The organism is Akkermansia sp. N21169, assembly GCF_029854675.1.
Classification (GTDB): Bacteria; Verrucomicrobiota; Verrucomicrobiia; order Verrucomicrobiales; family Akkermansiaceae; genus Akkermansia.
Window position 1 is genome coordinate 1 of the sequence record NZ_JARWNC010000023.1, and the last position, 57,671, is coordinate 57,671.

A 57,671-nucleotide genomic window follows, 5' to 3' on the forward strand; every position below is an offset into this window, starting at 1 on the left:
CGGAGCCGGATGACCTCGGCCAACGGGAGCATAGGCTACCGGTACAACTTCTGATAGGAACAGAAGACGCAATAAAAGAGAAACACAGCAAGGGCGGTTCTTCCACACGCAAGGAGGAGCCGCCCTTTTCCCATTCATTTTGCAAGGGAGGGAAGTTCTCTCCAGTCCTTGGCTAGATTCTAGAATAGATGAAGATTTTCATGGATTGAATTAATCTTGCCCGTACTGCTGTGAACGGGTAGCTTCCCGGCACGATGACTCGCCAAGACAGAATTGATTATCTGAAGAGTGAATTGAAGAATCGCATCGTCATTCTCGATGGTGCGATGGGAACAAATATTCAGAAATTCGGTTTGGTGGAGGATGATTATCGCGGAGCACGTTTTGCTGACAGGAAGAAGTTTCCCAAGGATCTGAAAAACAACAATGATATTCTGGTGCTGACGAGACCGGATGTTGTCCGTTCCGTCCATGACCGTTTTTTGAATGAAGGCTGTGCCGACATCATTGAGACATGTACGTTTGGCTCTACGGTGATCGGACAGCATGACTTTTTCTGGTACAAAGAACCTGAAAGCGGACATAAGACTCCGGCTTATTTCCGCAAGATGGCGGAAAACGAAGAATTCAGAGAGCTGATTCGCGAGATGAATCTTGCCGCTGCCAAAATTGCCCGGGATGCGTGCGAAGCGGCTGAGAAAAAGGACGGCAAGCCGCGGCTTGTAGCCGGTTCGATCGGTCCGATGCCGGTAACTGCATCGCTCTCTCCCGATGTCAATGATCCGGGGTTCAGGGCGGTAGGATTTGAAGAATTGCGTCTTGCTTACCGGGATCAGATCCATGCTCTTCTGGATGGAGGGGTCGACTTGCTGCTTCTGGAGACGATTTTCGATACGCTGAACGCCAAGGCTGCCTTGTTTGCGATGGAGGAGGTGTTTGAGGAACGTCCGGAAGATACCGTGCCGGTGATGATATCCGTGACGATTACGGATAGGGCGGGGCGCACTTTGTCCGGTCAGACGATTGAGGGATTTTGGAATTCCATTCGCCACACAAAACCTTTCTCCGTAGGAATCAATTGTGCTCTGGGAGCGGATTTGATGCAGCCTTTTGCCGCGGAATTGTCTGATTTGGCCGACTGCTGGTTATCCATCTATCCGAATGCCGGTCTTCCGAATCCGTTGAGTCCGACCGGATATGACCAATCTCCCGAGGATATGGCGGATATGATGAAGCGTTATGCTGAAAACGGGTTGTTGAATATTGTCGGCGGTTGTTGCGGGACGACTCCCGAACATATCCGGGCCGTAGCTCGCGCAGTCGCCGGAGCGGCACCGAGGATTCCCGTATGTCAGGAGCCGGCGTTGCGGTTGTCCGGTTACGAGGCATACGATCATACACGTGACAAGAATACCTTGTTTGTGGGGGAACGCTGCAATGTGGCGGGATCTCCGAAATTTGCCCGCCTGATTCGCGAGGGGAAGTTTGAAGAAGCCGTTTCCGTGGCCCGCCACCAAGTAGAGAATGGGGCTCTCGTGTTGGATTTTTGCTTTGACGACGGCTTGATTGACGGCGAGGAAGCGATGGTACGTTTCCTGAACCTCGTAAGTGCTGAACCGGATATTGCAAGAGTGCCTTTCATGGTGGATTCGTCGAAATGGAATGTACTGGAAGCAGGACTGCGATGCATGCAGGGGAAGGGGATTGTCAATTCCATTTCCCTGAAAGAGGGAGAGGACGAATTCCGGAGGAGAGCTCGTCTGGTCCGTCGGTACGGGGCTGCTGTAGTCGTGATGTGTTTTGATGAAGACGGTCAGGCAACGAATGAGGAAGATCGCATCCGCATTGCTTCCCGTGCCTATCGAATTTTAACGGATGAAGTGGGGTTTCCTCCGGAAGATATCATTTTCGACCCCAATGTGCTGACTGTCGGTACGGGGATTGCCGAACACGCCAATTATGCCCGTGATTTCTTTGAGGCGACGGGGTGGATCACGAGCCATTTCCCGAATGTGCATGTATCGGGAGGGATTTCCAATGTATCATTTGCTTTTCGCGGCAATAATCCGCTGCGCGAGGCGATGCATTCCGCATTCCTGTATCATGCGACGCATCGGGGATTGGACATGTGCATTGTCAATGCGGGGATGCTGGAGGTGTACGACGAGATTCCGAAAGACAGGTTGGAATTGATTGAAGATGTTTTGCTCAACCGCCGGGAAGATGCTACGGAGAGATTGACTGAGTATGCCGAAAAATTATTGGCCGAGAAGAAAGTTGCCTCGGAGGAACATCAGATAGCCAAACTTGCATGGAGAGAGGAACCTGTCGAAAAACGTCTGGAGTACGCCTTGGTGAAGGGGATTACGGAATATGTAGACGAAGATACGGAAGAGGCTTTCAACAAGCTGGGTTCTCCCCTGGCTGTGATTGAAGGCCCCCTGATGGACGGTATGAAGACGGTGGGGCAATTGTTTGGCGACGGTAAGATGTTCCTGCCCCAAGTTGTGAAGAGCGCGCGCGTCATGAAACAATCCGTCGCCTGGTTGACTCCGTTTATTGACGAAAGCAGTGGCTCGGGAACCTCCGTGGCCGGAAAGGCGGTGATTGCCACAGTCAAGGGGGACGTGCATGATATCGGCAAGAATATCGTGGGTGTTGTTCTTGGGTGCAATGGATTTGATGTGAATGATTTAGGTGTCATGGTCCCCTGCGAAAGAATTTTGGATGTCGCCGAGGAAACCGGAGCGGACATCGTAATGCTCTCCGGCCTGATTACTCCGTCGCTTGAGGAAATGGCTCATGTAGCAGGAGAAATGGAACGCCGGGGGATGAAAATTCCCCTGATGGTGGGAGGGGCGACAACTTCTGATTTGCATACGGCCTTGAAGATTGCCCCTCAATACTCGAACCCTGTGGTGCATACGGTGGATGCTTCGCAGGTGGTGCCGGTAGCCAGCGCTCTTGTCGGTTCCGGCAAGGAGTCCTTTGTGTCGCAATACAGCCGGCATCAGGAGGAACTGCGTGCCGGGTATGCGGAAAGGAAACCGATCGATGTGCTGCCATTGGTCGAGGCCCGTGCCCGTGCCTGGAAAGGTTCTTTGTCATGGGAAGAATACGTGCCTCCTGTGCCTAAATTGCTGGGCAATGTACTTGTGGGCGATGCTTTTGTCCATGGGACATCGTGTTGCTGTTGTTCCGGTGACGTGTCCCGCTTCCATGTATCGCTGGAGAATCTGATTCCGCTGATCGAATGGGCTCCTTTCTTCCACGCGTGGGAATTGAAGGGAGTTTGGAATTCGGCTCAGGAAGAATTTCGTTGCGCCGATAGCGTGAAGACGGAGGCGGCACGCAGCCTGTACAAGGATGCCCGGGTTTTGCTGGATCTTGCAGTCCGTGAAAACAGGTATCAGCCTCAAGGAGTGATTGGATTGTTTGCCGCTAATGCGGAGGGGGACGACATTGTTGTCTGGAAGGATGAGACCCGGCAGTCTCGTCAATGCATCTTGCATACGGTGCGCCAGCAAAAAAATTTCCCTAGCGGGGTTGATTTGGCTTTAGCCGATTATGTGGCACCGGTCGGAATTCCGGATTACGTGGGTGCAATGGCCGTCAGTATTCATGGTGCCGGGCGTTGGGCTGCCGATTTCGAAAAACAAGGGGATTCCTACCGGGCTCTGATTGTAGCGGCCCTGGCCGACCGGCTGGTAGAAGCTCTGGCCGGGTTTTCCCATGGAAAACTGCGCGAATTGTGGGGTATTGCCGCCGGGCAGGGGATTCGCCCGGCCTGCGGCTATCCCAGCCAGCCGGATCATCAGGAGAAAGAGACTGTTTTCGATCTTCTGGGCGCCCGAGAAGGAGCTGGCATGGATTTAACGGATTCCTGGATGATGACTCCGGTGTCGTCCGTTTGCGCTTTGGTGTTTTCCCATCCCGAATCCAAGTATTTTGCGATGGGGCCTATCGGATATGACCAGGTGGAAGATTACGCCCGCCGCAAAGGAATTGGCGTGGAGCTAGCTGCTAAGCTCTTGAACGCGTGATCCCTTCTTGAAACAAAGACAGGAATCAACATGAAACGGACGGTTGGAAAACTCCATGCCGCCCGTTTCCGATATCAAGAAGAAGGGGGAATGAGAACCCCGGTCTTTTCATTTTATGGATTGACTTCCGGGAAGCAGGGCGTCTGTGTCTCGGGGACGACTCGGCCAAAGAGGGCAAGCATGCGGCCCGTATTGCCTTTTTCCATACGGTAAGAGTAGAACCTGCCCAGATCGGCGGCAGTGTCTTCTCCGGAATCATGGATGTTTTCCGGCAGGACGCCGCATTCGATTAACTGGGTTCGGATGGTACCGGGAATATCCATTTCGTAATGAGGGGGACGGATGCAGGGAGAAATGACGGCAACGATTTCCGAAGGAGTACCGTAGCAGAATTTACGGAGATACTCGACGCCATTGGAGACAATATTCAATTCCGTTCCGCGACGTCCTGAATGAAGCAATGCTCTGCCATGAGAAACTTTGTCGTAAAGCCAGACGGCGGCACAATCCGCCACGTAGATACCGAGGATGCAGTCAGCCTTGCCGGAGCACGCCAAGCCGTCCACTCCCTCAATGGGATAGTTGGAGCCGATGTCGCCGACGAGAGCGACTTTGTTGCCGTGTACCTGTTCCGCCCGTCGGAGGTATTTCCAGCGTGCGCCGAGGCGTTCGATCTCAGCCCGATGGGATGGTTCCAGAAGTTCAATGATCTGGTCGCGATCGGAAGAACCCGGGATACCGGGGATGCGTTCGATGAATTGGACGATGACGTTGGGATATTGGCGCAGAGGCTTGAGAAAGGCTGGTATATCCATGGGGATGCGATTATTTTCGAGACATTCTTGGAGAAAGTTTCCAGGAGTCCAGCAAAATCAGTGCATGAGTGATAAAAATCATGCATCGCTTTTTCCTCCTTTCAGAATATCCCGGACATAATCCTCCGTGTGGAAGAGTAAACACGTTTAAAATCATTGGTCATTTCTTGAAACAACTTGAATGCACGGTTTTAAAGGAAATAAAATTCTTATTCGTGGATTAGTGATTGATTTTTCGCCATTTATTTGCCTGGATACCTCCTTACAGAAACACATTTATCATGATTGATTTCAAGAACGGTTTTTTCAAGCTCTCTCCAGTTGATTCGTCAAGTGTCATGAATCGTATTGCTCCGATGATTATCGAAGGGGAGGATATTATCGCCTCTTTCAAGAGCGGGCGGGATTGCCTTGTTTTTACGACGAAACGGATCATTGCGGTCAACGTAAAAGGTATTACCGGAAAACAGGTGGATTATACATCAATGCCGTACAATAAAATACAAGTGTATTCGGTTGAAACGAGCGGTTTTCTTGATCGGGATTGCGAGCTTGATCTGTTCTTCAGCAACATAGGTCGTATCCATTTCGAGATCAAGGGAAGTTTTGATATTGTAGGCTTTAATAGGGTAATCAGCCAATATGTTTTATAGATTCGCCTCTTTTGGATGAAGGAAATGTCCCGTCCTAAAAAAGCGTTACAAGGTTAGGGGGGGATGTTTTGCTTCGGTAAATTCCTCCCGGACATTGGTAGGTGTCAGCAACCGGATCGTAAGGCATGTTATCTGCCAGATAGGTATTGTTTCGATATTTTCTCTGACGGCATTTTTCGTACCGGGACGGTTTGATGAAGCTGGTGATTTGATGATCTTCAAGCTATGTGTAATTTTCTTCACTTTCATATCCGGCATCAGCTATGAGGCGAGCGGGAAGTTTGCCCGAGTGGTGCTCTGAGATTTTATGGAGTAGAGGGATAAGGGGGGGCACCTCGGAGTGCTGGGGGCTGATGTCGATATCCAGAATGTATTCGGCCTCCACTGCCAACTGAATGTTATAGGCTGGTTTGAGTTGACCGTTTTTCATGTGATCTTCCTTGAGATGCATGAAGGTAGCGTCCGTGTCGGTCTTTGAGAAACTATTGCGGGAACCGAATCTGGTTAGCTTCGTTCGATAGTCCTACAATTTGTTGAGGATGTATTCAAGTTGATCCGGGTTGTGGATGAAAATGCTTGGTGGTGATGTCTTCGTAGGCGATCTTGTATAGGTCGGCGACGCGTTGCTTGCGCTATTTGTTGGTTCTTGACCCGGATCACTTGCGGCGCTTTCGTCTTGACTAGGTAGATCAAGTCCAGTGACGGTTTTTTCTAATAAGAAATCAGTAAATTGAATACATAACCCGACAGAATGATAAACGCCGTGACCGTTCCGAAGAAAATACCAATCAGCTTCCAGGTCATCACCTTCTTGAGAAGAGCGGCTTCCGGGAGGGAAAGTCCTACTGTTGCCATCATGAACGCAATTGCCGTTCCGATTGGTACTCCCTTTGCGACAAATACCTCAATCACCGGAACAATAGCCGCAGCATTTGCATACATGGGTACCGCACAGATGACGGCGACAGGCACCGACCACCAGTTTTCCCGGCTCATGGATTCTTCGAAGAACCCGGCCGGCACGTAGCCGTGTACTGCCGCCCCAATGGCAATGCCGATTACCACGTACAAGGCCACTTCCTTGACGATCCCCCAGGCATCACGCATGATCACGGGGAATTTGTCCCTGAAGGGTGTCTTTTTCCGCTCCCAGCCATTGCTCTCTGCATTCGACTGAACCAGCAAGTCACGTATCCAGGGAGACAAATAACGTTCCAGCTTGAATCTCTCCAGCACCACTCCCCCGACCATGCCCAGCAGGATGCCGGAAACAGCATAAATCACCGTGACCTTGAGACCGAATGCTCCGAGGAACATGGCGATAGCTACCTCATTGACCAAAGGAGAGGTAATCAAGAAGGCAAACGTCACCCCGAGGGGAATACCGCCCTTCACGAATCCGATGAACAAGGGAATGGAGGAACAGGAACAAAATGGCGTCATGGCTCCGAACAGAGCCGCGAAGAAATATTGAAGTCCGTAAAGCTTCCTCGTCGTCAGAAACACTCGGATGCGTTCTACGGGGAAATAGGCATTCACCACGCCCATGATGAGGCTGATCGCGTATAACAGGAAAAGAATCTTTACCGTATCGTATATGAAAAAGTTGACCGCTTCTCCCAGTTGTGTGTGGGGAGTGAATTCCAATATCCTGTAAACCAGCCAGTCGGCAAAATCTTGAATCATATGATAAGAATGGATGATAAATAAACAATCAAACGAGAAGAATCCGGCTGAACAGCCAGTATCCACCAAGCAACAGGAAGAACCACCCCGTCACGAGTTTCATGATTTGCTGGATTTCAGGCAGGTGGCGTACCGTAGCTGCGGCTTTCTCCGCGCTGTATGTCAGCAGTAGGGCAAATACCACAACGGGCAGGGCCGTTCCTATACCGAACAGGGAAATGCCCAACAAGGGACCAGCACTCCCGGCCTGTATGGACAAGGGGACGACCGTTCCGAAAAACAGTGCCGCCGAAGGAGGGCAAAGAACCAGGGCGAACAGAAAACCCAACGCAAACGCTCCCCAGACACCTCCTTTGGTCATCAGACTTTGCGCCGTTGCCTCTCCCGGTTTTTTCCCTAGGGAAAAGAACGGAATGAACCCCAAAATGCCCCCCCCTGCCATCATCATCACTGGGCCTAGGTACATAGGCAGCTCTTCTTGCATCCAGAATGATAACATGGGGGCTGATGACAAGCCCCGGCTTACCAGCCACCCGATCAGCACATAAGCACTCACGCGGCCCAGAGTATAGAGAAGCGAAGCCATAGCTGATTGATGACGGGAACCTGTACCACGGGAAATAAATCCCACAGCGGCAATATTCGTTGCCAAGGGACAAGGAGAAACGGCTGCCGCCACGCCTATAGGCAATAGAGATAAAAGAGGCCAGTCCATACACAGAAAATGTTGAGGGAAAGTAAATGGTCAATGAGCTTCATCCAGTGCTTTCCGAACGCTTTGGACCACATATGCCTTGAATTCCTGTTCCTTGTCGCTCAAGTCCCAGATGCGGTTCAGATTCACCCACCGCGTTTCCTTGCCGTCCTTCCAATCCTTGAGAATCAAGGATTTTGTTACCAATTCATACTTGCCGACAGCCTCCTTGTCGGCGGGAATGGCGTGGAAAGCCAGCTTGCCTTCTTCAAGCTGAACCGGAAAATTCTTTTCGACCGCTTCCCTCGTCCATGTCTCCATGCGAATGCAGGTCGGGCATCTTGCCCCGTATTCGTAATAAACCGCCTCGACCCCGGATTGCATCGTCACAGCCGTGTCGGCTGGTTCCTCACGGTTTTCTGTTCCCCGGTGGTTAATGATCTTGACGATGGCCAGCAGGATGAGCAGAACAACCACCCAGACGACAGCCTTTTTCCATCCGGAACTTCCCTTGGATACTTCACTGCTGCAATAGCTTCCACCGCAACAGGGTGCCTCTTTCGCATGAGAGCCATTTTCTTGAGGTAACGCAGGATCTGTCGCCCCGGAACAACAGCAAGATTTCTGCCGGGAAGAATCAACCTGAATAGCTTCCTGAAGAATCTTCTTGATCTCATTCCTGGAAGGAACTCTCCCGGAAACAAGTACCTTGCCGTCTATTACCAATGCCGGAGTCACGAGTACTCCCGCCACGGCAAATTGCATGGCATCCGTCACTTTTTCCAGAGAAGCGTCCAAATGGAGTTCCTGCATGGCCTGCTTCGTTACATCCGCCAGTGCAGTACACTTGGCGCATCCCGGTCCGTAAACGACAATATTGTTCATGTTATTATTGATTTAGATTTTGAAGAATATCAAATTGTTGGACAGAGATACGGAAAAACTGGAGAGTCATGTCCTTATCTCTGAAAAATGGGACTTTCCTTCAAACAGGCTAATACTTGGCGAAGACACGGACAACACAGGGAATAATACACATTCTTCCCTCGCTGTTCACAAGAGAGCACACGGTTGTTCTTCAACACATTCAAATGGCTCGAAATTGTGGACATATCGCGTCCGGAATTCTTTTGCAGTTCGCAGACGCAACGTTCCCCATCCAGAAGCATCTCCACGATCATCAAACGCACGGGATGCCCCAATGCTTTAAATACACCGGCAAGAGGTATCAGATCCTTGACGGAGGAAGCCGGGAGCGAAGAAGGTGTGCAGGAGCAATCAGGCATAAGCGATAGATTTATTATTTTGAAAAACGTAAAAATGTCAATTTGATTTTATATAATATGACAAATGCTGGATTGAAGATCTTCATTCTCTTGGCTAAAAAAAGCCATCCTGACGGCTGGCTTCTGAGTGGTTTCCACACTATTTTCTTCGTCACCTAACGCATTCCGTCCTGTACTGACACCAAGTGCATTGCATCCCGGATTGTAGATGAAAACGCTTGATGGTGATGCCTTCGTAGGAGATCCTGTACAGCTCGGCGACGCGCTGCTTGCGCTGTTCGTTGGCTGGTACACGGATCACCTGTGGAGTCTTCGTATTGACCAGGTAGATCAGATCCAGTGACGGAGGAGTATTCCCCATGGCTTCTTCGATCATCATCTGGTAAGTGACCAGCTGGAGTTCGTGATTGAAGGCAGCATGCCCGGCATCCGGCCTAGCGGCAGCAGATTTGTAGACCTTTGCCGTCAGGTCGTGCTGGACGAGCTCGATGACACCATACACAGGAACGGGCAGGTCGGGCATGGTGATCGATAAACCGACTTCCATTCCCAGGGGCATCTGTGAAGAAACCTCGCCGGAATCCATGTACGGTTAATCTTCTTACCGAATGATTAAAAATCTATTAACAAGAAGCAAATGAAAGCAGAAACCAAAATCATGCACCAGCGTCTCGAAGCGCTCAAACTCGCCGAAAAACTCGGCAATGTCAGCCGCGTATGTCGGGAACGCGGCATCTCGACAGCCCAATTCTACGAATACCGCAAACGATTCAGAGAACAAGGCTTTGAAGGGTTGAGAGACCTGCCCTCCATTCACAAAACCCATCCGCAGACAACTGCTCCCGAAGTCGAAAAACGAAACCTGGAACTCGTTGAAGAAAATCCTCAAAAAGGCTGTGGACATATCGAACAACTCCTGAAACTGGAAGGCAAAAACTGCTCGAAGCCAACGATCCAGAAAATCATGGAACGCCATGGACTGGGGAGTTGCTACCAGCGGTTCTTGAAGCAGGAAGCCCAACACCTCATCCAAGGAAAGCAGCTGAGCGAAGAACAGATCAAATCCATTGAAAAAGCCAACCCCTGCTTCAAGGAAAGGCATGTGGAGAGCAAAGCTGCCTGCTTTGTCAGGACACCCTCTATGCGGGCAAACTCCAGGAAGTGGGAAAAGTCTACATGCAAACAGCCGTCGACACCTATGGCTCTTTTGTGTTCGGTTACCTGTACACGGGCAAGCTGCCCGATCATGCGGCACTCATCCTTCATAACGACGTACTCCCCTTCTATGAGAAGCATGGATTGCAGATAGAAGCCATTTTGACAGATAATGGCAGGGAATACTGCGGGAGGCTCACTCATCACCACTATGAAATCTACCTTGAACTCAATGATATTAAGCATCGGAAAACACGTATAGCCACACCTAGAACAAATGGCTTTGCCGAACGTTTCAACAGAACGGTCAAGGAAGAGTTTTTTTGACATAGCCTTGAGACAAAAAGTATACACGAGTCAGGAGGAGCTCCAAAAGAACCTTGATGAATAGCTGAAGTACTACAATTACCAGTGTCCACACCAAGGATATCGTAACATGGGAAGGTGCCCCATAGAAACAATTGAAGGATTCAAAAAAGCACAACAATCTGTCCGCAAAGAAGATTAACTCTACATTTTAACCATAAAAGGTATTGGTTCTCGTATAGCGATAGCTTTAATTATCGATTATCCGGAATTGGGTACATTAGGACGCAAGGAAGCTGCTGGCATTGCTGGCTTGGCTCCACGGGAATGGGAAAGCGGATGTATGCGCGGAAGATGTGCCATTCAAGGTGGACGACCATTATTGAGAAAACATGTCTATATGGCGGCACTTGTTGCTTCTCGTTATAATGAAGTTCTCAGACCCATTTATCAGGAGTTGCTACAAAAAGGCAAAAAGAAGAAAGTCACTCTCATTGCGATAGCACGACGGTTGATATGTTATGCCAATGCCCTGATTGCTGGACGGTTTGCAGGTACGCAACAACCTTCATGATAATTTCCTATTAGTACAGTTGCTATACAACATATCGAAGCAAAACACAGGGCAAGTGGCAACTTGCCCTGTGTTTAAAACGGTTCTAAACATCCCCTCCAACCTTGTAACGCTTTTTTAGGACAGGACACCCGTCAATAATCAAAACGATCAAACATCGTCAAAATAGTGAATGGGATGCTCCGAAATCCTTTGAAAGACAATAAAAAAGCCGCCCGAAGGCGGCTGGAAAGGGGTGGTGGAGCATAGGAGGCTCGAACTCCTGACCTTCTCATTGCGAACGAGACGCTCTACCAACTGAGCTAATACCCCGTAAACCGGGAGCGATGGAACAGTATTTGGAAGGCGAAGGCAAGAGAAATTTACATCTTATTTTCCGTCAGGAGCACTTTCCTGCGCGACGAAGGGTTCGACGAAGATATCTCCGATGGCCAGTTTGTGAGGCTGGGATTTTTGGGTCAGGATACGAATGGATTTAACGGTTTGTCCCTGGGGCCATTGGACGGTTGCGATTCCATCCCGGAAGGTAGCTGCATCGGTGAAGGTGGTTCCGTCGGTGGAGATTTGGAGGAGGGCTCCGTCGGCAAGGGCGTTTTCCTTGCCAGCGTCACGGCAGAAGTAGGGACCGGTGAGAACTCGTACCCGGCTCAGGCGTTCCGGGGCATTTAAAATCAGGGTGAAGTAGTCTCCTTCCTGGATGTGGCGGCTGGAGATGAAGCTGGTGGTTTCCCTTCCGTCGAAGGCGTATGGCGGCTGGAAATTGCGCGTTGCGGGGATGTTGGTGTCGATGGTTGCGGGGAGGACCATGGCAGCGCTAGGATTGGGGGGCTGCTCGAAGGCGATGCCGCTGTTTTCCCATCTCTTGCGGAGTTTTCCGAGGCGTTGCATGAATTGTTCCGCATTCTGGCGTTCCCGTGGAGTCCAGAGTTTTTCGGCAACGGCGTGGAGACGTGGGTAGATTTGGGCTTCGATGTCGCGGGAAAGGATGTTTTCCGTCCAGAGAGCGGCTTCTCCTCCCTGCAGGAGGTTGCGTTTGGATTCTTCTACCTGGTTGATGGGGATATCGTAAGCGTAGACTTGTTCGAGAGACAGGACGGGCATCCAGAGGGGCTTGGCGGTTTTAGGGTATCCCGGAAAGTCGAGATAAGCGTACCCCTTGCCTCCGCCATCGGAACAGATGGTTTTTATTCCTGCATTGAGGGCGGCGATGGTCTGGTTGGGATGACCTCTCCATCCTTGAGCGATTATGTCGGGCGTGAGACCTTTTTCAGGATGTTCCGCCCAGGTAATTGTCTGGATGCCGTGTTTGGCGAGGCGTTCGGAGAGTTGGCGGAGGAAGGCCAGCTGGAGTTCCTCCATACTGTTGAGGCCGCTTTGCCTGAGAGCGGCGGAACAGAGGGGGCATTTCTTCCAGAATTGGGTTTTGACTTCATCTCCTCCGATGTGGATGGTTTTGGTGTCGAAGAGTTTGGATGTTTCCAGATAGATAGTTTCCAGGAAGTCAAGCAGGCCGGGGTTGCCGATGCAGAGGACTTCTGTGTGGGAGAGGGAGTTGCTGCGCTGTGAGATGGGCGGGTTGTCGCGATTGGTTGGGCAGAGGAGTTGAGGATAAGCGGCGGAGATGGCGGCGGCATGACCGGGAACATCGATTTCAGGTATGATTTCGATGCCGCGGGCACGGGCGTATTGGACGATGTCCATGATTTCTTCCTCGGAATAGGAACCGTTGCGCTCCTGTTCCCGGTTGCCGGGGTCGGGAGTGCCTCCAATCTGGGTGAGGCGCGGGTAGGCGGAGATGGGAATGCGCCATCCTTCGTCGTCGGTGAGATGCCAGTGGAAACGGTTGAATTTGAGGTCGGCCATTTGGTCAAGCAGTTTCCGGATGGTGTCCGGGCTTTGCATGTGGCGTGCGGAGTCGAGCATGAATCCTCTGTATCGGAAGCGGGGCCTGTCTTCGATGGTTCCCTGAGGAATCATGCTGTTGTCATCCAGAAGCTGCTTAAGGGTAGCGGCTGCACGGAGGACTCCCAGCCGACTATGCGCCTCAATGCGGATGAGTTCAGGACTGACTGTGATCTTGTAAGCTTCGGGGTCTCCACCCAGGCTGGCGATGGGGAGCGGGGCGAGTTCCGCCCTAGTGGGAGAATCCCCCAGTTGTTTCCAGTCTTCCTTGCTACGGATGGGAGCGTCGGGAGATTGGCGAGCCCAGGCTGCCAGCGGCCCCAGATCCCTGAATTCGACCATTCCGTCCTGCAATTGGATGGAGGAGGGCAGTGGGATCAATCCCGGCATGTCATTGGGCTGGGAGGCCAGAGAAAAGGGTAGAGTGAGTCCGAAGAACAGGCTGAATGATGCGGAAAGGGGGATATTCATGAGCGGGGAATGAAGCAGAGACGTCGACTGTGGGGAGGATTGAGTAGTTCTTCCGATTCAACCATATTTCTTCCGGAGACGGAAGGATGGATTTGGCTGGAGGTAAAAATTTTGAAAATTCCATCTACCGGATGGACGTTGTTGTCCTCGACAGACGTGATTTTTGTGATTTAGTGGTTTCTATGGAGCAGGCGGAGTTGCTATTCTGCCTCCGTACTCATCATTATTTCACTCTTTTTGTTTTATGATTAAAATAGCTATAGTAGGATACGGCAATATCGGACGGTATGCGGTGGATGCCATTCGCGCTGCCGAAGACATGGAACTTGCAGGCATTGTCCGCCGTCCGGGGAGTGCTCCCGTGCATGGCATCAAGACGGTCGCTTCGATTGAAGAACTGGGCCATGTGGATGTTGCCCTGCTCTGTACGCCAACGCGCAGCGTGGAGGCTACTGCTCTTCCTTTGCTGGAGCAGGGTATTAATACAGTGGACAGTTTTGATATCCACGATCAGATTGTGAACCTGCGCCGTTCCCTTGGCGACAAGGCGATCAAACATGATGCCGTGTCGGTTATTTCGGCCGGGTGGGATCCGGGGACGGACTCTGCGATCCGTACGATGATGATGGCTATGGCTCCCAAGGGAATTACATATACGAACTTCGGTCCGGGTATGAGCATGGGGCACAGCGTGGTTGCACGTTCCAAGGAGGGGGTTGCCGATGCTCTTTCCCTGACGATCCCGACGGGTTCCGGCGTGCATCGCCGCATGGTGTATGTCGTGGTGAAGGACGGCTTCCAGTTCTCTGATGTGGAAGCGGCCATCAAGTCCGATTCCTACTTCTGCCACGATGAAACGCACGTAATCCAGGTGCCGGATATAGACAGCCTGCGCGATATGGGGCACGGTGTCCTCATGGAACGCAAGGGAGTGTCCGGCGGAACGCAGAACCAGATGCTGAAGTTCGAGATGCGCATCAACAATCCGGCTTTGACGGCCCAGGTGATGGTTGCTTCCGCCCGCGCCAGTACACGGATTCCCTCCGGATGCTATACCCTTCCGGAAATTGCGCCGATGGATTTCCTGCCCGGTGACCGTGAAGACCTGGTTGCCCGGCTGGTTTGATAGAGGCTTTTCGGATGCTATTAAGAATGGCGTCCTCCCATGGATATGGCGGGGACGCCGTTAATGATGAGGCGTGGCCTTTCTTTTTCGCGCTTGCCCGCTGGAAGCAATGCGCGTAATATTTTTGCCACATTTATGAACGCAGTACTATTGTTTTCCGGACAGGGTGCCCAGAAAGTGGGCATGGGCCAGGATCTTTTGAATGCCTATCCTACCGCCAAGGCGGTGATCGAACAGGCGGATGCCGCCCTTGGTGAACCTCTGACCAAGGTGATGTTCGAAGGGCCGAATGAAGAGTTGACCCGTACCTGCAATTGCCAGCCAGCCTTGTACGTTCACGGTCTTGCCTGTCTTGCCGTGTTAAAGGAACTTGTTCCTGCGTTGACTCCGGTTGCCGCAGCCGGACTTTCCCTCGGTGAGTTTACCGCTCATGCCGCAGCCGGTACTTATACGTTTGAAGAAGGTCTCCGGCTTGTCCAAAAGCGCGGTGCGTTTATGGAAGAGGCCTGCAATGCTACCAAGGGCACGATGGCTGCCATGATCGGAGGATCCGACGATGCCGTGACGGCTCTTGCCGCGGAGTGCGATGTGGATGTCGCCAATTTCAATTGTCCGGGACAGACCGTCGTTTCCGGTACGGAAGAAGGAGTAGACAAGGCGATTGCCGGAGCCAAGGCTGCCGGAATCAAGATTGCCAAAAAACTCAATGTAGCCGGAGCCTATCATTCCCGCCTGATGCGGAGCGCTCAAATCAAGCTGGCCGAGGAGCTTGCCCTCGTGAATTTCGGCATGCCCTCCATCCCGGTTTATTGCAATTATGAAGCTCGTCCCGTCGAAAGTTCGGAAGATATTCGTTTGATGCTGGAGAAGCAGGTCTGTGGTTCCGTTCGCTGGACGGCTTCCATGCAGAAGTTGATCGACCAGGGAGAACGCCTGTTTATTGAGCTCGGCCCCGGGAAGACTCTTGCCGGCATGATGGGCCGCATTTGCAAGGAAGCCAGGGTGATCTCCATTGAGGATGTTGAGTCCCTCCAGGCTGCTGTGGAAGAACTGAAAGGCATGTAAATTCCCTCCCTTTATTTATTTCCAAAATCAAAAAACTCCACCTTTGATCCGGGTGGAGTTTTTTTGTGCCCAAATATCGAATTTTAAAAATTATCTTATTTTTTGAATTTATATAAAATATTGATAATTAATCAATTGTGGTAATTTCTTGAGGATCCTGTGCTTCTTTTCTTGGTTCTCTTTTGAGAATGTTATTTTTTGTATGCATCTGTTTTAAATATGGAGGCTGACGGATTTACAATTCGCGTGCAACTTTTTTATGAGGGTTTGATTGCAAACAGTTGTATAATTTTTCATTGGGAATTACTATGAATAGTAGGGTGTATATTCGTAATATGTTTATTATAAGATTATTATAATTTGTTTTAACGAATTGTTTTTTCGTTGCTTGCCGTCTGGGCCGGAGGAAAGGGGGACGAGGTGGTCAGGCCGGGGTATAGGTCCAGCCTTCGTCGCCGTGGTAGATCATGCGGCGGCTCATGCCGCCGTCGGCGGTAACGTTTTCACCCGTAATGAAAGAGGCCTGTGGGGAACAGAGGAAAAGGACGAGGGACGAGATATCGTCCGGCGTTCCGGCACGTCCGGCCGGGTGTTGTTTGTGATCAATGTGTGAGAGGGGGCCGAAGGCTCCTGTGTCGATCCATCCGGGGCTGATTCCGTTGACGCGTATGCCGCGTGAGGCGAGACTCATGGCCATCCCGTGGGTGAGGGCGGAAATTCCTCCTTTGGCGGCAGTGTAACTTTCCGTATCGGCTTGAGACATTACTGACCTGGTGGAGGAAATGTTAACGATGGCTCCTCCCGAGTTGAAGGCATCGCGGAACAACAGAGTGAGCAGGTAGGGGGCGGCAACTCCGACTTTGAGAACATCCAGGAAGTCGTCGTAGGAACATCGGCTTTCCAGTCCGCCGTGACTGACGCAGGCATTGTTAACCAGATAGTCGACGGCTCCGTATTCTTCCAGCACTCGGGAAGCAAACATTTCGAGGTCTTCTCGGCGTGTTGCGTCGGCCGTGATGAAAAGGTGTCCGTTTCCGGGAAGAGAGGCAACCGTTTGGATTCCAGCCGTTTCGTCTTTGTCGAGGATGGCGACTTGGGCTCCGTGGAGGGCGAATGTTTCCGCAATGTTTTTGCCAATGCCTTTTGCTCCACCAGTGACGATGGCGATTTTTCCGGTGAAGCTGTTTTCTGCATGGATCATATGAGCCGTATTAGCACAGATCCTGCCGATGGTGTGAAGGAAAAAATAACAGCGGTTCCGTTTTAGACCGGAACCGCCGATAGAAAAAGCAGGAATGAAGTTTTGTTGTCTTCTTTTATTCGAAAGAGGCGTAGGCGATGTCCGATCGGCGCTGAAAACCATCGAAAGTGACCTTGTCGGTTTCGCTGTGGGCAAGTTTACGAGCTTCGTCGAGGGTGGCTCCCTGAGCGACGACGGCAAGGACGCGTCCTCCGTTGGTAACGTAGCACTGGCGTGCGTCGTCCCATTTGGTGCCGGCATGATAGACGAAGCCTCTGTCTACGTTGTCGAGCCCCAGGATGGCGTCTCCGGAATGGGACGACGCAGGATATCCGGCGGAGGCGAGTACGCAACAGACGCTCCAGCCGTTATCGAAGGAAATGAGCGATGGGGCGAATTCTCCCTGGGCTCCCTTGAGACAGAACTGGGCGAGGTCGCCTTTCAAAAGGGGCATTACGGCTTGGCATTCGGGATCTCCGAAACGGCAGTTGTATTCAATGACTTTGGGGCCGTTCGGCGTCAGCATGAGGCCGAAGTACAGGAAGCCGCGGTAGGGGAGGCCGTCCTGGCGGAGGCCGGCGACCGTCGGGGCGACGATATCGCATTCGATGAGTTCCAGCATGCCGGGGGTGACGAGCTGGCGCGAGGCGACGGCTCCCATGCCTCCGGTGTTGGGACCAAGGTCGTTTTCCTGAAGGCGCTTGTAGTCGCGGGCGGGGCAGAGGATGAGGTAATGGTCGTCTACCAGGGCTCCGAAGATGGAAACTTCCGGACCGGTCAGGAATTCTTCAACCAAAAGACGACCGGGACCGAAACGATTGTCGGTGAAGACTTCCTTGAGGAACTCCTCGGCTGTTGACTCATCCGGGCAGACGGCGACGCCTTTTCCGGCGGCCAGACCGTCGAATTTCAGGACTGTGGGGTAGGTGTTGTTGATGAAGGCCCGGGCTTCTTCAATGTTTGCGGCGACACGAGCCATGCCGGTGGGGATGTTGTGGCGGAGGAGGAAGTCTTTGGCGAATTCCTTGCTGGCTTCCAATTGGGCGCTTTCCTTGACGGGCCCCCAGCAGGGAATACCCGCTTCGCGGCAGCAATTGGCGAGGCCTTCATCTTTGACCAGGTAGCTTTCTTCTCCTGCAACGCAGAGGTCAATGGTGTTGTCCTTCATCCACGCGACGAGTTCATGCATGTCTTTGACCGGAATTGGGGTAGCCAGTTTGTTGATGGCATCGCTTCCCGGGAAACTGAAGATTTCGGGAGAAGAGGGGGAATCCTTGAGTGCTTTGACGAGGGCGTGTTCACGGCCTCCTTTTCCGATCACGGCGATTTTCATACAAGGACGATTATGCAAATTTTATCCTGCCTTCGCAAGCTCTGTGTCCCGTTTTTCCCGAGCTTGATCGGAGAATGCTTTTTGCCTTTCCAAAGCGGAGGGAAAGCTGTTGAATGGGAACATGGCTCAATCATACCGCATTCTCCTGGCAGAAGATGATGAAAATATTCGCAATGTTGTTTCAGATGCTCTTGAAATGGCGGGATATTCCGTGATTGCTTGTGAGGATGGTGCTGTTGCGTGCCGTGCTATCCAGAGCGGAGGAGCGTTTGACCTGGCCTTGCTGGATGTAGGAATGCCCGGTGCGGATGGTTTTGAGGTGCTGGCTCTGATGGGACGGGAATGCCCTGGAGTGCCGGCTATTATGCTGACGGCCCGCAGTGATGAGGAGGACAGGATCCGAGGGCTCAAGCTGGGAGCGGATGATTATGTCGTCAAACCGTTTAGCATCAGGGAACTTTTGGCGCGTATAGAAGCAGTTCTGAGACGTTCTCCGGAACGGCCGAAGGCAGTACGGGAAGTCACGGTGCCGCATGCCCGCCTGAATGCCGTCCGCAAGGCGGTAGAGTTCGACGACGGGACGGAAGCGGTGCTGACGAGCCGTGAATACGATTTGCTGGTTTACCTCGGAACGCACGAGGGGCGGCTGGTGTCGCGCGATGAATTGCTGCGGCGCGTTTGGGATATGGATCCCCGGCTTGTGGAAACCAAGTCTGTGGAGATGACGATTGTCCGCTTGCGCAGCAAGCTGGGGCAGGCAGCCGGGTGCCTGGAGACGGTGCGAGGACAGGGATATTGCTGGAAGACTGGACGAGGGGAATGACCACGGTGAAGAAAGGGCGTCTCTATCTGTTGCTGTTTTGCCTGGTTCCCGTTTTCGGTGTGCTGGCGTGGTTAAGCTGGTCCCTGGTTGCTTCCGAGAATGATCGGGTACAGGACGAGTATGGAAAGAGACTCGGCAGCTGGTCCCGTGCCGTGTCCCGGGAGATGGATGCCCGCATGAGTTCCCTGCTGGCGGCGGAGCAATCCCGGTGGGTTGACCTGCATGAGGCTATTGCCTTGAAGGACGGTGTTTCTTCGGCCCAGGGGGAGCAGGCCCTTTCCAACATGGTTCTGACGGCTTTGGCTCAGGAAAAACCGGCGTATGTCAGGGGATATCTGGTGGTGTTTCCGTCTGGAAAGATTTCTACGCCGGAATCCGATCCGGAATGGCTGGCTGCAGCCGTGGGAAAATCTCATTTGGGGGGATCGCTGTTGCAGGGAATGCGTCGTTTTTCCTCCGAGCGGACTGATGCCAGGTATAGTTCTGCTACGGAAGCGGCAGGTTCGGGTTTTACCGTTTTCTGGCAGGATGGGGATTTATTTGCTCTGCGTCCGGTGATGATGCCGGACGGCATGGGCGCGGAAGGGTTGGTATTCCGCTGGGAGAGATTGAAGGCGATGCTTCTTTCGACGGTGAATCCGATTTTGCCGGGAGGAGATCTGGTTCCGATAGAGGACGGGCAGGGCGGGTTTGTTCTAGGATTCCTGCCGATCAGGTTTCTTCCGGGAGACAGATTGGCCGACGGATATAGTCCGGGCATGTCCGTTCTGCGCTGGACTTTGGCGGGGGCGTGGGTTGTTGCTGTGTTGTCGGCTTCCGGATTGGTGGCTCTTTTGCTGGCGATGATGCGGTTGGAACAACGCCGGGCGGATTTCGTCGCTACGGTGACGCATGAGTTGAGAACCCCCCTGACGTCTATTTCTCTTACCGCGGAGATGCTGGAGGACGGCATGCTGGCTCCGTCCAAGCTGCCGGAGTATTACGCTTCGCTCCGGCGCGAGTGCCGGAGGCTGGAACACATGGTTGAAAATGTCCTGGCCTATGCCCGTCTCCAGAAAGGAGGCGGTCGCCCTATGCGCGATACGGTGAGCGTGGAGGAATTGCTGGAACCGATTGCGGAGCGGATGAAGGAACGCCTGGAGAAGGCCGGATTCGAGTTTTCATGCTCTATTCCCCATGCGGTTCGCATCCGTCTGCTTCGTACGGACGTGCTGGCGGTAGAGCAGATCATGGATAACTTGGTAACCAATACAATCAAGTATGGGAGAGGGGATGCATCGATTGCGTCGGAAGCCCGATTGAATGTACAAGTCGGGGGCGAGTATTTGATGGTGCATTTCCGAGATAACGGTCCGGGAATTTCTTCCAAGAATAGGAAATTGGTGTTCGAACCCTTCCGCCGTTCACGGGAAGCCGAACTGGGACGCAAGCCCGGCGTGGGACTGGGGCTTTCCCTGGCACGTGGCCTGGCACGTTCCCTGGGGGGGGATTTGAAGCTGGAACGGAGCAACTTGTCCGGTGCCGCGTTTCTCCTGACTCTGCCTCTTGGCGCCGGGACGGACTAGACGTACCGTCAACGGTGCAGGAAGTGGAGTCCGAGGTAAACCTTGGGATCCAGGATTTTACCTTGGGCCAATTGATCTGATATCCATTTGTCGATAGTGTCAAGCGGGACATGGTGGACGGTGATGTCTTCGTTGTCGACTCCGCCGCCACTTGATATTTTCGTGAGACCGGTGGCCATGAAAAAGCTGATCATTTCTGTTGTCAGACCGGGCGATGACGGCCCCGTGCAGAGATGAACCATATCGCGTGCCTGGTACCCGGCTTCTTCCAACAGTTCCCGCCGTGCGGAGTTTTCAAGGCTTTCCGGGCCTTCGTCGCCGGAGATACCGGCCGGGAGTCCGATCGTTATGGAATGAAGGGGATACCGGTATTCTTCGACGAGGATGAGTTCCTTCTCCGGAGTGACGGCTATGACCATGACGGCTCCGTTGGCGCGGACTCGTTCAACGTATTCCCAGTGTCCTTCCTTGATAAGACGCAGGAATTTCCCTTCGAACAGGATGCGTGGGGCTTCCGGGTGGTCAGGATTCATGGGATGTCTTATTCGATGAGGGCGGGACCAGATTGTCTTTGCGGAGATTGTCCGACTTGTTGGCTAAAAATTGTTTGCGAGTTCCTTCTGGAAGAGTGGAGAGGTAATCGTCGGCAATCTTTTTGATGAGCGGATGGCTTTCGGAGAACCCGAGTATGCTGGTTCTGGCCGTAAGGCGGTTGGCATCCTGTCCGTCGCCGGATGATGGCTCCGTGGCGTATTGCATGATGTAGCGGATGTATTCTTCCCGTCCCGAGGCAAAGAAAGACTGCCAGCAGAAGGGAACGAGGTCGTAGTTGAAGTCTTTAGCCGGGATTTTTTTCAGATTCTGAGGGGTGAAGAATTGGTCGTCTTCCAAAGACATGATGTTCTGATAGATCCTGCTTACCTCGTTGCCGTCGGTGACTTTGTCATCCAGAATGGCATTGGTTGTCGGCGTGTTGCACATACGCAGGGAGGCGATGAAGACAAGTTGCTGGCGCGGGGGGAGCTTGCCTGCTTCCTCCATCCATTCCGGTACCATGTCGTCGTGGTCCATGAAAAGGCGCGAGACAAAACCGAGGGTGCCCATCATGAAGTCGGATGAGTCCAGGATACCGGCGCGGGATAGTTCCCCGATTTTTTTTGTAAAGCTTTCAGGGTTGGGGTTCTTGTAGTAGTTCATCATCCAGGAGAACACGGCTGTTTGGCGTATAAGTTTCCTGTCTTCCTGCGATAGCACGGTAACCTCCGCATCCGAAGGGGCTTTTTCCCCGGCGGTTGGGGGAGCGGCACAGGCGGAGGGCAGGATGATGGTCGCAAGCAGCAGCAAGGGATGGAACAGTCGCTCGGAGAACATAGTCACAATATCCGCCAATTCCGCAAGAAGTAAAGCGAGAAGGCCGTTCTTGCAAGGCAGTCTAACCCCTTGGATGAAAGCGGTGGTGGATAGAACGCAGAGCGGCATCGTCCACATGGGTGTAGATTTGGGTGGTGGAGATGTCGGCATGACCGAGGAGTTCCTGGATGATGCGCAGATCGGCTCCGTTATGTAGAAGATGGGTAGCGAAGGAATGGCGCAGAAGGTGCGGGTAGACGTGTTCGTCCAATCCTGCGGCTGCGGCGCGTTCGCGGATGATCTGGCGGATTCTTTCGCGTGTGAGTGCCGTCCCCCTGCGAGATAGGAACATGTGACTCCTTGTTTTTTTACCGACGAGTTTCGGGCGGGAGCGTTCCAGGTAGAAGGCGATGGCGGCGGCGGCTTGTTCACCCACGGGGACAAACCGCGTTTTGTCTCCCTTTCCGGTGACGCGCAGAAAACGTTCTCCGGCATCGTAGTGTTCCAGGCGGAGGCTGGTCAGTTCGCTGACTCGGAGTCCGCTGGCGTACAGGAGTTCCAGAATGGCGCGGTCGCGGGCGCCGAGGGGGAGGTTGTCCGGAGAGATACTTTCCAGAAGGATACGGACGGTTTCTTCGTCGAGTGTCTCGGGCAATTGTATTTCAGGTTGCGCGGAATCAAGGAGTGCCGCCGGATCCGTCGGCAGGAAATGCCGCATATGAAGCCAACGGAAGAAGATGCGGACGTGAACCATCTCAACGCGCCTGGTACTGCGCTTGCGGGAACCGTCCGCGAGAAAATCCATGAAATCGACCAGACGGACCAGAGAGATATCCTCCAGAGTGAGGGATTGGCTTTCCATCCATTTTGCGAGGTGTTCCAGGCTTTGAAGGACGGAAAGCTGGTAGGATGTACTTAACCCCCGTTCCGCGGCCAGGAACATTTGGAACTGTTCGATACGTTCTCTCATGGGGGTCTTGGGGGGAGTAGGAGGGGAGGTGTTAATGTCCCCAGCGTCTGGTAATGCCGCCGTAGGTTTCAATGCGGCGGTCACGGAAGAAAGGCCAGATGCGGCGGTGGTCTTCCAAGGCCTTCAGGTCGATGTCGGCATAGAGGATGGTTTCTTCGGAGACGGGAGCCTTGGCAATGATTTGCCCGTAGAAGTCCGAGATGAAAGTTTGTCCCCAGAATTCGCTGTTGCCTTCGGTTCCGACGCGGTTGATGGCGCAGACATAGCATCCGTTGGCGACGGCGTGGCCGCGCTGGACGGTTTCCCAGGCGCAGTGTTGTGCTTCGCCGAGCAAGGGTTTTTCTTCGGGGAGCCAGCCGATGGCGGTGGGGTAGAAGAGGATCTCGGCCCCTTCCAGAGCCGTCAGCCTGGCTGCTTCCGGGTACCACTGGTCCCAGCAGATCAGGACACCTATTGTTCCGAATTTCGTTTTGAATGCCTTGTAGCCCAGGTCGCCGGGCGTGAAGTAGAATTTTTCTTCGAATCCGGGGTCTTGCGGGATGTGCATTTTGCGGTACAGGCCGAGGAAGGAACCGTCTGCGTCGATAACCCAGGCGGTGTTGTGGTAGAGACCGGTGGCGCGTTTTTCAAAGCCGGAAGCGACGATTACGACGCCAAGCTCGGCGGCAAGGCTCTGGTGGGCTTCTGTCAGAGGACCCGGGAGAGGGTCTGCAAGGTCGAAGAACTCGCAGTCTTCCGTCCTGCAGAAGTATTGGGTCGTGAAGAGTTCCTGAGTACAAATGATCTGTGCTCCGTTAGCGGCGGCCTGACGGATGGCATCCTCGGTGCGAGCTTTGTTGACGGCGGGTGATTCGTCTGCGGACAATTGGATGAGAGCGACCTTCGGCATATGTCACGATACCTACACTGCCGCACGGGTTTTTCCAAGCCCGGAAACGGACAAAGACAGAATTTCTCCGTGCCAAACTCCGGGGATCATGGTAAAGCGTCCGCATGATGCAATCCTCTTCACTGCCGACGGATGATGTGGAGTCCATCGATCGCCTGGGAGCGGTTTATGGTGATCTCCGCCGGGAACTTGGCAAGACGATCATCGGCCAGCAACGCGTGCTGGAACTGGTGTCCGTGTCGCTTTTTGCCGGAGGTCATGCCTTGCTGATGGGGGTGCCCGGGCTGGCGAAAACCCTGCTTGTCGGTTCTGTGGCTAAATCTCTTGATTTATCGTTTAACCGCATTCAATTTACGCCGGATCTGATGCCGTCCGACATCACCGGGACGGATATCATCCAGGATGCCGGGCTGGGGGGCAAACGTATGTTCGAATTTGTCAAAGGTCCGGTGTTTTCTCATATTGTGCTGGCGGACGAGATCAACCGTGCACCGGCGAAGACCCAGTCCGCTATGTTGGAGGCCATGCAGGAACACCGGGTGACCGTTATGGGACGCACGTTCGAGCTACCGCGTCCGTTTTTTGTTCTGGCAACCCAGAATCCCATCGAACAGGAGGGAACTTATCCTTTGCCGGAAGCACAGTTGGATCGCTTCATGTTTCTGATCGAGGTGGATTACCCTGGCTTTGACGAGGAATTGCGCATTGCACGGGAAACGACCGGAGGGGAGGTCAAGCCCCCGGCTCCCGTGTTGTCCGGTGAGGAAATCATCTTTTTTCAGCAATTGGTGCGCCGTATTCCTGTGCCGGAACATTGTTATGACTACGTTGTCAAACTGGTCCGTGCCTCCCGTCCAGGGCTGGAAGAGTCACCGGACTGGGTGAAAGAATTTGTCAGCTGGGGGGCAGGGCCTCGTGCCGTCCAATACCTGATCCTCGGTGCGAAGGCACGTGCCGCCTTGCTGGGCAGCTATATGGTGCGACAGGAGGATATTGATGCCATGGCGGAACCGGTGCTGATCCATCGTATTGTAACGAATTTTGCGGCGGAATCCCAGGGATTGACTCCGGCTTTGGTCATTAAACGCCTCATCGGCGAACTGAAGGAGTAATCCTGCATGATGGAACGCTATCTGGATCATGACTGGCTGTCCCGCCTGGGGAACGTTCCCCTGGAGGCCCGCCGAAGTGTGTCCGGATCCGTTTCAGGACGTCATCGGAGCTTGAGTCACGGAGTTTCCGTGGAGTTTGCGGAATACCGTAAATATGTACCCGGGGATGATACTCGCCGATTGGATTGGAAGGCTTATGCACGTTCCGACCGATATTATGTCAAAGAGTATGAGTCGGATACGAATCTTCGTGCTATGTTCGTGATCGACGTGTCCGGGTCGATGGCTTTCCCTGGTCCGGGAAGCAAGCCGTCGAAATATGAGAAAGCCTGTTGCATGGCGGCTAATCTGGCCAGCCTTGCTATTCGTCAGGGAGATGCCGTGGGCGCTTGTTTCGCGGGAGCCGGAAGCCAGGAAGGTTCTTTGCGGCTCTACATGGCTCCGTCGCGGCGTCCGGTACAGCTACGGACAGTGATGGAGCAGATGGCCGGCATTCAACCGGAGGGAAGGACGACTCTGGCCCGTTCCCTCCACGAGTTGGCGGAACGGATGCCGGCGCGAGGATTGGTTGTGGTCTTTTCGGATTTGTACGAGGAGGCGGTAGCATTGAAAAATGCGCTCCGTCATTTGTCATTTAAAAAGCACGATTTGGCCGTGTTCCATTTCGTCGATGCCGTAGAGCGAAATCTGGACATTGATTGTCCGACCCGATTTGTGGATATGGAAGGCAGGATGGCGTTGATGACGGAGCCGGATCTGATCCGCGGCGAGTACGCTTCCATGATGCAGGATTTTATGAAGGCATGTTCACGCGCTTGTACTGATGTGCATGCGGATTACAATGTCGTGTCTTCCGAGTCTCCCTGGCAGGATACCCTGACGGCTTTCCTGATGAGCCGCACCGGCCAGTTGTGAACTGTGAGCGACCGGAAAAGAGAACAGGCGCGAGTTCCCTGTGTCAGGGAAAATCGCGCCTGTTCCTGAAAAGGAATCACGGGGGGGGTTAGTGTCCCGCCTTCTTAGCAGCTTCTTTTGCCGCTTTTGCCGCGATTTTGGCTTTTTCTTCCTCAGAGAGGATTCTTGGGAAGACAGGGATAGCTTCTTCGCAGACGTTGTGTTCGTCGGGCAGGAGACCCCAGCGGAGATCTGCAGGAGTGAGGCCCGTGTAGATTTCCGTGGCGTTGATCTGTCCCAGGATGCGTTCGGTGGCTTCCGGCAGGACGCAGGAGAGCAGAACGGCGGATTGGGCGCAGCATTCGATCACATGGCGTAGCACGCAGTTGATGCGCGCTGCCTGGGTTTCGTCCTTGGCAAGCTCCCAGGGAGCCTGTTGCTGGAGGTATACGTTGCAAGCGGTCAAGTGGGCATTGAGGGCAGCCAGGGCCTTGGATGTCTGGTTGTCATCCATCAGGGTGCCGAATTGTGCCACGGTGTCCGCCATGGACTTGCGGAGTGAGGCGGAGAGCTCGTCATCGTAGTCTCCAACGGCTGTCAAAGAGGCAGCCTGGTACTTCCTGGTCATGGCGAGCGTGCGGTTGCAGAGGTTGCCGAAGGTGTTGGCCAACTCGGTGTTGTAGAGCATGACGAGGCGGTCCGCATCGAAGTCGGAGTCGTAGCCGCTTACGATATCACGGACGAGGTAGTAGCGCAGAGCTTCTTTTCCGAAGGCATCGATGAGGACATTGGGGTCAACGACATTACCGATGGACTTGGACATTTTTTCACCATTGATGTTCCACCATCCGTGGACGAGGAGCGAGGGCATTTGCTCATCGCTGAATCCCATGGCATGGAGCATAGCTGGCCAGTAGATTCCGTGGGCGGGCACCAGAATATCCTTGCCGATGACTTCGCAGTCGGCGGGCCACAGCTTGTCGAAGTCAGGCAGATCGCTGCCGGGTTCCTTGAGGTAGCCGGCGAAGGAGATGTAGTTGATCAGGGCGTCGAACCAAACGTAGGTGACGAAATCCGGATCAAAGGGGATTTCGATACCCCAGGCCAGACGGGTCTTGGGGCGAGAAATGCAAAGATCGTATTCGAAAGCATCGTTGATAGCATTGATGACGGCCTTCTTGCGGAAATCCGGCAAGACGAACGTATCGGAAGATGTGATAAAATCCTGTAACCACTGGGCATACTTCGTGAGACTGAAGTACCAGTTTTCTTCTTCAATTTCAACGACTTCTCCCCATTCTTCCCCGAAGCTGCCGTCTTCCTTGCGTTCCTTGTCGGTCAGGAATTGTTCCTGTCGAACGGAATAGAATCCCTTGTATGCCTTTTTGTAGAGGTCTCCCTTTTCGTAGAGGTTGGTCAGGATTTTCTGGACGCAGGCGATGTGACGGGGATCGCTGGTGGCGGCCCATCCATCGTATTGGAGGCCGAGCCGGAGCCAGAGGTCTTTGAATTTTTCCGTCATTTCATTGGCGTGCTGTTCGGGGCTGATTCCCCGTTTTTCCGCCGTTTGCTGAACTTTTTGTCCATGCTGGTCCACGCCGGTCAGGAAGAAGACTTCCTCTCCCTTCAATCGGTGCCAGCGAGCCAAAACATCCGACAATACTTTTTCATAGGCGTGCCCGATGTGGGGCGGCGCATTCGTGTAGTCAATTGCCGTGGTGATATAATACATGCCGAGGACTCTAGAAGCATGGACGGTTCTTTGCAAGACTTAACAAATTCTCCGGACGATTCCCGATATGACCAGTAGCCTTATACGGGGTATTTTTGATTTTATTCGACATTCGTATTCCCTCTTTGAACGTTATGATTGCCAAATAAGTCGTAATGGCATAGATAGAACAATAATCATGAAATCATTCCTACCATTCGCCGTAGCTGTCGCATGCATCGCTCCCGCTTTTGCCGCTGACGGCTGGTTGTCCGATTTGGACGAAGCCAAAAAGGCAGCTGCCGAACAGAATAAAAATATTTTAATCGAATTTACCGGTTCCGACTGGTGCCCTCCCTGCATGGCTCTCAAAAAGAACGTCATGAGCAAGGAAGAGTTCACGGGGCCTGCTTCGGAACAATTCGTTCTGCTGGAACTGGACTATCCCAGACAGAAAGAACAATCGGCTGAAGTGAAGGCCAAGAACCAGGCTCTTGCCCAGAAGTATGGCATTGAAGGATTCCCGACGGTCGTGTTCGCCGATGCCAAGGGTGTTCCCTTCGGTTCATTTGTCGGTGGTCGTGACATGAATAGTGTCAAGAAGGCTATGTCCGATGCTTTGAAAGCCAAGGTGGACATTGACAAGGCAATGGCGGAAGCCGGCAAATCTGAGGGGGAAGCCAAGATCAAGGCTCTCGGTCAGGTGCTGAAGCTGGCTCCCAAGGAATATGCGGATACCTTCTATGGCGACGTGAAAAAGGAACTCCTCGAATTGGACAAGGATGATGTTTCCGGTCTTCGCGCTGCGGATGCCCTTGCCAAGAAATTGCAGGAACAGGAAGTTGCCTTGATGAATGCAATGAATGGCCTTGGTAGAGATGCCTCCCCGGCAGAAATAACGAAGGCTCTGGACAAATTTGCCGAAACGGAAGGCCTCCTTCCCGAAACCAAGCAGAAGATCGGCTATTACCGTTTCCAGAGTCTGATGGGAGAAGGCAAGCTTGACGAAGCCATCGCCGTGATGGACGAAGCTATCAAACTATCCCCGGAGAGCGAACCTGCCCAAATGATGTCCAGCATGAAGGATTTCATCAGCAAGAATAAGGAACAAATCCTGAAGAAAATCCAGGAAGACAAGGCTGCCAGACAGGGACAGCCTGCAGAGGACAAGAAATAACAATTGTTTGTTCTCCGGGAGGCTGTTTCAGTTATTCCCCGGAATTTGGAAAGGCTGTCGGCAAAAACCGGCAGCCTTTTTCGTTGAGTTGAACGTGGAATCTAGCAGGTATGTTCCCATAGGATGCGGGTACCTATGCCGATGAGAACGAGTCCGGCCAGAATGCCGAGGAGTCGTGTGGGAAGGCGGTGCAAATATCCTGCGGAGAGAAATCCGGTGACTGCGCACATGAAGGTGACAAGACCGATGACGGTGGCCGGGATGAGTGATGCCGCCGGAAATAGAGAGAGCGCGGCTGATTGACCCGGTGTCAAACAGGGCTGGGTACTGAGGAGGAAGATACTTCCGCCGGCGACGAGGGCATCAATGCTGGTGGCGATGCCGATGGCAAACAGTGTGGCTATGGAAATGAGACCGGAAGATTCGTCGCGGATGTCGTCTTCATCGTCGGATGAATTCCGGGATTCCTGAATGACTTTCAGGCCGAGAAGGAGGAATACGCCGAAGGCGATCCAGTGATCCCATGATTCTATGATACCGCGGAGAGATTCGTTGCGGTAGGCGCCGGAAATGAGAGCAAATCCGATGACGGGCATTAAGAATTGACCGCAACCCGTGGTTGTACCCAGGCGCAGAGCATTGCCCAGGCGATGTCTCTTCATGATCAAACCGTAGGAGAAGGAGACGACGAAGGCATCCATGGCGAGAGCCAGGGCTAGCAGGATAATTTCCAGAAAATTCATGAGAGGCAGGTGTGGGAGTAATCCGGATAGAGGAGGGGAAGTTAGTCGACTTCCGGAATCGGAGTGTTATCATGTTCGTCCAGGTGGTGGTTCCAGAGGTAGTGCCGGGTATCGGCGACGATGACTCCGGAAAGGCCGATCAGGCTGATGAGGTTGGGGATGCACATGAGGGCATTGGCGCAGTCGGCGAAATTCCATACCATCTCGACTTTGGCGATGCAACCGACGAAAACGAGGATAACCCAGACGATGCGGTAGGGAAAAACGGATTTGATGTCGACGAGGTATTCCATAGCTTTTTCTCCGAAATAGGACCATCCCAGAAGAGTGGAGATGACGAAGGTCAGCAAGCTGACGGTCAGGAGTGGCATGCCGATGTAGGGTATTTTTGAAAAAGCGCTAAATGTAAGTGTTTTGCCATCGGTGAACGAGATGTCCGGATGGGCGATGACGCTCGTTGTGATGACAATGCCTGTCAAGGCGCAGATGATGACCGTGTCCCAGAACGGTCCGGTGGAGGAGATGAGAGCCTGGCGGACGGAATTGGCTGTTTTAGCCGCAGCCGAGGCAATCGGAGCCGAACCCAGACCGGCCTCGTTGGAGAAGAGGCCACGCGATACCCCGGCGCGCATGGCCATCATCAACGTTGCTCCTGCGAATCCTCCTTCGACGGCTTCCCCGCTGAAGGCGGATTCCAGAATGAGACTGATGGCCGGCAGAACGTGGTGGGACTGCATGATCAGGATGAACAGACACCCTCCGATGTAAAAAACAGCCATCAGGGGAACCATCAGGGCGCATGTCCGACCAATGCTCTTGATACCTCCCAGCATGACCAGACCGGTCAGGACAGTGAGGACTGAGGCAGAAAGCCAGGTGGGAATGGCCCATGTTTCATTCAGCAGGGTTGCTGCCGCGTTACCCTGGGTCACGTTGCCGATACCGAAGGCGGCGATAGCAGTCAGAATGGCGAAGACGATACCGAGGGATTTGGAGTGCATCCCGCGCTCAAGGACGTACATGGGACCTCCCATCATTTGTCCGTCACTGCTGCGGACTCGGTACCTGATGGCCAGCAATCCTTCTCCGTACCGAGTGGCCATGCCCAGGATTCCGGTGATCCAGCACCAGAAGACGGCACCCGGTCCTCCGATGGAGATGGCAAGGGCGACTCCGATAATGTTGCCCGTGCCGACAGTGGCTGCCAGGGCGATCATCAGAGCGCTGAACTGGGAGATGTCCCCTTCCTTATTGGCTTCATCACGGGAAAAATACATTTTGAGTGCCGTGACGAGATGTCTTTGCGGGAATTTGAGGCGGATGGTGAGGAAGATGTGCGTGCCGAGCAGGAGGGTTAGCAAGGGCCATCCCCAGAGGAAGGAACTTAGAGAGGTAAAGGCATTGTTGAGGGCGTCGATCATGAGCGGGTTCGTTTCATCTACATGTTTCAGTGAGTTGCGGCAAGCACCTTTCCCCGGATATCGGAAAAATCCGTCTTGCCGGGTGGGCGCCGGAAAGGTAGTTTAAGGCGACTATGATTCGTCGTGCGTGTTCTTTGCTGGGCAAGTCTGTTCTGTTTTTGACTGGCTTATTGCTGGCTGTCTGGTGTGCAGGCATTGTCTATTACATGATTCCCGGAGGGGGGGGCTTGGTGTGGCTTTTTGCGGCGGATTCCGTGGTTTTGTTTTTTTTACGCAAGAAGTTTCGCTGGGCTATGCCTGTGTTTTGGTGCTTTCTGGGCGGGCTTCTCGGTTTTTATGCCTTGTACCCGGCCTCGAATGACGGGGAGTGGCAGGATCCGTGGGGAAGATTGCCCCGAGTAGTGTGGGATGGGCCGGATACGGCGACGGTGGAGAATGTGAGGGATTTTTCCTACATTTCTCCCAATGAATATAAGGTATGTTACCGGACAGAGACATTTCGCCTTAACGATGTGAGGACACTTGATTTTGCCGTGTCTCACTGGGATGGTTTGGAGATGGTGGCGCATACGATGCTTTCCTTCGGGTTTAGCGATGGCCGTTATCTTGCCATTTCAGCCGAGACGCGATTGCCGAAGGGCGTGGAGCAGGGCAGTATTCCCGGATTGTTCAAGCAATTCAACCTGATGTACATCCCGGCTACGGAACGGGATCTATTTGCCCTGCGTACCAATTTCCGCAAGGAAGACTTATATCTTTATCGGTTGAATTTAAAGCCGGAGCAAATCCGGGGCGTCTTGGTGGAGTTTCTCAAGCTTCTTCAGGATCAGAATGAGTCTCCGGAATTCTACAATACGCTGACTAACAATTGCACGACGGCTCTTCTCCCTCCATTCCGGCAGACCCTCAAGAGGAACAGATACGAATCTTCCCCCATCCTCAATGGTTTGAGTGACCGTCATGCCTTTGATGCCGGCAGTTTGCTGCATGATCCCGGAGAAACCTTCGAGGAACTCAAGAAGCGTTCCCGGGTGCCTCAAGGGTGCGAGGCGGATGACTTGAGTGATTATTCCAACGAGATCCGCCGGGAAACGGGTATTGAATGACGTCTTCGACCGATATATAAAAAGAACCGGAGGAAGTTTGGCTTTTCCGGTTCTTTGATCGTGTCGAATTGATCCGAGATCGTTTCTCAGGAGATGATGATGAATTTTTCCACTTTGGTTCCACAAAGAGGGCAGGCGGTCATGTCTTCTACGGTGCTGAACGTATCGCCGCAAAGGGGGCATATCCAGTACCGGGTGGGCAATTCTGCGGGTTTGCCGGCCTGCAGGGCTTCCAAGGCGATTCCGTAGAACTTGGCGTGTTCCTTTTCCGTATCGTTGGCCCAGACGAAGGTGCGTACGGCGGCTTTTTCTCCGGCAGCTTCCGCTTCGGCGATGAATTCGGGATACATGACTTCGAATTCATGGGTTTCTCCGGCTATGGCAGCCTTGAGGTTTTCAATAGTTGTGCCGGCTTTGATCTGGATATCAAAGGGTTCCATGGCACCTCCGAGTTTCACGAGCACTTTGTTATGATTGGCCGCGTGGATGGATTCCGCACGCGAAGCTGCTTCGAACAACTTCTGGATCAGTGGATACCCTTCCTGAGCGGCAATGGCTGCATAGGCTGCGTAAGTGGCGGATGCGGTGGTTTCTCCGATGATTGCTGCTTTGAGATTTTCGAGTGTTTTGCTCATTGCTTATTTTTTATAATCATTATTGAAATATAGCAATCCAATTGTTTCCGGGCATTAGATTTTTTTGGATTGCCAGTTTCCTCTTCTGAGGTAAATCCAAGCCATTGGGATGAGAGCAAAGCTGTAGATAGGGTCTGTAAGCCAGCAAATGGCGACGTCGGATCTAAGTTTGATAACGATGACGTAGATGGCCAGCAGGTAGATGGAAAGACAGATGAGTTCCATGAAGAAAGCCGTTCGCGTATTACCGGTACCCGAGACGGCACTGAACAGGATGAATGCCGGTACGACGAAGATGATGGTTGCTGCCATAACACGGATGACGGGAATGCTTTCTTGTGCTAGTTCAAGGTTGTTGGTGAAGAATCCGGAGACTAGTCCGGGGAATAGCAGGCAGAATGCGATCAGGGGTAGAATGAACAAGGAGGCCATTTTAATGCATTTGGTGCAGATAGGGAAGATGTCGTTGCTTCTTCCGGCTCCGATGCTGTTACTGACGAGGGTGCTTGTCGTGGAGGCAAAGGAACTGACGATCATGTAGAAGACGGTGGCAGCGGTGCGCGTAATGTTAACCAGCGCCAGAGGGCGCTCTCCGAGATGTTCGATGGAGAGGAAAAAGATGAACCACATCGACATGGAAACGAAGTTCTGCACCATCATCCATGAAGAAATGGCAAGTATGCCTTTTAACAGACGCGGACGGAACCGGAAGGCATATGTGAAACCGTATTTCTCCAAATCTGTTTTCTTCCATGTATAAATGAAAAAGAATATGAGGGAGACGAGTTCCGAGATCGAGGATGCGATGGCAGCCCCGGCAATGCCGAGACGGGGAAAACCGAAATGTCCGAAGATGAGGGTATAGTTCAGCAGGACGTTGGCACCGACCATGATGAGCGAATTGGATGTCAGGACGCTGGTCCGGGTGATTCCTACGTAGAATGAGCGGAACATGATGGCGATGAAGGCGAAGAAGAATCCGTAGATACGCCAGTTCAGGTATTCCAGAGATGCATGGTAGATGGCGTCCGATTCGATGATGGAACGTAGAATGCCCGGCGTCCATATGCGGGAAATAGTGAACATGACGGCTGCCATGACGACCATGAAAAAGGCTCCCTGTACCATGACGGGGCCGATTTGGCGATAACGGCCTTCTCCGTTTCTCCTCCCCATGATAATTTGGGCTCCGATGCCGAATCCGAACGCAACCACGAACATGGCGAGATAGTAAACGCCTGCAATGGCGGATGCTCCAAGCTCGACTTCCCCGTATCGGCCAAGGAACATGGTATCCGTGATACCGATCATTTGCTCCATCAGGAGGCTGATGAGGATGGGGTAGGTCACGGACCAGATGTGTTTGTAGGAAACGTTGTTCATACGAAGGTGCTGCGGGTGATGATAAAAAATGCCGGATCAAGTTCCGGCGGGTCGGGTATTGTCCGAATTTGCGAAATGATAGTCAAGTATGGCGTAAAGCGGAACCGTGTCATGTATATGAAGAGATTTTGATAAAAAAGCACCCCGCTCCGGATGTGGACCGGAACGGGGTGACTGTGAAAGTAGAGTGTATTTCTTTTTTAGTGAGTGGTATTGCCAAGTTCGGCATCCATGGCGCGGTTCACTTCTTCATGCAGGCTGTGCTTGCGTGTGAAGAAGAAGACGCAGGCCGGAGCGATACAGATGGAAGCGTATGTGCCGATGAGGATACCGACAAGAATGGTGAACGAGAAGTCTTGCATGGCGGGACCGCCAAAGAAGTAGAGGCAGATAACCGTGCTCAATGTGGCTCCAGACGTCAGAATGGTACGGGACAGAGTGAAGTTGATGGCATCGTTCATCATTGCCTTTTCGTCCTTGTCGGGATCGGCAAAACGGATTTGTTCCCGGATACGGTCGAAAATAACAATGGTATCGTTAACGGCATACCCCGCAATAGTAAGAATGGCGCCGACGTGGATGATGTTCAACTGTTCACCGGAGATGATGACGACTCCGAGGACGAGGATAACATCGTGCAAGATAGCGACCACGGCGGCCAGAGCAAACGACCATTCGAAACGGACGGCCATGTAGAGCATGATGCCGATGAGGCCGGCTATGATAGCCCACATGGAACTGTTGAGGAATTCTTCACCGAGGATGGGGCCGACCATGTCTACGCTTGGACCGGAGGTTTTGACAATCTGCGGAACCTCCTTCTGCACGGCCTGGGTGATTTTTGCAATGTCATCCTGATTGGCGGCGCAGCGAATAATGATGGAATCTCCTGTCGGCGTGGTGAACTCCTGCACGGTTGTCGTCTGGCTCAAGGTCAGTTTGGCAATGATTTTTTCAACATCCTTGAAATCGGTCTTGACCCCGTCGGGAATATCGTAGGTGATCGAAGTACCTCCCGTGAAGTCGATGCCGAGGCATTTGTCCTTCTGGACGACGGCAGCGACGAAACTGGCGACGATGCACGTGACGGAGATGGTCATGAAGATTTTACGCTTGGAAAGGAAGTCGAACTTCTTCATGCGCTTGAAGACGTTGAGGAACTGCATGTTGTGGAGCAATCCCGTCTTTTCCATCCAATAGAAGAGCACACGGGTGACGACGATGGCGCCGATCATTGACGAGAGAATACCGATGATGAGGGTCACGGCAAATCCCTTGATGGTACCGCTGGCCATGAAGAAAAGGATGACGGCGGTGATGAGCGATGTAATGTTGGAGTCGAAAATGGCGGAGAATGCCTTTTCATACGATTTGCGAAGAGCATAGCCAAAGCTGTTGCCCTTTTCCTTTTCTTCCCGCAATCGTTCGTTGATGAGCACATTGGCGTCAACGGCCATACCGAGTGTCAGTACGATACCGGCAATGCCCGGCAGGGTCAGTACGAATCCGAAGAGGGACATGAGGCCCAACAGGATCAGGGCGTTGATGGTCAGGCCGACCATGGCGACGATGCCGGCGAAACGATAGTAGATGGCGACAAGGAGGAAACAGATGAGAAGTCCTGCTACACCGGCCCATTCACTTTGTACGAGGGCTGCCTTGCCGAGGGAGGCGGATACCTGGCGTTGTTCAAGGATCTTCAGTTCGTTGGAGAGGGGGTTTGTCAGGGTTTTGGCGAGTTGTTCGGCTTCCCCGGGTTTATCGAGTCCGCTGATGCTGAAATCCTTGGAAAGGTTAGCCTGGACGACGGGCGCACTGATGACGCGACCGTCGAGAACGATGGCAAGACGGTCTACCCCTTTTTTCATTTTGAGGGTGGCATTCCATAGTTTTTCAGCTCCGTCATTGCTAAGAGTTACGCCGATGTACCCCTTCTGGGCGTAGTTGGGATGGGCGCTTTTGATGTCCTTGCCGGTGAGCAGGGGAAGTTTGGTGAGGAAGAATTTTTCGTGAAAAACCTTGCCGGATTCACTGGTGAATTCGTAGTCGTAGAGTTGGTAGCCGGGGACGCGTTCGATACCTTCGCTGATGAGGCGATGGTTGTCCGGGTGGACGGGAAGAATCTCCAAGTGGGCGATTTTAGTGATGATTTCGCGCTGTTTCTTGATTTTTTCCGGGTCCGTTTCCGGGATCTGGATTTGAATTTTATCCTGACCCTGAGGCATGACTGTCACTTCGTTGGCACCGGAAGCGTTCAATCGTTCATTGATGGTCAGGCAAGCCTGTTCCATGGCCTGGGAGGAGAGAGGCTCCGGTTTGCCGTCGATGATGTTGGGTTGAACCTGGAGCGTGAAGGAGACGCCGCCGTCGATATCGATGCCGTACCGGATGCCGGAGGTCATCAGGGAAAAAAGGGAGAAGGCGGAGATGCCAATGATGAAGAGGGTGCCGGAGTTCCTCTTCATTTTGTCATCATCGGAACTCAGATACCAGAAGAAGAGCCCTAGAAGAGCCATGCCAGCGATGAAGATAAAAAGGGGATCGCTGAAGCAGTTGAAGATAAAATTGAAAAAGGGATTTCCCCCATAAAGGGCGGCATCCGCGTTCTGTGGAGATTGTGCCAACAAATTCATGAACAGGTATCAGTTGAGAGTATGGGGAAGGATTGTCTCCGTTTTGTTCACTAGGTCAAGCGCGCTTTGTGTTAACCGTCCGTGACGGTTATGAATTTTCACGGATGAAACGGAGAATGGATAGGGTAGATTGAAATGGGGATCTTCTGGGAATGGTTGTCAATCAACGTCGGCAACAAGAGGAAAATGAGCAGAAAGAGGGTAGTCGTTCACCTGGATGAGTTCCACTCCATACATGGCGGCGATGGCGGGGGCGTCGGATTTGGCATAGGGTTCGGCGTAGTAAATTGTTTTGACTCCGTGGGCGCACAGGGCTTGCATGCAGGACGTACAGGGCATGGTTGTGCAGGCGACGATTTTAGCTTCTCCACGGCGTATGAGGCTGCAGAGGTTGATTTCTGCGTGGAGCATGTATTTTTGGCGTCCTTCGCGGCTGCTCCAGAATTCGTCTGTGGCTTTGAAGCCGGGGAAGAGACCGTTGTAGGCGGTTCCGATGACGCGGTTGTCGGCATCAAGGGCTGCCGCGCCGACTTTCCGATAGGGATCTTCGGAGCGCAGGGCGGCTGCGTGAGCCAAGGTCATGACGTATTGGTCGATGGGCAATCTTTTTTGATGTTCCATGGGGGGGAATAGGTGGAGACTCATGAATCCTTGGAATCACTCTGCAATTCTGCGAGGAATCCCGATTCATCAAGGTAGGTGTTAGGCGGAAGGGAGTAGGGTTCCTTGAGGGATGGCCCCATGATTTCAGAGGCATTGCTACTGGTCTGGTAGAATCCCGGCAGGAGACGGCCGAGGGTACGCGGCCTCATACCCAATTGGACGGTACCGTCGTCCAGTTTGAACACGCCGTGGCACATGGACATGGAGATGACGCAGCCTTTGTCGGAACAGAAACAGGGTTTCCATGTCGTGTTGGGCAGAGTAAGACTGGGCTTGTTGCTGAAGTCGTAGAACTGGAGCCTCCTGGGAGGAACAAGATCGTAAAGTCTTTTGCGCAGATGAAATCCTCCGGCTATTTGGCGGATGAAGGCCGGGATGGAGGAATCGTGGTCGTTGAGCAGGTAGACCGGCGTGTTGGTCAGAATGGGCCAGAAGATAGCGACGACCGCTTCCTGGTTTTCTCCGTTGCCAACAGTTGTCAACATGGTTTCCCCTGGCAGGAAGGAGTTGACGCGGTCAATTTGCTGAGCGTTGATCCACAACCTGTTGAGGTTGTCTCTGTCACCACAGCAGTCGATGAACTGCCGTACCCAGTCCGTGAGGACTCCCTTGTCCGGAGGAGCGCTCTCGTTGATGAGGTAGTGGGCTATGTCATTGCCTGTCAGTTCTCCGGTGTTGGATGTAACGAGCATGTCCGTGCCGATATTCTCCAGATGTGCCAGAATGCTGTTGCGCCCGATATGGGCGGAGACGTCGAGGCAATCCGCCGAAAGTCTGCGGAGGACATTGATGGCTTGGACGGATGTGACTGTCTGAGGATCGAGAGGTTCTCCGATGGCTGCTGTGAAACGGTAGGGAATTTGCCGGGGTTTCTTGGAGAAGAAACGGTTCCCGGAATAGGAAAAAACGCTGCCCCACAAGCCGTCCATGTAGATTGGGACGATCGGGCAGTGGGATTTGCGTGCCATCAGCTCCAGGCCGCGCCGGGCGGCACAGAGGGTACCGGTACGGGTGAGCTGGCCTTCGGGAAAGATGCAGATAACTTCACCGTCTTTGAGCGCCTGGATCGCTTTGGATAGGGCTTCACGTGGCTTGCGGGAAGAGATGGGAAGACAGTTGAAGAGTTCCAGTAGCCAGCCGAGCCAGCGCAAAGTGACGAATTCCTCTGCAACGATGAAGCGGATGGGACGTGGAAAAACCATGGAGAGGAACAGGGCGTCTCCATAGGTCACATGGTTGGATATGATGATGACTCCCCCGTATTCAGGGATGTTGTTTTGCCCCATGATGCGGGCGCGGTACACGAAACGCATGCCCCAGAGGCCGATCATGCGGATGAATTCCCGGGGGATGAGGCGCAGAGCGACGATGGTAATGCCCAGACCGAGGAAGGAGAGGACGATGAATTGTTGCTGGATGGGGATAAATTCCTTCATCACCATTTGGAAACCGACTGCAATGAGTCCCATGAGCATGTCCAGGAGGTTGCCGGCGGCGATGACGTTGCCTCGTGACGAAGGCTCACAGTTGTCCTGCAGGTAAGCGTTCAGCGGGACGAGGTAGGCTGAGGCGAAGGCACCGGTGATAGAGAAGCCGAGGTTGCTTCCCAGCGTCATAGGCTCGAAGAAGGAGGTAAAGATACAGCCGGCGGTCAAACCGATGGCTCCCAAGGGGATGAGGCCCAATTCGATTTTTTTATGGCAGATGATGGAGGCGATGACTCCGCCGACGATGACTCCTCCGCTAAGCCACGCCATGAGGATGGCTGCAACCCACCCGAAACCTACATCGCCGCTGGTGACGTCCTTGGCTATTTGGATGGTGATAAGAATAAGGACGCCGGCAAGGAACCAGAAATAGGAAATGCCGATTTCGCTCAAACGGAGATTACGCTGGCGCCAGAGGAATTTAATCTGTAGGAAGTGTTCGTAGAAAAGGCTGATCTTGAAGGGCTTTTTCTGGGTGACAGGATAGCGGGGCAGGAAGAGGGAGGCAATGGCGACGGGAACGGCGACGAGAATCATGATCATCGTCGGATAGGCGGCGGCATGCCAACCGTCACCGGTACTTTGGAGCAGTTCGTCGAACCAGATAAAAATACCGATTTGCGCTGCCAGAATTGAGAAGATGATGCTCATTTCCACGATTCCGGAGGCGAAGCCCAGCTGGCGGGATCCGACCATGTCTTTGACGATACCCTTCCGGGCCGGACTCAGGATAGTGGCCTGGATGGCGAAAATGCAGAACCACAGGATAGCCCCGTATATGTCGTGTGCCACGAAGCAGTGCCACATGAGGGCCATAACTCCGATTTGCAGGAACGTCATGAACTGAATGATGCGCGCTTTGCAGAAGCAATCTGCCAGCCAGCCCACCAGGGGGGAAAACAGCAGGTAGGGAAGGCCGATAATAGCCCCCAGGGCATATTCCATGTTCCCGGCTTCGTTCCAAAGCCAGGCCGCTAGGGGGATCAGCAGGAATTGGGCCGCTTTTTCGTTGAAAGCATTCTGGGACTGAATCAGAATGAGCGACGAAAAGCTTAACCATTCTTTACGGCTGGGCGTTTTAGTCGCATGAAGATCTTCTTCCATGTGGCGTTCAGGTTATCACGATTTTATCAATAGGAAAGAGCAAATGACTGCCCCGGTCTGACGCCGGAGGCTGACGGCATATGAAAAATCCCCCCGTGGCGTGCGCTGGCGGGGGGATTTGTTCATGAGGGGAATACCCCCATTGACGGGATCAATGCTTTAGAACGGAATATCGTCGTCGTCTCCGAAATCGTCGACGGGGCCTTGGGCTGACTGGGGTGGATATCCGGGATTGCCGCTGCGGGGGGCACTGTAGTTGCTGCCTCCCTGCTGCTGGTAACCGCCGGATTGTTGACGGGGGGCGGAGGAATCTCCGGATCCGCCGCCGCGGGGAAACAGCTGGAGGTTTTCCCCGATAACACGGAGTTTTGTGCGTTTTTGTCCGCTTTGACGGTCTTCCCAGGAGTCGAGCTGGAGGCGTCCTTCGATGAAGACACCCTGGCCTTTTTTCAAATAGGTGCAGGCGATTTCCGCCTGGCGGTTCCAGAGAGTGATGTCCACAAAAGTCGTTTCTTCCTGACGGTCGTTGTTTTCGGGAGTTCCTGCAAAATACCTGTTGATGGCAAGGCGGATGTCTGTAACGGCTGTCCCTTTGGGAGTAGTACGGAGTTCGGGATCTGCTGTCAGGTTCCCCATCAGGAATACTTTATTGAGATTGGCCATGGTAGGATGGGATGTGAAGGAAAATATCGGGTGTAGAATGGGTATCCGTTTATGATAATGCAACGGATACGTTGTGCTTTATCAGGGAATTTTTACATAATTACAATCAAAAAACAGGACAGTCGGAAAGGCGTGGCCGCATCGCCTGACGCGACGGATGGAAAAACGGGTTACAATCCGTAGGTTTGCTTGGTGTCTCCGTAGAAGAATTTTTTGAGGGCATCGGGCATAAGTTTCCGGATGCTGCCTTCCTGCATGGGACGGAGGACGGCGTAGCAATGGTTGTCGTGGCCGATGACTTTGGCCATTTTGAATCCGGCGAAGTCCTTGACGGGCTGGTCGTCGCGCTTCAGTTTGCCTTCCTTGAGGAGGGCGTCGAAGAAGGCTTCGGCTTCGTAGGTCTGTGACAGGGAGGCTCCGGTATCGTCCAGGCGGACAATGAGAGCGCCTCCGTCTCCGATGAAGTTGACGCCAGCATGTCCCATGTCGGCGGCGGATAGTTTATGGGAGGATATACCGAAGAGCAGGGAGCCGCGGCCCGTCAGGCGGATTTCCCCCGCTTTGGCCGTGGAGCCGATTGTGTACAATCCGCTGAAAACCCATGTTGTAAAGCGGCCGGCAACGGCTTCTGTCCGGACGATGCCGTTGCGGATGGTGAGGGAGGAAAGAGGGTTCTCCATGCGGATGTGGTGAGCCAGGAGCATTCCCTCATTGACTTTGACTGTGGCGATGTGGGCGGCGGGGTTGACGATGTCTCCCTTGCCGAAGAGGCCTTTGCCGCTGTTGATGATAAGAACTCCGTCCGCACATTTGCCGATGGTGAGGATGTTTCCCCCTTTGTCTCCGATGTGGCCGATCCAGGCATCCTTTTCTACTGTGACTCGCCCGGGATGAATGTGACCGGTGTTGGGATTGACATCTCCGATGGCAATGCCTTCATTGTTGGTACAAAGGCAGGAACCGGTTCCCAGAACAACGGTGGATTGGATGCTGGCCGCCCCGGCTTCGATTTCGGAATGAAGTGTCGTGGGGGAGAAATACCCGACCCGGTTGGGGGACGGAGTACTGCAGGAGATCATGCCTGCATAGGCAAATTTTTCCAGGTTGGTCATGTTCTTTGCTCCTTTTTTATTATCAATTGACGGCGAGGGGAATCCCTTTTGCCATTCATTGTTTATCTAATTCCCCGAGAGACGGAAAGTCAATTGAAATCAGGGCGATGGAGATACGATTTTCGTCAAAATTCGTGATCGTTGGACGTTTTCGTTCTGGCATGGATAACGAGCATGCCCACGCAGGTAACGATGAGCATCAGGAACATGAGCCCCAGCCAGGCATAGGTGCTTACAACGGGGGGAATGGATGCGATTTTGTCCGCCAGACTGTATCGGAAACCTTCGGGACTGGGGGTGACGTAGTCGAATTTGATGTTGCTGGACGGTGTTCCCAAATGAGGCATGGAGAGTTCGTCGGCAGCTTGTTCCATAGCGATTTCCTTGGGGATGGGGTTGATGATGAATTGGTCCGTAATAGCCGGTTCCGGCTCATAGATGCCGACAACTTTTCCATGATGGATGAGGGCTACCTGGCTTTTGCTGGCATCGGCATACCGGGCCATGGCGTTCATGCGGAGCTGGCCTGCTTCGGTGAGGGTGGCCACGAGGGAGTTTTTGCCGTGGGGTTTGGCGGTGAGGACGTCTTTGGCTGTGATGTGACTCGTTTCCGCGACATAAACAAATCCGTTTTTCCAGGGAAGTCTACGGAAACCGGCCGGGGGTTCCTCCATGGGGTCGGTCAGGACAGTGCGGATGGAGAGGATATCTTCTCCTGTGTTGTCGACGGGGGGGCTTTGGATGGTTTTAATGATATTGCGGACTTGCAAGTTGCTTGACGGGTCGTCGGCAGGAATGGTGTGCGGAGAGAAGATGATTTTGGTGGAGAAAAGGTCTTTGGACGAATTTGCGTCGGACGTGATGGCACTGACTTGCTTGTTGTTGTGCAGGCGGTGGGAGATAGTTTGTTCAATGTTTTTGAGCTTATCGTGCTCATTGATAATCTTACCGTCCCATTCCAGGGTAATGCTGCCGAGGTATCTGTTTTGCGCAGCGAATTTTTCTTTCTGTTCCAGGGTGGATTCCATGAATGGATTGACGATGAATGACTGGACGGCAAGAAGGATGATGGATGGTACCAACAGGATGGAAAGGGAGTAAATGAGGAACTTTCCGGCTCGGCTGTTGATGGATTCGTTGCGGTCTCTCAGGCTTGTCCATATCAGAATGATGATGGCAATGCAGAACATGACGCCGATGGCAGAATAGAATGGAAAGTAGGAATCAGGCACGTCATCAATCATACTGTTCATGGAGGACCGGATTCAAGCTTTGATCGCGCGCGTATCCGTGATCGTATGTATGTCGTACGTTCTCTGCATCTTGAAAGCAAACGGCGAATGACCTTCATTTGCTTTTTTTACTGAAAAGGGTGTGGAAATTTCCCTGGATGAAGAATCGGGACGCCCACTTGAACCGGAATGGCTGCCTCCGTCATGTAGCTGTACGATTGTTTTCCGCAATGGGAGAGAGGTTGCAAAATTCGCTCCACAAATGTGAGTTGTGCTGGCAGAGTGTGCGCATGAGATTGTCCATGATGATTCCGATTGCCGTGCTGCTGCTGTGTGGCGGTTGCCGTGACGGAAGTTCCGTGGATGAGGCAAACAGGAAGGGCATGCTGATCCTTGGCAATAATGCGGAGCCGCAGAGCTTCGATCCCCATATCGCAACGTCTGTGGCGGACAGCAAGATTATCAATGCGGTGATGGAGGGGTTGCTGCGCGGTGACGCTGCCGACGATTCCGCGTATCACCCCGGAGTGGCTCGGACATGGGAGCGGAACGACAGAGCGGATGAATGGACTTTCCATCTGCGGGAGGATGCCGTGTGGAGCGATGGCACTCCTTTAACTTCGGCTGACTTTGATTATGCCTATCACCGCCTGCTGCATCCGAAATTTGGCGGTCGTTATGCCGATATGCTGTATCCGCTGAAGAATGCGGAGGCGTATAACAAGGATCGCCGTGGCGAAATATTGTGTGGACCGGAATCGGGTTTCTCCGTTCCCTGGGAGCGTATCCGTGATGCCAACTGGGAGGGGTTGAAGGATGTTCCCGCGAGTCACCCGGAGCCGGAACTTGTCCGGAAGGGGTTGAATAGGATGACTGCCGGTGAATTGGAGCGCGTTTCTGCCGATCCCGGACTGCTGGCGTGGCCTTCTTCCTGCAGTGATGAAGATCGCCGGGCTGTGCTGGCGTGCATGCTGGCCGATGCCCGGGCGGGAAGACCCGATTTGTGGGATAAGTCCCGGGTGGGCATTGTTTGTCCGAATTCCCGGACAGTACGTCTGGAACTGAGGGCTCCAATGCCGATGCTTCCCTTGCTGTTGCTGCATAATACGTGGTTTCCGGTGCCGGCTCATGCTCTGGAGGCGCATGGAGGGATGCTGGACCGCTCCGGTGCGTGGACTCGCCCGGGGGCGGCTGTCGGCAATGGTCCTTTTCTGATGGCGGAGCACAGGTTTAACGATTATGTGGAGGTGAGGAAAAACCCACGGTATCACGATGCCGACTCGGTGGGGTTGAATGCGGTGAGGTTCCTGCCGATTGTCAATGGTTTTACGGAAACTCGGATGTATTTCGACGGTAAGCTGCACGTGTCCAACAACGTGCCTGCCGAGATGACGGCCTATGCCAGGCGGAAGGGGGGGGATGAGTTCCGGCAAGAAGATTATTATACGACGATTTTCTACAGGTTAAATGTGAAACGTCCTCCTCTGAACGATGCCCGTGTCCGCAAGGCTCTATCCATGGCTCTGGATCGAGAGTCTCTCGTTCGCGATGTGGCGGGCGGTGCGGGGAAACCCTGTTTCGGTTTTACTCCGCCGGGTGCTGGGTATGAGACTCCCTCCGTAGTCGGATATGCGCCGGACGAAGCCCGGAGATTGCTGGCGGAAGCCGGATTCCCCGGCGGGCGCGGCTTTCCGAGGATTGAATTGATGACGACGTCCCGCGAGGTACAGAAAACGATGGCGGAAGCCATCCAGGCTATGTGGAAGAGCCAATTGGGGATCGAAGTCGATATCCGTTCCTGCGAATGGACGGCGTACAAGTTTGCCCAGAATACGATGAATTACGATATCTGTTCGTCATCGTGGTCGGGGGATTATCTGGATCCGGCTTCGTTCCTGGATTTGTGGACGCAGGATTCGGGCAACAACAACACTGGATGGACGGAGAAAGAATACGACGAGATGATGCGCCGCGCCCATGAAACGGGCGACATGAAGGAACGGACGGACTGGATGCGCCGGGCGGAATCCCTGATGCTGGATGGAGCTCCGGTGATTCCTCTGTATTGGTCTCGCAGGTGCTATTTGAAAAGACCGGAAGTTCAGGGATGGCATGCCCTGCTGCTGGACAACCATATTCTGGAGGATGTTCACCTGAAAGGAGGAGATAAAGTTCGATGAAGATGATTCTCAAACGCCTTGCCCAGGGTGCCTTGGTGCTTTTCGTGCTGGAGACGATTACTTTTTTCCTGATCCGCATGCTTCCCGGCCATCCCTTCATGGGGGAAAAGAACCTGCCGGAACATGTACTGGCCCAGTTGCAGGCCAATTACGGACTGGACCAAAGCGCCCTGGTGCAGTACGGGCATTACTGGTGGAATATTCTGGCGCACGGTGACCTGGGGCCTTCGCTGGTCAAGGAAGGAGTCGGCGTGTCCGATATGATCGCCCAGGCGTTTCCGGTTTCCCTCCAGCTGGGCGTTTGGGCCATGGCTTTATCCGTGTTGCTGGGTATCCCTGCCGGCGTCCTGGCCGCCTTGTACAAGAACCGTCTGCCGGACTGGGGCCTGATGATGCTGGCGATGCTTGGCATTTGTATTCCGGCTTTTGTGGTGGCTCCTTTGCTCGGGGTGCTGCTGGGGATGAATATTCCGTGGTTAAGCGTTGCAGGGTGGGATGACCCTATGTGTCTGGTGCTGCCCGTGTTGACGCTGGGCTTGATTAACGCTGCGTACCTGGCCCGTCTTTCGCGGGGGGGAATGCTGGAAGTGCTTTCCATGGATTTCGTGAGGACGGCCCGGGCGAAAGGCGCGGGACCGTTCCGGCTGATTTGGACGCATGCCTTGCGGGGGGGCTTGCTGCCGGCCGTGTCGTACCTGGGGCCTGCTTTTGCGGCTTTGATTACGGGATCGTTTGTGGTAGAGACGTGTTTCCAGGTACCGGGCATGGGGCAGCATTTTGTCAATGCGACGACGGATCGCGATTATTTCCTGATTCAGGGGTTGGTGTTGTTTTACGGATTGTTAATCGTCTTGGCCAATTTGGCGGTTGACCTGATTCAATTGGCTATGAATCCGCGCTTGAGGGCATCATCATGAGTGACAGACAGACATTTTCCTCGGAAATATCCGAAATGAACGAGCAGGGGAGTTCTCTATGGCGCGATGCCATGATCCGTCTCAGCCGCAACAGGGCGTCCATGGCGTCCCTGGTCATACTGGCTCTGATCGGGGCAGCCTGCTTTTTGATCCCCCTGCTGCCGTGGCTGCCGAATCCGAACGTACAGGATCTTTCCCGCATTGCAGAGGGCGTTTCCGGGGATCACTGGTTCGGAACGGATCAGCTCGGGCGCGACTTGTTCGCCCGTGTTCTGTACGGAGGGCGGATATCCCTTTTGGTCGGCCTGGTTGCGACGGGCGTCTCCCTGGTGATCGGGGTTGCTTATGGACTGGTTTCCGGCTATGCGGGGGGGAGGTTGGATGCTTTGATGATGCGTACGGTGGATGTGTTGTTCGCGTTGCCGTTTATTGTGCTGGTGATCATTTTCTCCCTGGCCATTCAGGAGCCTTCTTCACAATTGACTGCCTGGGTGACAGAGGTCACCGGGCTGTCTTCCGAGACGGTGGCTCCGATGACCGGGCTGATTCCGCTTTTCATTGCCATAGGCGCTTTGGGATGGCTGACGTTGGCTCGTATCGTCCGGACGCAGACGATGGAGTTGAAGAATCAGGAATTCGTCGAGGCGGCTCGTTCTCTGGGACTGGGACATGCGCGTATCCTCTTTTTCCACATTGCTCCGAATTTGCTGGGACCGGTGATCGTCTATACGACATTGTCCGTACCGGGCATCATGCTGCTGGAGGCTGTCCTGTCCTTTCTCGGACTGGGAGTGAAGGCTCCCAACTCATCGTGGGGGACCTTGATCAAGGAAGGAGCCGATCGTATGGAGATCACGCCGGAATTGCTTTTGTTTCCTGCCTTGTTTTTTTCGCTAACGCTTCTTGCTCTGAACTTTTTGGGAGATGGGCTGCGCGATGCGCTCGATCCCAGATCATCCAAGGATTGACGAAAGCCGGGAATTGCGTAACGTTTTTGCCGCCGTCCCTCATTGTGACGATTCTGCCATGAAGATTTTGTACTCGCTTATCCTGCTTGTGATATCCAACGGGTTGATGACCCTTGCATGGTACGGGCATCTGAAGCAGAACAGTAAATTCAGCGATAAATCCTTGTTGGTCGTGCTGCTGATTAGCTGGGGTATCGCCTTTTTTGAGTATTGCTTCATGATCCCCGCCAACAGATTGGGGCATTCCGCCGGAATGTCGCTGGCCCAGTTGAAAATTGCCCAGGAAGTAATTACGATTGCCATCTTCATTCCGTTCGCCCTGTTTTACATGGGGGAAAAATGGAAGATGGACTACTTGTGGGCTTTCCTGTGCATGCTGGGTGCCGTTTTTTTCGTCAACAGGGAAAGCCTGATGTCCTGACGTTACAGGCGGGTCATATTGGCGGCTTCTCCGATGTTACCCGGGTCGGGGGCTGTTTCAGCCTCTCCCGAATTGCCGATTTCCCTCACGACTGGCGTGTAAACGGCTTGAGTCGGCGACAGGAATCTCATGGAACCTTCGGTGCGGATGCTGGTCGATGAGGCTCCGTTGTCGGCGGACAGGGACATGGTGACGTTCGTCTCCTCTCCGTTTTCCTGAGCCGTGTAAGTCCCTGTGAATACCTGGGTGGACGTGCGGGCATTGACGGTATCCTGGGAACCGAAGGTGAAATAGGTATTGCCCGATTGCCAGGTTCCCGTTATCGACGACGAGGAATTGGAGTCGCTCCCTCCGCATCCGCCCAGCAACAGGACGGCTACCGGCAGAAGAAAGGAAAGGGGACGTAATATTTTCATGGCTTGATTGTTTGAAGTTTAACGCAAAAACGTTGCCGGGCAAGATTTTCCTTTCCTCATGCACTTGTAAAGGCATCCTTGATGTATGAAGCGGCACGATTGTCGAGGTGATTGCCGGGGATAGTACCGAATCCCGGCTTGATTTTCTGAATTTGGACGGGTAGATTGCAGACTTCACAATTAATTACAGCCATGTCTGAACAAGTATATTTCTTTGACACCACTTTACGCGACGGAGAACAATGTCCGGGAGCTTCCATGAATCTCCGGCAGAAACTCGAAGTGGCCCGTCAGCTAGAAAGACTGGGCGTGGATATTATCGAGGCCGGTTTCCCCTGCATTTCCGACGGCGACTTCGAAGCTGTCAGTACGATTGCTTCGGAAATTAAAAACTGCCGTATTGCCGGGTTGGCCCGTTGCGTGAAATCCGACATTGAGGCGGCAGCCAGGGCTTTGGCTCCGGCGGGCGACCGGGCCCGTATTCATGTGTTTCTGGCGACGAGCAAACTGCACCGCGATTTCAAGCTGAAGAAGGCGGCGGATGAAATCCTGAAGCTGGCCGAGGAAGGGGTCGCCTATGCCAAGAGCTTTGTGCAGGACGTTGAGTTTTCTCCTGAAGATGCCAGCCGGACTGAACTTCCTTTCCTGGCCAAGGTTGTCGAGGGAGTCATCCGTGCCGGAGCCACGACGGTGAACATTCCCGATACGGTCGGGTACACGACTCCGGACGAATTTTACAACATCATACGCTATCTGAAGGAAAACGTGCCGAACATTGACGACGCCGTCATAGCCGTCCACTGTCACAACGACCTCGGTCTGGCTACTGCCAATTCGCTGGCTGCCATCAAGGCCGGAGCCCGCCAGGTCGAAGGAACGATCAACGGTATCGGCGAACGCGCCGGCAATGTCGCCCTGGAAGAAGTGGCGATGGCGCTGATGACCCGCAAGGGCGTGTTCGGCGATTTCTCCTGCAATTTGAATACGCGTGAAATCGTCAAGACCTCGCGCATCGTCTCCCGCATGAGCGGCCTGCAGGTGCAACGTTCGAAGGCTATTGTCGGTGAAAACGCATTTGCCCATTCGTCCGGCATCCACCAGCACGGAATTCTGAACAACAGGGAAACGTATGAGATCATCGATCCCCAGGTTGTCGGCTGGGGCGCTACAGAATTGCCCTTGACCAAACATTCGGGACGCGCTGCCGTCCAGGCCAAGCTGAAGCAGCTCGGGCACGTCCTCAGCGACGAGGAAATGATGGTCGTGTTTGAACGGTTCAAGAAGCTGGGCGATTCCAAGAAGTTCGTTTACGACGACGATTTGTCCGCTATTGTGGATACCTCCCTGCATGAAAGCCTCGGTTTGTGGCAGTTGGATTTCATCCAGTTTGTCGCCGGCAGCCATGCCCGGGCGACGGCGACGATCGGCCTCGTCAAGGAAGGCCGCAAGTTTGTGGATTCCGCCATCGGCAATGGCGCCGTCGACGCTGCTTTCAGGGCGATTGAACGCATTACGAAATGCAAGGGCAAGCTGGTAGACTATTCCGTCAATGCGGCTTCCGAAGGCAAGGATGCCTTGGGCGAAGTCACGGTTCATGTCGATTTCGGCAGTGGAACGCCTCTTGTCGGCAAGGGGGCCTCAACGGACATTATCGAAGGTTCCGCCCGCGCTTTCCTCAATGCTCTGAACCGTTCCATCCAGTTGGAAACGAATCCTCCGGTGAAGAACCTGGATGGCGGCGATGCGTGCGGGATTTGATCCTGGCGGCATGTCCTTGAAATTTCAGGCCCCTCCGCCCATGTCACCCCATGGCCGGAGAGGGCTTTTTCCTTTTTCGTAACCTCAATTCATGACTTCTCCCATCATTCTTCCGAAGATGATCGTAGGCCTCGGCAATCCGGGGAAGAACTACGCGTTGACCCGCCATAATGCCGGTTTCATGATTCTTGACAGGCTGGCTGCCCGCTGGGGCGTTTCCTTCCGCGACGACAAGCAGCGCAAGGGGATGCTGGCTGCCGGACCTGGCGTGATGCTGGTCAAGCCGATGACGTTCATGAACGAATCGGGCATGTGCGTAGGACCGTTAGTCCGGTTTTTTAAGATCGATCCCCGCGCCGTGTTCGTGATTTACGATGAAGTAGCTTTTCCTCTGGGGACATTCAAATTGAAGGAAGGCGGTTCCGCTGCGGGTCACAACGGCATCAAATCCCTGATCAGCCACTTGGGCACGCAGGATTTTCCGCGTTTGAGGTTTGGAATAGGCGCGCCGGCAGGGCAGGGCAACATGGTGGGGCATGTCTTGGGCACGTTCCCTCCGGATGAACGGGATTTGCTGGAAGCGACCCTGGACAAGGCAGTCGATGCCGCCCTGTGCGTCCGGGAAAACGGCTTGGTGGCTGCGGCCAATGTTTACAATGCCGGCCCCCCCCAAACCTTCCAAACAGCGCCGTCCCGGGACGGATGACGGCGAGGGAACGGAAAAACAGGAGTCGCCCCAGAGCCAGGGAGAAGATTGAAATCGGGTGACGGCCCCGCCCCTTTAGTATTGCAAAACGGGCCTGTATGCATATACTCCCGGCTTCATCGGAACTTATTATGGAGAAATTGGTCGTACATGGTGGCTGCACCCTCAGGGGAACCGTCAATATCAGCGGTTCGAAAAATGCGTCTCTGCCTATTTTGGCGGCGGCTTTGCTGACGGATGAACCGGTAATGATCCGCCGTGTGCCCGATGTGTCCGATACCAATTACATGCTCCAGATACTTGGTCAGCTGGGTGCCTCCGTCGAGCGGTACAGCGGCAATGTCCGTATCGAAGCTAAAGAAATTGCAGCCGTCGCCACCTATGAACAGGTTCGCAAAATGCGTGCCTCCATTTGCTTGCTGGGGCCTATTCTGGCTCGCAAGCACGAGTGTCATATCCCGCTTCCGGGAGGATGTGTCATCGGCGACCGCCCAGTCAATCTTCATATCCGGGCCGTTGAAGCGTTGGGCGCCAAAGTGGAAATTGCCAATGGCGTCCTGAAAATTTCTGCTGAAAACGGTCTGCATGGCACCGTTGTCGATCTGAGGGGGGACAACGGCCCGACCGTACTGGGGACGGATAATTTGATGATGGCGGCTGTCCTGGCCCGGGGGGAGACGGTGATTGAATCCGCCGCCTGCGAGCCGGAAGTCGTCGACCTGGCCCATTTCCTGATCCGCATGGGAGCCAAAATCGAAGGAGCCGGCACGAGCCGCATCGTCATTGAAGGTGTGGAAAGGCTTCATGGCTGCAACCATACCGTGATCCCGGACCGCATCGAAGCCGGGACATACATGGTGGCTGCCGCCATGGTTGGGGACGGGGTTACGATCCGTCGCGTCTGCCGGGAACACCTGCAGGCTATTACCCAGGCTTTGATCGATTGCGGGCATAACGTCCAGTTCAGCGAACGCGGCGACGTCGTTACTGTCGTCCCGGGGAAGGAACCGCGGAGCGGCAAGATTTTGACATCTCCCTATCCCGGTTACCCGACGGACATGCAGGCGCAGATGACGGCGCTTTTTGCGACGACTCCCGGCATCAGCGTGGTCAAGGATACGATTTTTCCGCAGCGTTTTATGCATTGTTCGGAATTGAAGCGCATGGGGGCCGACATCAAAGTGGATAACGGTTCCGCCGTGATTACCGGCGTGGAAAGCCTGAGTGCCGCCCCCGTGATGGCGTCCGACCTCCGGGCTTCCGCGGCTCTTGTTCTTGCCGCCCTTAAGGCTGAGGGAACGACCGAGATCCACAGGCTCTACCACATTGACCGCGGCTACGAGTTGATAGATGAAAAACTTCTGTCCATCGGAGCTGCTGTGGAAAGAAAGCCGGACGACGAAGAATAATTCCTTTTGCCGGCCTGGAGGAGACGTGTAAAAATCAGACGTTAAGAGTTGATTTTTATCTTTACAGCATACAATGCCTCATGTATTTCTGAAATCTCCTATGAACAAGGCTCAACTTATCGAAGTAATTCAGAAGACGCTGGGTGCCGATGCAACGAAGAAGCAGGCTGAAGAAGCCCTCTCCGCCGTTGTTGAAGCAATCAAAGTTGGTGTGCAAAAGTCCGGCAAAGTGCAGATTATGGGCTTTGGCACCTTTGCTACCAAGACCCGTGCCGCCCGTACAGGCCGCAACCCCAAGACCGGGGAAGCGATTACCATCCCCGCATCCCAGACGGTTGCTTTTAAGGCTTCTTCTTCTTTGAAGGCTTAATGCTGCATCGTCGCACATTTTTTGTGCGGATGATTGTATTTACTCAAGAGGCTGTCGCATTCGTTGTGGTGGGACAGCCTCTTTTTGTACGGAAATGCAAAATATTGTCATTTCCGTATATTTTCATTCCCGGCTTGTTTTTTTTCTTGCCTCATCAGTGGAATAAATCTAATTCCTAAGAAGAGTCCGGGATGTTGTTTGCTTAAAAGAACCGGTATAAGAACTCGAAGTGGACTACCTATGAAAGATTTTATTAATGCCTCGGATTATTTGACGAAATTAATGGAGTTGGGGAAACCCCTTGTGGCGGACGATGCGGCAGCGCGCAGCAGACGTACTTTTTTGCTGGAAGCGGCGGCTTTGCTGATGCTGACGAGTTGTTCCGGTTCGGGCAAGGTCGGCCCTGCGCCAATGATCTCCTTCACTCCGTCTTCCGTGCCCTTGATCAAGCGTTCTCCCGGCCGTCTCAGGAAGGAATGCCGCATTGTGGAAAACATGATGATGTCGCCCAATTCCCGCCTCCGCAGGACAAAGGGTCACTCGATGAAGCCGCGCTTCATTACCGTGCATAATACGGAAAATCCGAGTGCCGGCGCGATGCAGCACGCGCGGGCATTGAATAACGGCGCCTTGCGCAACAACTGGCATTTCACTGTCGACCAGGATCTTGTCGTCCAGCATCTTCCTCTGAATGAATCGGGTTACCATGCAGATTCCGGCGGTCCCGGCGATCGTTATTCCATCGGGATCGAAATGTGCGAAAAGCGCGGGGAGAGCATCGCCCGCACCTTTGACCGTTCCGTGAAATTGATCGCTTTTCTCATGTATGAGTACGACATCCCTTTGCGCAATGTCGTGCCGCATTATTACTGGACGGGTAAAAAATGTCCCCATCTTCTTTTGGACAACGGTGTTCCCCGGGCCAAATGGGCTTGGTTCATCTCGCGTGTGGACTATTACTGCCGTTGTATCAGATGAGGCGGCAGGCAAGGGGAGAACCCAGATCCGGCTTGATGCGGCGGAACGCTTTCCCTTCTGTCGCCCGCTCTCTTTGTTTTCCCGGAAAAAACTTGTCTCTGGCGTGAAACCTGCCTAAATAAGGTAGAAAGGTTTATTTGATGGAAACAATACTGGAACAGAAAAAAATCATACGCGACCAAATCAAGCGGGAATTGAAGCTTCTGGGTGCTCCGGAAGTGGCCAGATTGTCCCGTACGATCCGCAGACGTTTGATTCTCGTGATCAATGGGTTGAAAGAAAAGAAGGAATCTCCCGTCCGGGTCTCCGCTTTTGCCGCCAGGCCGTTTGAAGTTGATTTGCTTCCGCTGGTGGCTCTGATGCCCGAGGTGGAATGGTATTTTCCCCGGTGCATCGGCCCCCATGATATGGAATTCCGGCGCGTAACCAATACGTCGGAGCAACTTCTTCCGGGATATAAAGGAATTCGCGAGCCAAGGCCGGATGCGGAGCTGATCGCACCCGCTCGGCTGGATCTCATTCTTTCTCCCGGCGTTGCCTTTACCCGTGACGGAAAACGCCTGGGATTTGGCAAAGGATTTTACGATGCGGTGTTCTCCCAATCTCCCGACAGCCTTAAAATTGGCGTATGTTTCCCATGCCAGCTCAGAAGCGACATTCCCCTTGATTCCCACGATTTCATCCTGAATGCCGTGGTTGTCGCCGGAGAAGGCCGCAATATTGATTTGCTGGAAGATTCTTCCCTGGGGCAGGAATTTGCCTGACGTTTTCTTCTTTTTTCAAACCGGCAGCCAGCCTCCGCACTTTCGTTTGCGGAGGCTGGCTTTTTTTGTACAAGCGGATCCAAAAACCGCTATTTTTCATGATAAGTTCGTCACGTTGAGTTAAATAACGATCGCGTTATTTTGACAATTTGACATTCCCGGACAAGGCTGTAGAAATGTAAGTCGTTGAAAGAGAATATAGGTTCCAAAATGGTTTTTTTTGGTTGAAAACGGTTTTTGGATCTGCTATATATAAAACGTTAATATCTCTCGTAAACTATGAAATTGCGACTTCCTATTCCATTGGCGGCAGCAGTACTGGCTGCTATCTCTTCCGTCTCCTATGCTGCGACTTCCGGAGCAACGATCAGCATCAACTTCGATAAAGGCAGAGGCGAAGCTACTTCTACGTCCGGGCTGATTGATTCCGAATACTGGAATCAGATGGAAGGAGCGGTTCTGACAACTCCGACAGCCATGCTCGATTCTCTTAACGTGCAGACGGATATCAATCTCTCCTTTACATCCAAGAATACATGGGGGGTTGATAAAACAGATCCTCTGTTGAAAGGCTATTTGGACGATGGTACGGACGGAACCGGTACCAGCAAGGGGCCCCAGGTTCAATTGACCAATCTGAACACTCAGTTTTTGGTCTATGATTTGTACATCTATGCTTCTACCGATACGGGAGGTGCAAAATTTTCTGCCAAAGAAGTGAATGGTGTCCTGTATTCGATGGATGGAGACAAAACAATCGTTGGCGGAGGAATATGGGGAGATACAAATACAAATGTAGAGCGTCCTGTTTTAGGAGGGAATGCCATCCATATTTCCGGGTTGAGCGATGATGCCCTCAATATTTACGGAGGGGTCCAGGCTGGAGGAGGACGCGGTTGTATTGCCGGTATGCAGATTGTTGCCTATCAGGGGAAGGTATTCCAAGGGAATTTTACGTCCGGTACGGCCAATTGGGGCGATGCCATTTGGACGCTTGACGATGCATCCGGGCAAACATGGAGTGATTCAACAGAAAGTGCCCGTTCAATTGCCTATATCTCCGGAACTGTTGCCGACGGCACTACCTTGAGCCTTGGAGGTAACACCGTGACAACGGACGGCATAATCCTCAAAGGAGGGCAATTGACTCTGGATAACGGCTCTTTGACATGGACGGATTACGCACAGGGACGCTTGGATATCTCCCAAGGGACTTCTCTGACGATCAACGAAAATGTGACGGTAAGCGGTACGGTTAATCCCAGGGTAGACGGAACACTGACTTATAATGCCTCTTCTGCCCTGGGATCGGTGACGATTAACAATGGAGGCATTCTCAATTACAATTCCGGAGCTGTTCTTAATTCATGTGCCATTAATGCCGGTGCAATATTGAATTTCAATTCCGGCAGCATAACAAATGCCATCGTTTTAGGCCAGGGAGCGGAACTTAATTATAACGGAGGAAGTATCACGGGCAATGTCTCCGGAAACGCGAATTTGAGACTCAACAATGATGTCACATTCAACCAGAGCCAGGCGATCCTGACGGGCGCTCCTCTCCATATATCCAGTTCCACAGAACGAACTTGGAGTTACGAAACACTGACTTTTAATGGTAATTCCGGAATTGGCGTCGGTGAGGGTATGACGATTAATGTGACCAAGGATTTGGGAACCGAAGGGGGGAATGTTGTTTCCATTGTGACCGGTACTCTGGCAATTGAGGGTGGTGCTTTCAGTGCGCAACGATTAATAACGAGTGATTACGCATGGGCGACTTCCATCCTACAAATTTCATCAGGTTTGCTTGATATTACGGGTACGGGGGATGGCAGTCATAAGGCTGCGGTTTATGCTGTGCGATTGGGACATTGGGGCTATGATTCGGTAACGAGATTCGATATGAGCGGTGGGGAATTCCGGGTTGTCAATGGGGCAGTCCGTACGGGGGATGATGGTTATACGATATGGAATATGACTGGCGGTACCGCTAACATGATGGGCTTGAGAGCAGCGGGAGCTTCAACATCCATTACAATGAGCGGTGCCGATACCCGGATGAACATCGGTGAATACGGAATTTCCGAGGGAGGCAATCGCATTTTGCTGAAAGGCGGTACGATTGGCGTCCTTGATGAAGGCTGGACATTGGATGCTTCTACCTCGTTGCGCATGGCCGGAGATGTAACCTTCGATACACAGGCGACTTATAACCGGGATACGAATACGTTTGAGTCGGGAGGAGGAAAGACCGTGACTTTGAACGGGATTTTGTCTCAGGAACCGGAGGGTGAAGGTATTTCCGCCGGGAAGCTGATTAAGACTGGCGCCGGAACGTTAATCCTGAATGGAAAAAATACTTATACGGGCGGTACGGAAGTCCTGGGTGGGACGTTGAATGTCCTCAGCGGCAGTATTTCCGGTCCCATCAAGCTGGGTACGGGAGTGACTCTCGGTTATTTCGGCTCGTTGGATTCCCTGCAAACGTCGCTTACGACGGATAGCGGGACGGGGAATACGCTTGCCTTGAAATGTTTTTCCTATTTCCTGGATGGAGCGACCTCCTACTTTGGTACACCCGAAACATTTTCCAGTCATTTCTCGGCAGGCCAGCTTGTATGGGATAGCCGGATGTCGGACGGAGAATATGTTTTGGGCGGAGGCTTGAACCAGGTGACGATTGTCGATGCCGGTTTTGCTCCCGTTGGAGGTGGAACCGGAGTTTTGACGGATGGTTCGTCATTGTCTCCCGATAAATACGGCACTTTGTCCTTGAATGGTAATACGCTGACCTGGGCTCTGAACCAAGAGGAACTTGAGAATGACGGCATGTCGACTATTTCCTGGAAGGATTCCTCCTGGCTGGCACAGGGGGCACCAGGATATGCGGCTCTTGCCGGAACGGGAGGAACGGTTGACGGGGGGTGGGCTCTTTGTGCTCAAGGTGATGAAAAATTCTATTATTTAAATGGAGCCAATGCTGCTGCCGTCATCACCGGTTCCGGTGATACTCCGGAATATCTTGCGGGAGGTATGCTTGCTGCGGGGGACGACAGGTACGCAACAGTCCAGAAGAATGTCTGGCTGGATGTGAGAGGCGGGAACTTCAAAGGAATTTTTGGAGCGAACATGAATGAATGGGCTTGGCCATCTACCGGAGAAATAAATCGGGCTTTTGTGGGAGATACACATCTTCAACTGATCGGCGATACGACCAGCAATCTCGTCATGGGTATGGGGCCGGCATATGCTGCCAGTATGACGGGCGATTCCTATATTTATATCGGCGAAAATGCTCAAATATTGAATGAGGCTTCCGGTTACCCCTCCACAATGAACGGCAATATTTACGGTGGCGGCTATTCCCCTGATGGTGCAAATGTTACATTTCAGGGAGATGCGCATATCGTCATTGCCAATGTCCAGACTGCGGCCGGGAATGTCTTTGGCGGTTCTACTCTCAAAAATAACGCATCCAAACTCAATCATACGGGCAGCACCTATATTACGGTGAATTTATCCGGTGATTCGAACGGGACGTTTGCCAAAAATATTTACGGCGGTTCTCAAATTGCGTACGAAGGTGGTGGCGGTGCCCCATCTTTGAATATCAATAAATCGACCCATGTATCGGTCACTGCACCGGCTGGTGTGACGTTTTCCGGGGTGATTGCAGGCGGCGGCCTGATTTCAGCTGCCGGATCGGCCGATGCTACGGTTAATGTGCTGGGTGATACGCATGTGACGATCGACGGAGGA

Annotated in this window: 47 protein-coding genes, 1 tRNA gene and 2 pseudogenes (1 of these 50 running past the window's edge); 22 read left to right on the forward strand and 28 right to left on the reverse strand. The window is 53.2% G+C overall.

Features of this window, described 5'->3' with window-relative positions:
• Window positions 1-254 precede the first annotated feature (254 nt).
• A complete protein-coding gene (metH, locus tag QET40_RS00710) occupies window positions 255-4,043 on the forward strand; it encodes a methionine synthase (RefSeq protein ID WP_280125247.1) in 3,789 nt (1,262 codons plus the stop codon).
• Between the two features lie 113 nt (window positions 4,044-4,156).
• Here the strand turns inward: metH and QET40_RS00715 are convergent, their stop codons facing one another.
• Window positions 4,157-4,858 (reverse strand): polyphenol oxidase family protein, encoded by a 702-nt coding sequence (locus QET40_RS00715; protein WP_280125248.1) that lies wholly within the window; start codon window positions 4,856-4,858, stop codon window positions 4,157-4,159.
• A 281-nt stretch (window positions 4,859-5,139) separates the two neighbouring features.
• On the opposite strand from QET40_RS00715, the gene QET40_RS00720 reads away from it, so the two are divergent.
• Window positions 5,140-5,511 carry a PH domain-containing protein gene (locus QET40_RS00720; RefSeq protein WP_280125249.1) on the forward strand — a complete coding sequence of 124 codons (372 nt, stop codon included), beginning with the start codon at window positions 5,140-5,142 and terminating at the stop codon, window positions 5,509-5,511.
• Window positions 5,512-5,734: 223 nt separating this feature from the next.
• Here the strand turns inward: QET40_RS00720 and QET40_RS00725 are convergent.
• From QET40_RS00725 to QET40_RS00750, 6 genes and pseudogenes are all read right to left on the reverse strand, one after another.
• Window positions 5,735-5,971: pseudogene (locus tag QET40_RS00725) on the reverse strand (transposase); the annotation flags it as partial.
• 251 nt (window positions 5,972-6,222) lie between these two features.
• Window positions 6,223-7,197 (reverse strand): permease, encoded by a 975-nt coding sequence (locus tag QET40_RS00730; protein ID WP_280125250.1) that lies wholly within the window; start codon window positions 7,195-7,197, stop codon window positions 6,223-6,225.
• 28 nt (window positions 7,198-7,225) lie between these two features.
• On the reverse strand, window positions 7,226-7,912 hold the full coding sequence (locus tag QET40_RS00735; RefSeq protein ID WP_280125251.1) for an aromatic aminobenezylarsenical efflux permease ArsG family transporter: 687 nt from the start codon (window positions 7,910-7,912) through the stop codon (window positions 7,226-7,228).
• A gap of 30 nt (window positions 7,913-7,942) precedes the next feature.
• Window positions 7,943-8,776, reverse strand: coding sequence for an MTH895/ArsE family thioredoxin-like protein (locus tag QET40_RS00740; protein ID WP_280125252.1), 834 nt, complete (start codon window positions 8,774-8,776; stop codon window positions 7,943-7,945).
• Window positions 8,777-8,850: 74 nt separating this feature from the next.
• Entirely contained in the window at window positions 8,851-9,177 is a 327-nt protein-coding gene (locus QET40_RS00745) for a metalloregulator ArsR/SmtB family transcription factor (RefSeq protein WP_280125253.1), read from the reverse strand.
• A 151-nt stretch (window positions 9,178-9,328) separates the two neighbouring features.
• Window positions 9,329-9,763 carry a PD-(D/E)XK nuclease family protein gene (locus tag QET40_RS00750; RefSeq protein ID WP_280125254.1) on the reverse strand — a complete coding sequence of 145 codons (435 nt, stop codon included), beginning with the start codon at window positions 9,761-9,763 and terminating at the stop codon, window positions 9,329-9,331.
• Window positions 9,764-9,814: 51 nt separating this feature from the next.
• On the opposite strand from QET40_RS00750, the pseudogene QET40_RS00755 reads away from it, so the two are divergent.
• A pseudogene (locus QET40_RS00755) lies at window positions 9,815-10,840 on the forward strand (IS481 family transposase).
• Window positions 10,841-11,448: 608 nt separating this feature from the next.
• Here the strand turns inward: QET40_RS00755 and QET40_RS00760 are convergent.
• Together QET40_RS00760 and QET40_RS00765 are read right to left on the reverse strand one after the other, a co-directional pair.
• Window positions 11,449-11,524: transfer RNA gene (locus QET40_RS00760), tRNA-Ala, on the reverse strand.
• A gap of 57 nt (window positions 11,525-11,581) precedes the next feature.
• The gene (locus QET40_RS00765) at window positions 11,582-13,585 is read right to left on the reverse strand and encodes a beta-N-acetylhexosaminidase (RefSeq protein ID WP_280125255.1); all 2,004 of its coding nucleotides are present in this window, start codon (window positions 13,583-13,585) and stop codon (window positions 11,582-11,584) included.
• Window positions 13,586-13,829: 244 nt separating this feature from the next.
• Here QET40_RS00765 and QET40_RS00770 point away from each other — a divergent pair, with 244 nt between their 5' ends.
• Complete coding sequence (locus QET40_RS00770) at window positions 13,830-14,711, forward strand: diaminopimelate dehydrogenase (protein WP_280125256.1); 882 nt, start codon at window positions 13,830-13,832, stop codon at window positions 14,709-14,711.
• Between the two features lie 135 nt (window positions 14,712-14,846).
• Entirely contained in the window at window positions 14,847-15,776 is a 930-nt protein-coding gene (gene fabD / locus QET40_RS00775; protein WP_280125257.1) for an ACP S-malonyltransferase, read from the forward strand.
• 424 nt (window positions 15,777-16,200) lie between these two features.
• Here the strand turns inward: fabD and QET40_RS00780 are convergent, their stop codons facing one another.
• Together QET40_RS00780 and purD are read right to left on the reverse strand one after the other, a co-directional pair.
• Window positions 16,201-16,977 (reverse strand): SDR family oxidoreductase, encoded by a 777-nt coding sequence (locus QET40_RS00780; RefSeq protein ID WP_280125258.1) that lies wholly within the window; start codon window positions 16,975-16,977, stop codon window positions 16,201-16,203.
• Window positions 16,978-17,092: 115 nt separating this feature from the next.
• Entirely contained in the window at window positions 17,093-18,349 is a 1,257-nt protein-coding gene (gene purD, locus QET40_RS00785; protein WP_280125259.1) for a phosphoribosylamine--glycine ligase, read from the reverse strand.
• Window positions 18,350-18,470: 121 nt separating this feature from the next.
• Between purD and QET40_RS00790 the strand changes: the two genes are divergently transcribed.
• Together QET40_RS00790 and QET40_RS00795 are read left to right on the forward strand one after the other, a co-directional pair.
• Window positions 18,471-19,172 carry a response regulator transcription factor gene (locus QET40_RS00790; protein WP_280125260.1) on the forward strand — a complete coding sequence of 234 codons (702 nt, stop codon included), beginning with the start codon at window positions 18,471-18,473 and terminating at the stop codon, window positions 19,170-19,172.
• A complete protein-coding gene (locus tag QET40_RS00795; RefSeq protein ID WP_280125261.1) occupies window positions 19,169-20,737 on the forward strand; it encodes a HAMP domain-containing sensor histidine kinase in 1,569 nt (522 codons plus the stop codon). Before QET40_RS00790 ends, QET40_RS00795 begins: the two co-directional genes overlap by 4 nt.
• A gap of 8 nt (window positions 20,738-20,745) precedes the next feature.
• Here the strand turns inward: QET40_RS00795 and QET40_RS00800 are convergent, their stop codons facing one another.
• From QET40_RS00800 to QET40_RS00815, 4 genes are read right to left on the reverse strand one after another with little or no spacing between them, the layout of a single operon-like run.
• Window positions 20,746-21,270, reverse strand: coding sequence for an NUDIX hydrolase (locus QET40_RS00800; protein ID WP_280125262.1), 525 nt, complete (start codon window positions 21,268-21,270; stop codon window positions 20,746-20,748).
• Entirely contained in the window at window positions 21,260-22,258 is a 999-nt protein-coding gene (locus tag QET40_RS00805; RefSeq protein ID WP_280125263.1) for a hypothetical protein, read from the reverse strand. The genes QET40_RS00800 and QET40_RS00805 overlap by 11 nt, the downstream gene beginning before the upstream one ends.
• Window positions 22,170-23,057 (reverse strand): tyrosine recombinase, encoded by an 888-nt coding sequence (locus tag QET40_RS00810; RefSeq protein ID WP_280125264.1) that lies wholly within the window; start codon window positions 23,055-23,057, stop codon window positions 22,170-22,172. Before QET40_RS00810 ends, QET40_RS00805 begins: the two co-directional genes overlap by 89 nt.
• Before the next feature lie 31 nt (window positions 23,058-23,088).
• The gene (locus QET40_RS00815; RefSeq protein WP_280125265.1) at window positions 23,089-23,946 is read right to left on the reverse strand and encodes a carbon-nitrogen hydrolase; all 858 of its coding nucleotides are present in this window, start codon (window positions 23,944-23,946) and stop codon (window positions 23,089-23,091) included.
• Window positions 23,947-24,053: 107 nt separating this feature from the next.
• On the opposite strand from QET40_RS00815, the gene QET40_RS00820 reads away from it, so the two are divergent.
• Window positions 24,054-25,058: a MoxR family ATPase gene (locus tag QET40_RS00820; protein WP_345783036.1), complete on the forward strand. Its 1,005-nt coding sequence runs from the start codon at window positions 24,054-24,056 to the stop codon at window positions 25,056-25,058.
• A gap of 6 nt (window positions 25,059-25,064) precedes the next feature.
• Complete coding sequence (locus QET40_RS00825) at window positions 25,065-25,973, forward strand: DUF58 domain-containing protein (protein ID WP_280125267.1); 909 nt, start codon at window positions 25,065-25,067, stop codon at window positions 25,971-25,973.
• Between the two features lie 88 nt (window positions 25,974-26,061).
• Here QET40_RS00825 and metG read toward each other — a convergent pair whose 3' ends face one another.
• Window positions 26,062-27,684, reverse strand: a complete 1,623-nt coding sequence (gene metG, locus QET40_RS00830; RefSeq protein ID WP_280125268.1) for a methionine--tRNA ligase — start codon at window positions 27,682-27,684, stop codon at window positions 26,062-26,064.
• A 178-nt stretch (window positions 27,685-27,862) separates the two neighbouring features.
• Here metG and QET40_RS00835 point away from each other — a divergent pair, with 178 nt between their 5' ends.
• On the forward strand, window positions 27,863-28,840 hold the full coding sequence (locus QET40_RS00835) for a thioredoxin family protein (RefSeq protein WP_280125269.1): 978 nt from the start codon (window positions 27,863-27,865) through the stop codon (window positions 28,838-28,840).
• Between the two features lie 101 nt (window positions 28,841-28,941).
• Here QET40_RS00835 and QET40_RS00840 read toward each other — a convergent pair whose 3' ends face one another.
• Entirely contained in the window at window positions 28,942-29,583 is a 642-nt protein-coding gene (locus QET40_RS00840) for a manganese efflux pump (protein WP_280125270.1), read from the reverse strand.
• 41 nt (window positions 29,584-29,624) lie between these two features.
• A complete protein-coding gene (locus tag QET40_RS00845) occupies window positions 29,625-31,004 on the reverse strand; it encodes a sodium:alanine symporter family protein (protein WP_280125271.1) in 1,380 nt (459 codons plus the stop codon).
• A 113-nt stretch (window positions 31,005-31,117) separates the two neighbouring features.
• Here QET40_RS00845 and QET40_RS00850 point away from each other — a divergent pair, with 113 nt between their 5' ends.
• Window positions 31,118-32,110: a DUF4105 domain-containing protein gene (locus QET40_RS00850; RefSeq protein ID WP_280125272.1), complete on the forward strand. Its 993-nt coding sequence runs from the start codon at window positions 31,118-31,120 to the stop codon at window positions 32,108-32,110.
• Window positions 32,111-32,196: 86 nt separating this feature from the next.
• Here the strand turns inward: QET40_RS00850 and QET40_RS00855 are convergent, their stop codons facing one another.
• From QET40_RS00855 to QET40_RS00890, 8 genes are all read right to left on the reverse strand, one after another.
• Window positions 32,197-32,745: a rubrerythrin family protein gene (locus QET40_RS00855; protein WP_280125273.1), complete on the reverse strand. Its 549-nt coding sequence runs from the start codon at window positions 32,743-32,745 to the stop codon at window positions 32,197-32,199.
• A gap of 54 nt (window positions 32,746-32,799) precedes the next feature.
• A complete protein-coding gene (locus QET40_RS00860) occupies window positions 32,800-34,128 on the reverse strand; it encodes an MATE family efflux transporter (RefSeq protein ID WP_280125274.1) in 1,329 nt (442 codons plus the stop codon).
• Between the two features lie 200 nt (window positions 34,129-34,328).
• Window positions 34,329-36,761 (reverse strand): protein translocase subunit SecD, encoded by a 2,433-nt coding sequence (gene secD, locus QET40_RS00865; RefSeq protein ID WP_280125275.1) that lies wholly within the window; start codon window positions 36,759-36,761, stop codon window positions 34,329-34,331.
• Window positions 36,762-36,920: 159 nt separating this feature from the next.
• Entirely contained in the window at window positions 36,921-37,406 is a 486-nt protein-coding gene (locus QET40_RS00870; RefSeq protein WP_280125276.1) for a deoxycytidylate deaminase, read from the reverse strand.
• Complete coding sequence (locus tag QET40_RS00875; protein WP_280125277.1) at window positions 37,403-40,015, reverse strand: MFS transporter; 2,613 nt, start codon at window positions 40,013-40,015, stop codon at window positions 37,403-37,405. The genes QET40_RS00870 and QET40_RS00875 overlap by 4 nt, the downstream gene beginning before the upstream one ends.
• A 159-nt stretch (window positions 40,016-40,174) precedes the next feature.
• On the reverse strand, window positions 40,175-40,678 hold the full coding sequence (gene ssb, locus QET40_RS00880) for a single-stranded DNA-binding protein (protein ID WP_280125278.1): 504 nt from the start codon (window positions 40,676-40,678) through the stop codon (window positions 40,175-40,177).
• A gap of 170 nt (window positions 40,679-40,848) precedes the next feature.
• Window positions 40,849-41,790 carry a hypothetical protein gene (locus tag QET40_RS00885; protein ID WP_280125279.1) on the reverse strand — a complete coding sequence of 314 codons (942 nt, stop codon included), beginning with the start codon at window positions 41,788-41,790 and terminating at the stop codon, window positions 40,849-40,851.
• Window positions 41,791-41,915: 125 nt separating this feature from the next.
• On the reverse strand, window positions 41,916-43,043 hold the full coding sequence (locus tag QET40_RS00890) for a hypothetical protein (RefSeq protein WP_280125280.1): 1,128 nt from the start codon (window positions 43,041-43,043) through the stop codon (window positions 41,916-41,918).
• Window positions 43,044-43,324: 281 nt separating this feature from the next.
• Here QET40_RS00890 and QET40_RS00895 point away from each other — a divergent pair, with 281 nt between their 5' ends.
• The 4 genes from QET40_RS00895 to QET40_RS00910 are packed head-to-tail and all read left to right on the forward strand — an operon-like array spanning window position 43,325 to window position 47,508.
• A complete protein-coding gene (locus QET40_RS00895) occupies window positions 43,325-45,202 on the forward strand; it encodes a peptide ABC transporter substrate-binding protein (protein WP_280125281.1) in 1,878 nt (625 codons plus the stop codon).
• 2 nt (window positions 45,203-45,204) lie between these two features.
• The gene (locus QET40_RS00900) at window positions 45,205-46,119 is read left to right on the forward strand and encodes an ABC transporter permease (RefSeq protein WP_280125282.1); all 915 of its coding nucleotides are present in this window, start codon (window positions 45,205-45,207) and stop codon (window positions 46,117-46,119) included.
• A complete protein-coding gene (locus QET40_RS00905) occupies window positions 46,116-47,087 on the forward strand; it encodes an ABC transporter permease (RefSeq protein ID WP_280125283.1) in 972 nt (323 codons plus the stop codon). The genes QET40_RS00900 and QET40_RS00905 overlap by 4 nt, the downstream gene beginning before the upstream one ends.
• 58 nt (window positions 47,088-47,145) lie before the next feature.
• A complete protein-coding gene (locus QET40_RS00910) occupies window positions 47,146-47,508 on the forward strand; it encodes a DMT family protein (RefSeq protein ID WP_280125284.1) in 363 nt (120 codons plus the stop codon).
• A gap of 2 nt (window positions 47,509-47,510) precedes the next feature.
• On the opposite strand, the gene QET40_RS00915 is transcribed toward QET40_RS00910, so the two are convergent.
• Both QET40_RS00915 and QET40_RS00920 read right to left on the reverse strand, forming a co-directional pair.
• Complete coding sequence (locus QET40_RS00915) at window positions 47,511-47,924, reverse strand: hypothetical protein (protein ID WP_280125285.1); 414 nt, start codon at window positions 47,922-47,924, stop codon at window positions 47,511-47,513.
• A gap of 56 nt (window positions 47,925-47,980) precedes the next feature.
• A complete protein-coding gene (locus tag QET40_RS00920; RefSeq protein ID WP_280125286.1) occupies window positions 47,981-48,118 on the reverse strand; it encodes a hypothetical protein in 138 nt (45 codons plus the stop codon).
• On the opposite strand from QET40_RS00920, the gene QET40_RS00925 reads away from it, so the two are divergent.
• From QET40_RS00925 to QET40_RS00955, 7 genes are all read left to right on the forward strand, one after another.
• Window positions 48,117-49,682 (forward strand): 2-isopropylmalate synthase, encoded by a 1,566-nt coding sequence (locus tag QET40_RS00925; RefSeq protein WP_280125287.1) that lies wholly within the window; start codon window positions 48,117-48,119, stop codon window positions 49,680-49,682. The genes QET40_RS00920 and QET40_RS00925 overlap by 2 nt on opposite strands.
• 91 nt (window positions 49,683-49,773) lie before the next feature.
• Window positions 49,774-50,388, forward strand: coding sequence for an aminoacyl-tRNA hydrolase (gene pth / locus QET40_RS00930; protein WP_280125288.1), 615 nt, complete (start codon window positions 49,774-49,776; stop codon window positions 50,386-50,388).
• 131 nt (window positions 50,389-50,519) lie between these two features.
• Window positions 50,520-51,797, forward strand: coding sequence for a UDP-N-acetylglucosamine 1-carboxyvinyltransferase (gene murA / locus QET40_RS00935; protein WP_280131600.1), 1,278 nt, complete (start codon window positions 50,520-50,522; stop codon window positions 51,795-51,797).
• Between the two features lie 100 nt (window positions 51,798-51,897).
• Window positions 51,898-52,167 (forward strand): HU family DNA-binding protein, encoded by a 270-nt coding sequence (locus QET40_RS00940; protein WP_280125290.1) that lies wholly within the window; start codon window positions 51,898-51,900, stop codon window positions 52,165-52,167.
• A gap of 240 nt (window positions 52,168-52,407) precedes the next feature.
• A complete protein-coding gene (locus tag QET40_RS00945; RefSeq protein ID WP_280125291.1) occupies window positions 52,408-53,145 on the forward strand; it encodes an N-acetylmuramoyl-L-alanine amidase in 738 nt (245 codons plus the stop codon).
• Window positions 53,146-53,285: 140 nt separating this feature from the next.
• Window positions 53,286-53,909 (forward strand): 5-formyltetrahydrofolate cyclo-ligase, encoded by a 624-nt coding sequence (locus tag QET40_RS00950; protein ID WP_280125292.1) that lies wholly within the window; start codon window positions 53,286-53,288, stop codon window positions 53,907-53,909.
• A gap of 279 nt (window positions 53,910-54,188) precedes the next feature.
• On the forward strand, window positions 54,189-57,671 hold part of the coding region annotated (locus tag QET40_RS00955; RefSeq protein ID WP_280125293.1) for an autotransporter-associated beta strand repeat-containing protein (this coding region is incomplete at its 3' end). Its footprint extends 4,522 nt past the window's final position; 3,483 of 8,005 annotated nt are visible.

What these genes read in the sequence shown, in the direction of transcription:
- fabD (WP_280125257.1), top strand. Translation starts at nt 14,847, where the DNA reads ATGAACGCAGTACTATTGTTTTCCGGACAGGGTGCCCAGAAAGTGGGC.
- QET40_RS00795 (WP_280125261.1), top strand. Translation starts at nt 19,169, where the DNA reads ATGACCACGGTGAAGAAAGGGCGTCTCTATCTGTTGCTGTTTTGCCTG.
- QET40_RS00945 (WP_280125291.1), top strand. Translation starts at nt 52,408, where the DNA reads ATGAAAGATTTTATTAATGCCTCGGATTATTTGACGAAATTAATGGAG.
- QET40_RS00810 (WP_280125264.1), bottom strand. Translation starts at nt 23,057, where the DNA reads ATGAGAGAACGTATCGAACAGTTCCAAATGTTCCTGGCCGCGGAACGG.
- QET40_RS00820 (WP_345783036.1), top strand. Translation starts at nt 24,054, where the DNA reads ATGCAATCCTCTTCACTGCCGACGGATGATGTGGAGTCCATCGATCGC.
- QET40_RS00890 (WP_280125280.1), bottom strand. Translation starts at nt 43,043, where the DNA reads ATGAACAGTATGATTGATGACGTGCCTGATTCCTACTTTCCATTCTAT.
- QET40_RS00905 (WP_280125283.1), top strand. Translation starts at nt 46,116, where the DNA reads ATGAGTGACAGACAGACATTTTCCTCGGAAATATCCGAAATGAACGAG.
- QET40_RS00750 (WP_280125254.1), bottom strand. Translation starts at nt 9,763, where the DNA reads ATGGATTCCGGCGAGGTTTCTTCACAGATGCCCCTGGGAATGGAAGTC.
- QET40_RS00940 (WP_280125290.1), top strand. Translation starts at nt 51,898, where the DNA reads ATGAACAAGGCTCAACTTATCGAAGTAATTCAGAAGACGCTGGGTGCC.
- QET40_RS00870 (WP_280125276.1), bottom strand. Translation starts at nt 37,406, where the DNA reads ATGAGTCTCCACCTATTCCCCCCCATGGAACATCAAAAAAGATTGCCC.
- QET40_RS00840 (WP_280125270.1), bottom strand. Translation starts at nt 29,583, where the DNA reads ATGAATTTTCTGGAAATTATCCTGCTAGCCCTGGCTCTCGCCATGGAT.
- QET40_RS00885 (WP_280125279.1), bottom strand. Translation starts at nt 41,790, where the DNA reads ATGACCAACCTGGAAAAATTTGCCTATGCAGGCATGATCTCCTGCAGT.
- QET40_RS00740 (WP_280125252.1), bottom strand. Translation starts at nt 8,776, where the DNA reads ATGAACAATATTGTCGTTTACGGACCGGGATGCGCCAAGTGTACTGCA.
- QET40_RS00895 (WP_280125281.1), top strand. Translation starts at nt 43,325, where the DNA reads ATGATGATTCCGATTGCCGTGCTGCTGCTGTGTGGCGGTTGCCGTGAC.
- QET40_RS00835 (WP_280125269.1), top strand. Translation starts at nt 27,863, where the DNA reads ATGAAATCATTCCTACCATTCGCCGTAGCTGTCGCATGCATCGCTCCC.
- QET40_RS00730 (WP_280125250.1), bottom strand. Translation starts at nt 7,197, where the DNA reads ATGATTCAAGATTTTGCCGACTGGCTGGTTTACAGGATATTGGAATTC.
- murA (WP_280131600.1), top strand. Translation starts at nt 50,520, where the DNA reads ATGGAGAAATTGGTCGTACATGGTGGCTGCACCCTCAGGGGAACCGTC.
- QET40_RS00875 (WP_280125277.1), bottom strand. Translation starts at nt 40,015, where the DNA reads ATGGAAGAAGATCTTCATGCGACTAAAACGCCCAGCCGTAAAGAATGG.
- QET40_RS00915 (WP_280125285.1), bottom strand. Translation starts at nt 47,924, where the DNA reads ATGAAAATATTACGTCCCCTTTCCTTTCTTCTGCCGGTAGCCGTCCTG.
- QET40_RS00855 (WP_280125273.1), bottom strand. Translation starts at nt 32,745, where the DNA reads ATGAGCAAAACACTCGAAAATCTCAAAGCAGCAATCATCGGAGAAACC.
- QET40_RS00860 (WP_280125274.1), bottom strand. Translation starts at nt 34,128, where the DNA reads ATGAACAACGTTTCCTACAAACACATCTGGTCCGTGACCTACCCCATC.
- QET40_RS00715 (WP_280125248.1), bottom strand. Translation starts at nt 4,858, where the DNA reads ATGGATATACCAGCCTTTCTCAAGCCTCTGCGCCAATATCCCAACGTC.
- secD (WP_280125275.1), bottom strand. Translation starts at nt 36,761, where the DNA reads ATGAATTTGTTGGCACAATCTCCACAGAACGCGGATGCCGCCCTTTAT.
- metG (WP_280125268.1), bottom strand. Translation starts at nt 27,684, where the DNA reads ATGTATTATATCACCACGGCAATTGACTACACGAATGCGCCGCCCCAC.
- QET40_RS00900 (WP_280125282.1), top strand. Translation starts at nt 45,205, where the DNA reads ATGATTCTCAAACGCCTTGCCCAGGGTGCCTTGGTGCTTTTCGTGCTG.
- ssb (WP_280125278.1), bottom strand. Translation starts at nt 40,678, where the DNA reads ATGGCCAATCTCAATAAAGTATTCCTGATGGGGAACCTGACAGCAGAT.
- QET40_RS00805 (WP_280125263.1), bottom strand. Translation starts at nt 22,258, where the DNA reads ATGCCGACATCTCCACCACCCAAATCTACACCCATGTGGACGATGCCG.
- QET40_RS00720 (WP_280125249.1), top strand. Translation starts at nt 5,140, where the DNA reads ATGATTGATTTCAAGAACGGTTTTTTCAAGCTCTCTCCAGTTGATTCG.
- QET40_RS00950 (WP_280125292.1), top strand. Translation starts at nt 53,286, where the DNA reads ATGGAAACAATACTGGAACAGAAAAAAATCATACGCGACCAAATCAAG.
- QET40_RS00770 (WP_280125256.1), top strand. Translation starts at nt 13,830, where the DNA reads ATGATTAAAATAGCTATAGTAGGATACGGCAATATCGGACGGTATGCG.
- QET40_RS00745 (WP_280125253.1), bottom strand. Translation starts at nt 9,177, where the DNA reads ATGCCTGATTGCTCCTGCACACCTTCTTCGCTCCCGGCTTCCTCCGTC.
- purD (WP_280125259.1), bottom strand. Translation starts at nt 18,349, where the DNA reads ATGAAAATCGCCGTGATCGGAAAAGGAGGCCGTGAACACGCCCTCGTC.
- QET40_RS00735 (WP_280125251.1), bottom strand. Translation starts at nt 7,912, where the DNA reads ATGGACTGGCCTCTTTTATCTCTATTGCCTATAGGCGTGGCGGCAGCC.
- QET40_RS00800 (WP_280125262.1), bottom strand. Translation starts at nt 21,270, where the DNA reads ATGAATCCTGACCACCCGGAAGCCCCACGCATCCTGTTCGAAGGGAAA.
- QET40_RS00765 (WP_280125255.1), bottom strand. Translation starts at nt 13,585, where the DNA reads ATGAATATCCCCCTTTCCGCATCATTCAGCCTGTTCTTCGGACTCACT.
- QET40_RS00815 (WP_280125265.1), bottom strand. Translation starts at nt 23,946, where the DNA reads ATGCCGAAGGTCGCTCTCATCCAATTGTCCGCAGACGAATCACCCGCC.
- pth (WP_280125288.1), top strand. Translation starts at nt 49,774, where the DNA reads ATGACTTCTCCCATCATTCTTCCGAAGATGATCGTAGGCCTCGGCAAT.
- QET40_RS00845 (WP_280125271.1), bottom strand. Translation starts at nt 31,004, where the DNA reads ATGATCGACGCCCTCAACAATGCCTTTACCTCTCTAAGTTCCTTCCTC.
- QET40_RS00780 (WP_280125258.1), bottom strand. Translation starts at nt 16,977, where the DNA reads ATGATCCATGCAGAAAACAGCTTCACCGGAAAAATCGCCATCGTCACT.
- QET40_RS00850 (WP_280125272.1), top strand. Translation starts at nt 31,118, where the DNA reads ATGATTCGTCGTGCGTGTTCTTTGCTGGGCAAGTCTGTTCTGTTTTTG.
- QET40_RS00910 (WP_280125284.1), top strand. Translation starts at nt 47,146, where the DNA reads ATGAAGATTTTGTACTCGCTTATCCTGCTTGTGATATCCAACGGGTTG.
- metH (WP_280125247.1), top strand. Translation starts at nt 255, where the DNA reads ATGACTCGCCAAGACAGAATTGATTATCTGAAGAGTGAATTGAAGAAT.
- QET40_RS00925 (WP_280125287.1), top strand. Translation starts at nt 48,117, where the DNA reads ATGTCTGAACAAGTATATTTCTTTGACACCACTTTACGCGACGGAGAA.
- QET40_RS00790 (WP_280125260.1), top strand. Translation starts at nt 18,471, where the DNA reads ATGGCTCAATCATACCGCATTCTCCTGGCAGAAGATGATGAAAATATT.
- QET40_RS00920 (WP_280125286.1), bottom strand. Translation starts at nt 48,118, where the DNA reads ATGGCTGTAATTAATTGTGAAGTCTGCAATCTACCCGTCCAAATTCAG.
- QET40_RS00825 (WP_280125267.1), top strand. Translation starts at nt 25,065, where the DNA reads ATGATGGAACGCTATCTGGATCATGACTGGCTGTCCCGCCTGGGGAAC.